42 protein-coding genes are annotated in these 42,293 nt (G+C 37.1%); 22 read left to right on the top strand and 20 right to left on the bottom strand.

What is annotated here, in order from left to right; all coding sequences use genetic code 11:
- The first annotated feature begins 118 nt into the window (after positions 1-118).
- The 15 genes from CLV62_RS18955 to CLV62_RS18890 all read left to right on the top strand — a co-directional run bounded on the left by CLV62_RS18955 (position 119) and on the right by CLV62_RS18890 (position 13,507).
- On the top strand, positions 119-316 hold the full coding sequence (locus CLV62_RS18955) for a hypothetical protein (RefSeq protein WP_110312347.1): 198 nt from the start codon (positions 119-121) through the stop codon (positions 314-316).
- Between the two features lie 9 nt (positions 317-325).
- Positions 326-3,853, top strand: coding sequence for a DUF6443 domain-containing protein (locus CLV62_RS18950; RefSeq protein ID WP_110312346.1), 3,528 nt, complete (start codon positions 326-328; stop codon positions 3,851-3,853).
- Positions 3,854-3,858: 5 nt separating this feature from the next.
- Positions 3,859-4,323: a hypothetical protein gene (locus CLV62_RS18945; RefSeq protein WP_110312345.1), complete on the top strand. Its 465-nt coding sequence runs from the start codon at positions 3,859-3,861 to the stop codon at positions 4,321-4,323.
- 112 nt (positions 4,324-4,435) lie between these two features.
- Positions 4,436-5,119 (top strand): JAB-like toxin 1 domain-containing protein, encoded by a 684-nt coding sequence (locus CLV62_RS18940; protein WP_110312344.1) that lies wholly within the window; start codon positions 4,436-4,438, stop codon positions 5,117-5,119.
- A 2-nt stretch (positions 5,120-5,121) separates the two neighbouring features.
- Positions 5,122-5,799: a hypothetical protein gene (locus CLV62_RS18935; RefSeq protein WP_110312343.1), complete on the top strand. Its 678-nt coding sequence runs from the start codon at positions 5,122-5,124 to the stop codon at positions 5,797-5,799.
- 379 nt (positions 5,800-6,178) lie between these two features.
- Entirely contained in the window at positions 6,179-7,699 is a 1,521-nt protein-coding gene (locus CLV62_RS18930; protein ID WP_110312342.1) for an RHS repeat-associated core domain-containing protein, read from the top strand.
- A gap of 13 nt (positions 7,700-7,712) precedes the next feature.
- Complete coding sequence (locus CLV62_RS18925; RefSeq protein ID WP_110312341.1) at positions 7,713-8,279, top strand: hypothetical protein; 567 nt, start codon at positions 7,713-7,715, stop codon at positions 8,277-8,279.
- A 172-nt stretch (positions 8,280-8,451) separates the two neighbouring features.
- Entirely contained in the window at positions 8,452-8,892 is a 441-nt protein-coding gene (locus CLV62_RS18920; RefSeq protein ID WP_146212796.1) for a hypothetical protein, read from the top strand.
- Between the two features lie 166 nt (positions 8,893-9,058).
- Positions 9,059-9,583, top strand: a complete 525-nt coding sequence (locus CLV62_RS18915) for an RDD family protein (RefSeq protein ID WP_110312339.1) — start codon at positions 9,059-9,061, stop codon at positions 9,581-9,583.
- An 18-nt stretch (positions 9,584-9,601) separates the two neighbouring features.
- Entirely contained in the window at positions 9,602-11,098 is a 1,497-nt protein-coding gene (locus CLV62_RS18910; RefSeq protein ID WP_146212795.1) for an RHS repeat domain-containing protein, read from the top strand.
- 6 nt (positions 11,099-11,104) lie between these two features.
- Positions 11,105-11,365, top strand: a complete 261-nt coding sequence (locus CLV62_RS18905) for a hypothetical protein (RefSeq protein ID WP_110312337.1) — start codon at positions 11,105-11,107, stop codon at positions 11,363-11,365.
- Positions 11,356-11,514 (top strand): hypothetical protein, encoded by a 159-nt coding sequence (locus tag CLV62_RS22095; RefSeq protein ID WP_245904133.1) that lies wholly within the window; start codon positions 11,356-11,358, stop codon positions 11,512-11,514. The genes CLV62_RS18905 and CLV62_RS22095 overlap by 10 nt, the downstream gene beginning before the upstream one ends.
- Positions 11,448-12,755 (top strand): RHS repeat domain-containing protein, encoded by a 1,308-nt coding sequence (locus tag CLV62_RS18900; RefSeq protein WP_317048094.1) that lies wholly within the window; start codon positions 11,448-11,450, stop codon positions 12,753-12,755. The genes CLV62_RS22095 and CLV62_RS18900 overlap by 67 nt, the downstream gene beginning before the upstream one ends.
- A 3-nt stretch (positions 12,756-12,758) precedes the next feature.
- On the top strand, positions 12,759-13,211 hold the full coding sequence (locus tag CLV62_RS18895) for an RHS repeat-associated core domain-containing protein (RefSeq protein ID WP_110312336.1): 453 nt from the start codon (positions 12,759-12,761) through the stop codon (positions 13,209-13,211).
- Positions 13,196-13,507 (top strand): hypothetical protein, encoded by a 312-nt coding sequence (locus CLV62_RS18890; protein WP_110312335.1) that lies wholly within the window; start codon positions 13,196-13,198, stop codon positions 13,505-13,507. Before CLV62_RS18895 ends, CLV62_RS18890 begins: the two co-directional genes overlap by 16 nt.
- 477 nt (positions 13,508-13,984) lie before the next feature.
- On the opposite strand, the gene CLV62_RS18880 is transcribed toward CLV62_RS18890, so the two are convergent.
- Positions 13,985-14,296, bottom strand: coding sequence for an Arm DNA-binding domain-containing protein (locus CLV62_RS18880; RefSeq protein WP_170120102.1), 312 nt, complete (start codon positions 14,294-14,296; stop codon positions 13,985-13,987).
- Between the two features lie 124 nt (positions 14,297-14,420).
- Here CLV62_RS18880 and CLV62_RS18875 point away from each other — a divergent pair, with 124 nt between their 5' ends.
- From CLV62_RS18875 to CLV62_RS18855, 5 genes are all read left to right on the top strand, one after another.
- Positions 14,421-14,798 carry an ISAon1 family transposase N-terminal region protein gene (locus CLV62_RS18875; RefSeq protein ID WP_146212794.1) on the top strand — a complete coding sequence of 126 codons (378 nt, stop codon included), beginning with the start codon at positions 14,421-14,423 and terminating at the stop codon, positions 14,796-14,798.
- 43 nt (positions 14,799-14,841) lie between these two features.
- Positions 14,842-15,777: an ISAon1 family transposase gene (locus CLV62_RS18870; RefSeq protein WP_110312331.1), complete on the top strand. Its 936-nt coding sequence runs from the start codon at positions 14,842-14,844 to the stop codon at positions 15,775-15,777.
- A 738-nt stretch (positions 15,778-16,515) separates the two neighbouring features.
- The gene (locus tag CLV62_RS18865; RefSeq protein WP_245904132.1) at positions 16,516-17,610 is read left to right on the top strand and encodes a PDDEXK nuclease domain-containing protein; all 1,095 of its coding nucleotides are present in this window, start codon (positions 16,516-16,518) and stop codon (positions 17,608-17,610) included.
- Positions 17,611-17,789: 179 nt separating this feature from the next.
- Complete coding sequence (locus CLV62_RS18860) at positions 17,790-19,925, top strand: DEAD/DEAH box helicase (RefSeq protein ID WP_110312330.1); 2,136 nt, start codon at positions 17,790-17,792, stop codon at positions 19,923-19,925.
- Positions 19,926-19,931: 6 nt separating this feature from the next.
- Positions 19,932-20,453: a DUF6155 family protein gene (locus CLV62_RS18855; protein WP_110312329.1), complete on the top strand. Its 522-nt coding sequence runs from the start codon at positions 19,932-19,934 to the stop codon at positions 20,451-20,453.
- A gap of 40 nt (positions 20,454-20,493) precedes the next feature.
- On the opposite strand, the gene CLV62_RS18850 is transcribed toward CLV62_RS18855, so the two are convergent.
- Positions 20,494-22,266: a DUF2326 domain-containing protein gene (locus CLV62_RS18850; protein WP_110312328.1), complete on the bottom strand. Its 1,773-nt coding sequence runs from the start codon at positions 22,264-22,266 to the stop codon at positions 20,494-20,496.
- A 68-nt stretch (positions 22,267-22,334) separates the two neighbouring features.
- Between CLV62_RS18850 and CLV62_RS18845 the strand changes: the two genes are divergently transcribed.
- Positions 22,335-24,785, top strand: a complete 2,451-nt coding sequence (locus CLV62_RS18845; protein WP_110312327.1) for a glycoside hydrolase family 2 TIM barrel-domain containing protein — start codon at positions 22,335-22,337, stop codon at positions 24,783-24,785.
- A gap of 46 nt (positions 24,786-24,831) precedes the next feature.
- Positions 24,832-25,833, top strand: coding sequence for a glycoside hydrolase family 43 protein (locus CLV62_RS18840; protein WP_110312326.1), 1,002 nt, complete (start codon positions 24,832-24,834; stop codon positions 25,831-25,833).
- A gap of 22 nt (positions 25,834-25,855) precedes the next feature.
- Here the strand turns inward: CLV62_RS18840 and CLV62_RS18835 are convergent, their stop codons facing one another.
- The 18 genes from CLV62_RS18835 to CLV62_RS18750 all read right to left on the bottom strand — a co-directional run bounded on the left by CLV62_RS18835 (position 25,856) and on the right by CLV62_RS18750 (position 41,873).
- Positions 25,856-26,359 carry a cupin domain-containing protein gene (locus tag CLV62_RS18835; protein ID WP_110312325.1) on the bottom strand — a complete coding sequence of 168 codons (504 nt, stop codon included), beginning with the start codon at positions 26,357-26,359 and terminating at the stop codon, positions 25,856-25,858.
- A 5-nt stretch (positions 26,360-26,364) separates the two neighbouring features.
- Complete coding sequence (locus tag CLV62_RS18830; RefSeq protein ID WP_110312324.1) at positions 26,365-28,026, bottom strand: carboxymuconolactone decarboxylase family protein; 1,662 nt, start codon at positions 28,024-28,026, stop codon at positions 26,365-26,367.
- A 49-nt stretch (positions 28,027-28,075) separates the two neighbouring features.
- Complete coding sequence (locus CLV62_RS18825) at positions 28,076-29,479, bottom strand: aldo/keto reductase (protein ID WP_110312323.1); 1,404 nt, start codon at positions 29,477-29,479, stop codon at positions 28,076-28,078.
- The gene (gene tatC / locus CLV62_RS18820) at positions 29,472-30,284 is read right to left on the bottom strand and encodes a twin-arginine translocase subunit TatC (RefSeq protein ID WP_110312322.1); all 813 of its coding nucleotides are present in this window, start codon (positions 30,282-30,284) and stop codon (positions 29,472-29,474) included. Before tatC ends, CLV62_RS18825 begins: the two co-directional genes overlap by 8 nt.
- Before the next feature lie 21 nt (positions 30,285-30,305).
- Positions 30,306-30,521: a Sec-independent protein translocase subunit TatA/TatB gene (locus CLV62_RS18815; protein WP_110312321.1), complete on the bottom strand. Its 216-nt coding sequence runs from the start codon at positions 30,519-30,521 to the stop codon at positions 30,306-30,308.
- Position 30,522: 1 nt separating this feature from the next.
- Complete coding sequence (locus tag CLV62_RS18810) at positions 30,523-31,035, bottom strand: ECF transporter S component (protein WP_110312320.1); 513 nt, start codon at positions 31,033-31,035, stop codon at positions 30,523-30,525.
- A 1-nt stretch (position 31,036) separates the two neighbouring features.
- Positions 31,037-31,465 carry a DUF1893 domain-containing protein gene (locus CLV62_RS18805; protein ID WP_110312319.1) on the bottom strand — a complete coding sequence of 143 codons (429 nt, stop codon included), beginning with the start codon at positions 31,463-31,465 and terminating at the stop codon, positions 31,037-31,039.
- A 103-nt stretch (positions 31,466-31,568) separates the two neighbouring features.
- The gene (locus CLV62_RS18800; RefSeq protein ID WP_110312318.1) at positions 31,569-33,056 is read right to left on the bottom strand and encodes a 4Fe-4S binding protein; all 1,488 of its coding nucleotides are present in this window, start codon (positions 33,054-33,056) and stop codon (positions 31,569-31,571) included.
- A 14-nt stretch (positions 33,057-33,070) separates the two neighbouring features.
- A complete protein-coding gene (locus tag CLV62_RS18795; RefSeq protein WP_110312352.1) occupies positions 33,071-33,721 on the bottom strand; it encodes a flavodoxin family protein in 651 nt (216 codons plus the stop codon).
- A gap of 53 nt (positions 33,722-33,774) precedes the next feature.
- Positions 33,775-34,251, bottom strand: a complete 477-nt coding sequence (locus tag CLV62_RS18790; protein WP_221409260.1) for a nuclear transport factor 2 family protein — start codon at positions 34,249-34,251, stop codon at positions 33,775-33,777.
- Positions 34,252-34,304: 53 nt separating this feature from the next.
- On the bottom strand, positions 34,305-35,234 hold the full coding sequence (locus CLV62_RS18785; protein WP_245904131.1) for an aldo/keto reductase: 930 nt from the start codon (positions 35,232-35,234) through the stop codon (positions 34,305-34,307).
- Between the two features lie 14 nt (positions 35,235-35,248).
- Positions 35,249-35,848: a flavodoxin gene (locus CLV62_RS18780; RefSeq protein ID WP_110312317.1), complete on the bottom strand. Its 600-nt coding sequence runs from the start codon at positions 35,846-35,848 to the stop codon at positions 35,249-35,251.
- 33 nt (positions 35,849-35,881) lie between these two features.
- Positions 35,882-36,418 (bottom strand): flavodoxin family protein, encoded by a 537-nt coding sequence (locus CLV62_RS18775; protein ID WP_110312316.1) that lies wholly within the window; start codon positions 36,416-36,418, stop codon positions 35,882-35,884.
- Between the two features lie 32 nt (positions 36,419-36,450).
- On the bottom strand, positions 36,451-37,515 hold the full coding sequence (locus CLV62_RS18770; RefSeq protein ID WP_221409258.1) for an alpha/beta hydrolase: 1,065 nt from the start codon (positions 37,513-37,515) through the stop codon (positions 36,451-36,453).
- A gap of 14 nt (positions 37,516-37,529) precedes the next feature.
- Positions 37,530-38,636 carry an alpha/beta hydrolase gene (locus CLV62_RS18765; protein ID WP_221409257.1) on the bottom strand — a complete coding sequence of 369 codons (1,107 nt, stop codon included), beginning with the start codon at positions 38,634-38,636 and terminating at the stop codon, positions 37,530-37,532.
- A 149-nt stretch (positions 38,637-38,785) separates the two neighbouring features.
- A complete protein-coding gene (locus CLV62_RS18760) occupies positions 38,786-39,532 on the bottom strand; it encodes a LytR/AlgR family response regulator transcription factor (RefSeq protein WP_110312315.1) in 747 nt (248 codons plus the stop codon).
- Positions 39,533-39,538: 6 nt separating this feature from the next.
- Positions 39,539-40,549 (bottom strand): sensor histidine kinase, encoded by a 1,011-nt coding sequence (locus tag CLV62_RS18755; protein ID WP_110312314.1) that lies wholly within the window; start codon positions 40,547-40,549, stop codon positions 39,539-39,541.
- A gap of 79 nt (positions 40,550-40,628) precedes the next feature.
- Entirely contained in the window at positions 40,629-41,873 is a 1,245-nt protein-coding gene (locus CLV62_RS18750) for a DUF418 domain-containing protein (RefSeq protein WP_110312313.1), read from the bottom strand.
- Positions 41,874-42,293: the final 420 nt, after the last annotated feature.

The raw sequence follows: 42,293 nt of genomic DNA, 5'->3' as shown, positions 1-42,293 counted from the left end.
CAGAAAGTCAGATCAACATCCGGACTACTAGTACATACGATGGGTAAAATTGCAATCGCATTTATTTATCTAATTTTTTAAATACTGATTCGCATGATTTAAATCCGAATACAAACTAATGCCATTAGACGAACTGGAGCAATTTGTAAAAACCAATAATCACCTCCCCGAAATCCCTTCTGCTTCAGAGGTGGAGAAAGATGGTCTGAGTTTGGGGGAAATGCAAAATAAGCTCCTTCAAAAGATCGAGGAACTCACTCTATATACCATAGAACTTAAAAAAGAAGTCGACCAACTCAAAGCACAAAAGCAATAAGATACACCTATGAGAAAAAAACTATTATATATTCTAGCCCTGTGCAGTTCTCTGAGCGTTTACAGCCAGAAAGACATCATCGAATATAAATCAGCCCCTCCCACTTCGATCAATGAAGCCTGTAAAGGCTTTATTCTTCAACCTGACTTTAGTTTTAAAGCCACAAGCACCAGCAGTATGACCTTTCGTGTCAATACCGCCGCCTGCTCAGTCGCCGAAACCAAGACAAACATATCAGCCGATCAGAACTATATAGTAACACTTACCCCATTGGGGCAAACCCAATCGGTAAGCTATAAAGATAAGACCATTACTGTAGACCGTACCATAGAAGGAGATGTCGATGTATTAACCCAAATACAATATTTCGACGGATTAGGCCGTCCCGTACAAACCATTGAACTAGGAGCAACCCCAGGCAAAAAAGACATGCTCCATTTACAGGAATACGATGCCTTTGGCAGGCAAAGCAAAACCTGGCTACCCTTAAACAGTGGTGTCAATACAGGAGAATACCGCAATCCTGCAGCCATCATCAACCGGTCCAATACAGAATACGAAGACAGCCGCGCATTCAGCGAACCCGAATACGAAGCATCACCATTAAACAGGGTATTAAAACAATACGGCCCGGGGGATAAATGGACAAAGAATCCCGTTACCATAGAATACCTAACCAATACCTCCAGCGGAGATTTGGCTTGTGTCAACTATATATCAGGAGATAACCGCAACGCTGTCGAAATCAGTAAATCCGGAAATTATGCCAACGCACAACTTTATGTTACCAAGATGACAGACGAAGACGGTAACATTTCCTATGAATTTAAAGACAAACTAGGTCAGGTAATTCTTACACGTCAGATGAACGGCTCTGCACACGACACATATTATGTTTATGACAGTTTCGGCAACCTGAAAGCGGTCTTTCCTCCTATGGCATCAGACGCCATAAATGCTAAAGAATCCGAATTAATCGCAGGCAGTTCGGTTCGCGTTAACTTAGCCTACCTCTATCAATACGACGCCCGTAACCGTTGCATAGCCAAGAAACTCCCCGGAGCAGACTGGATTCATTACGTTTATGACAAGGCCGACCGCCTGATATTCACACAGGACGGAGAACAACGCCTCAAAGGCGAATGGCTCTTTACCATTCCCGATGTCTTCGGACGCATCGTACTGACAGGAACCTGTAAAACGGTAAACAATGCCACTATTACAACAGGACGCTTCGACAGCAATCTGATCAAGGCCGAATACTCCGCCTCAGGAACATACAACGGTTATAATCTGAAAGTAGATAATACAGCTCTGCCCCTGGGCACATTCACCGTCTTAACCGCCAACTATTATGATAATTACGACTATCTGAGTTTGACAGACATCAAAGACAAAGCACTGGGCTACACCACCCAATCAGGATACGGAACCAAGTACGACAACAGCAAAGGCCTGCTGACAGGAAGCATGACCGCCCTTCTGGACGGATCATCATCTCCCAAATACCTTTATACGGCCGTGTATTACGATTACAAAGGCAATGTTATCCAAAGCAAATCCACCAACCACCAGGATGGACTTGAAAGCGAATACATCGCCTATACCTTTGCCGGAAGCCCTACAAAAAAAATGCATGTACACAGTACAAAGGTAAATAATGTAACTACCCAACAAACGGAATTATATACATATGCTTATGACCATGCAGGACGGCTAACCACCACTAAGCACAAGCTGAATACCGGAGCAGAAATTGTACTCGCCCAAAACACCTATAACGAACTGGGGCAATTACAAGCCACTACCGCCAATAATCAGGCGAACCTGAAAACAAGCTATACCTATAACATCCGTTCATGGACAAACAACATTACCAACCCACATTTTGTAGAGAACCTCACCTATACCTACAATGGGAATATTTCCACTCAGGAATGGAAACAGGCATATAAAACCAGAAAGTATACCTTTGCTTATGATAAACTATCGAGGATTGAAGAAGCAAAATATACAGGGGATGGAAATCTCTCAACCAGTTATACCTATGACAAAATGGGTAATATAACCAGTCTGACCAGATACGGAGTAACAGCAGATGGAGTAAACGACCAGATCATAGACAAGCTGACCCTCAACTATGATGGGACCGGTAACCAATTGAAATACATCACCGATGCAGGTCCGAATGTGAATTTATCTACTTCGGCAGACTTCAAAGATTACAGTAAGGTGACTACGGCTGAATATGCTTTCAATCTAAACGGGGCGATGACTAAGGATTTGAATAAGGGAATACAGGGAATAGCCTATAACAGTCTGAACCTACCCCGTGAACTGGTTATCAGCCATGCCACTGCCCGTGCAAAAAACTATTATACCTACACGGCAACAGGAGTAAAACTGCAAGTAAAACACCTGAATGATCCCACACTAAAGGAACAGCCTGTTTTAGGAAGTACCGGTACGGATGGAAAAATGAAGGGACCGACTACCGATTATCTGGGAAATAAGATTTATGAAGACGGTGTTTTAAAAATGATTTTAACCGATAATGGGTATATAGAATCAGGAATTTACTACTTTTACATCAAAGATCATTTGGGCAATAACCGTATAGTGGCGAATGCTTCGGGAGCCTCCGTGCAAAGTACTCAGTATTATCCGTTCGGCATGGCATTCGCCGATGGTAATAAAGCGGAATTGGATAAGCAGCCTTTTAAATACAATGGAAAAGAGTTGGATCGCAATCATGAGCTGAACTGGTATGATTATAGTGCAAGGTTTGTGGATAATGCAATTGGAAGGACGCCGACTCAAGATCCTCTGAGCGAGAAGTTTTACAACTGGAGTCCATACGTGTATTGCTATAACAATCCGATGAAGTTTATTGATCCGGATGGCAAACAAGGTATTCTTACAACATCGACTCCCATAAGTCTTAGTTGGGAAGCTTTCAGTAGAACTTATGATAAAGCAACTATGCCTTCTTCCATAAAACAAACGATATTTGCTGTTGGAAACCCTATTTCTGCTTGGTCAATAGGAGAATATAAAGAAGGAAGTGGTAATATATCAACAACAGCAGGGAATTTTGGTATCAATTTAACGAGAGCTATGGGTGAAAGAGTACCTGGAGAAGGCAATTATAACAACGCACTTCGTCATGGAATTTGGCAAGCGATTATAACAAAAGAGTATAATACAGACTTTGCTACAAAAGCGGGTAATGTTCATGAATATAATCCACAAGCAAAATTAGGCGTACAGACATTTCGAAATATTGAATCAGCAGATCAAGCTATAGATTTATCAAATAATATAATCGGAAGAGATATTGGTAAGAAAAATCCAACAGCAACAAATGTGGAATTAGCTGGGATGATTCTTAAGACGTTCTTAAAGGATGGGATGTGGACAGCCACGCAACTTGAGAATGGAAATGTAACAATACAAAGAACTAAGCTTACCGAGGATCAGTATACTAGAGCTAAAGAAAGATTGGATGGATTAAATGAAAATGGACTAACAAGGTAATTCAAATGAAAAAAATATTATTTATTTTATTATTAAGCAATTTATTTCTTTGTTGCAAAAAGCCAATTAATAAACAGGTCGTAGATCAAATAAAGCAAGATTTCAACATCCGATCCAATATAGATAGTTGTATAATAGACATTAATGATTTTGTTGATTTTAAATGGGATAAGATGTATGTATTTCCATCTTGGTCAATGCCTGAGGATATATCTTTAATTATCGGTTTTAAATATAATGGTGAACATGTAAAAGACGACACAAGAAGAATCCTTTTTGTAGATAAGACAAGAATTGTCTATGAGGAAAATTACGATGTCACCCCAGGAAAAGATAAGTTTGACTTTATTGATTCATGTTGGCCTTCAGTTTGCGAATTTCACAATTCAAAGTTTATCGTAAAGAAAATGAAACCTATAGATATTCATGATACTTCAGACTATTATCGTTTATATCCGATAGCCCCTTGATTGGTATTATGATATAAATTGATAATAATATATTCCAAGGTTTGCTACTGTAGATCCATTGGCGGAAAAGAAGCCTTGGTTAAGTCCTTATGTGTATTGCTCTAATAACCAGATGGATAGGATTAATCCCGATGGGAGACATGATTACCGCTTAGATAGAGACGGAAATATGCATTTTGTAAAAGAAACAGAAGCAAGTAATCATACAATATATGCAACCAATGCCAAAGGAAATATTAATACAAAGAATTCTATAAATGTAGATAAATATGTCATTGGTGGAAAAGAAACTGTAACTGGAGTACAGGGTCGAAGATCAGATGGAAGTATTGAAACTTCAACAATAGATATATATACATCGGTAGGTGATAGACAATCAACAGCACTGTTTGAGTTTGCCTCCAAGAATACAGATGTAGAGTGGTCGCAAACAAAGACAACTCAAAATGGGCTTGATGTAAATTATATAGCAACAAGTCATAGTGGTAATACTGATGTTGGACAATCTTATGTGATAAATAGAGTTTTCTTGCAGAACGATAAAATGTCAAATCAGAACTCAATAATGGGACTAGTGGGTACAAATATAAGAGAAGCCAACCATAGCCATCCAAATGGTTCCACGATTGTATCTGGCGGAGATGCAAATTTAGCAAAGACTCTCCAATCAAGATTTCCTAATGCGAAGATGCATAATTATACACCAAATGATGGTAAATATACTTTTTTTGACGAATATTCAGAGCCTGGATTATTGCCTGTGATTGAAATCGTAGCACCTCGTAAAAAGAAATAGTCATGAATGAATATAGAATTATCTTGGTTTTAGCTATTATACTAGTAACAGTAAAAATAGTTGCATGTGAATCTAATAGGAATAATACATTGGATTCGAAAGATGTTCAGGATTCCATTAAAACAATATTAAAAGAACTAACAATACCGTCTTTTAATGTTTATGAAAGCATTCCTGATTCTATTTTGAGGGTAGAATTTAAACATCAAGATACGATTGTATTAGAACAAGTTGTACTGGTAAATAATCAATTAGACTCTATATTAAAAAACACAACTAAATTTTCAAGAAAAGATTTTGAGTTATATTTTTATATTACGTTTATGAAACGCGATGATGATTTGTATTTTGAAATACTTGAAGATTATCCCAATCATTACCTTTTTGAGATTAAGAAAAAGGCATACTCCCTTCACCAGAGAGAAAGTCCTAAAATCTATGGGTATTTAAAATATAAGGATTGGGATTTTTATATATTAGTATACCCTACTCTATGCAATCCGGAAGATAAATATTTAGATAATTTTATTTATAAAACGGGGAATAAATTAATAATCAAAAAGAAGGACCAAGATTATCCATTTGTTCAAGAAAACCCGATGTGGCTATATCAATATTTGGAGGGAAATATACAACTGATAAAATCAATCAATGATAAGGGGTTTTTCACAAACCCATAATTCATTATAATAACGGCTACTCAATTTTAGGGTAGTCGTTTTTTTTATAACTATTTTTATTTTTTTAATCCCTAATCATCACATCCATAGTCACGAAAACATAATCCTTATCCTTGTCGGGTAGTTTGGTAATCACTTTTCCTTTCGCATATTTCATACTAGGGGTACTAATTCGAATTTATGGACAAACAACATCACCACCCCCCATTTTGTAGAGAACCTCACCTATGCCTATAACGGGAATATTTCCACTCAGGAATGGAAACAAGCTTCAAAAACCCGAAAGTATACCTTTGCTTATGATAAACTCTCGAGAATAAAAAATGTAACGTATACGAATCCTGACCCCAATTTCTCTAAGGAGAAATTTGCAGAGAATATGACCTATGATAAACAAGGGAATATCGAAACCATCAAGCGTGAGGGGCTTATTGGCGGAGCTGACTACGGAACAATCGACGATCTGACTTTCGGCTATACGGGTAACCAGTTGAAATACATCACCGATGCGGGACCCAATGTTGCCTTAGCCACTTCGGCGGATTTCAAAGATTACAGTAAGGTGACTACAGCGGAATATACCTTCAATCAGAATGGGGCGATGACTAAGGATTTGAATAAGGGAATTGTCTCCAAATCGGGAACTTCTCAACTGGACGGTATCTCTTATAATGTTCTGAACCTGCCTCGCGAGATGGTTATCAATAATACCGAAGTCAAAGCCAAGAACTATTATACCTATACCGCCACGGGAACAAAGTTAAAAGTAGTATACCGCTACGACCCTAATGGGCTGATGATGCCTCTATTGGGAACTACACCCGAACAGGATGGGCTAAAACCCAAAAGCATGACCGACTATGTGGGAAATAAAATCTATGAGGATGGTGTTTTAAAAATGACCCTGACCGACAACGGGTATTATGATAATCTCAAAAATACTTACTACTTTTATATCAAAGACCATTTAGGTAATAATCGGATAGTGGCTGATGCTTCGGGAAAATCCGTGCAGAGTAATCAGTATTATCCTTTTGGGATGGCGTTTGCCGAGGGAACTACTACGGAACAAGGCAAGCAGGAGTTTAAATATAATGGCAAGGAACTCGATAGAACGCATGGCTTAAACTGGTATGATTATTCTGCCAGACAGTTGGATAATGCATACGGGAGGTTTACAACAATGGATCCTCATAGTGAAAATTACTATAATATTAGTCCGTATGTGTATGTGGCTAATAATCCGATGAGATTGGTTGATCCTACGGGCATGGATGTCTGGGAAATAGATGAAATGGGAAATATTAAAAATCGTATAAAGGATAAAAGTCAAGATGCTTTTTATAGAGTTAATAATGAAGGAAAAAGGATAGAGGGGGAAGGAACCTCAATGACATTTGCGTATGGTACGATTAAGAGCCAAAGAGTACAAACAATAAATGTCAAGGATGCAGAAGGTAATATCAATCCCGAAAAAATTACTATATTTGAAGTGAAAGGAGATGAAAATGCATCTAACTTATTTAATTTCCTGATTAATCCTGAAACAAATAAAGTTGAATGGGGTCATGTCCAAGTAGGGGGAGCTAAATCTGATCAAAATCTCATAGGCACCATGCAAAAGGAAAATCATTCAAGTATAGGGTCTTATGCTTTAGGATATGAATATAATATCCGACAAAGTGATCATAACCATCCTGGAGGACCAACATCTACCTCCACTCCTTCTGAATCAGATGTAAATAATGCAAAGGCCATCAGCGATAAATTCCCTAAAGCCAGCTTCAACATTTATACATTGCCTAATACACCTATTCCGTTTAATAAGAATTCCGATTACATAAAACCGGCATATCCAGGAGCAAAATCAGGTAGGAAACAACCAGGAAAAACATGGTAAAACGCATTGAATCATGAGAAAAATAATTATATATATTCTATTTTTAATCTCATATACGAATGCATATGGACAATATAAACCTAAATCGGAGATATTGAATATTAAAGAACTGAAGGTTGTAAATGAGGACTTATTTCATGTTTTGGATAGTATAATTGATGTAAAATCAAAAGTTACATACTTCAAAGATGGCACACTATTTACCATGTGGTTTGGGATAGATAGCATAAAACCCGATCTAGTTGTGATTTGGGCTGAAGGGAAGAAAGTTGTTGGAGCAAACCATGATTTGGGATTATTTGATTATAAAGAGAATACTTTTCTAGTAAGAGGAGAAAATTTGGATACAACTGTTTTCGCAAAGACTGATCGAACTCGAAAATTTGATTTTACATACAGTCCAATCGAAGTTTTGAAAGGTAAAAGAATTGTATTTGATTTGTATGCAGATGATAGATTTTGCACTTGGACATGTAGGTATCGAAATGGTAAATTTATATTATTATCATTTGAGAGCTCTGATAGTAATGTAAAATCATTTGATAATACTGAGTTAGAGTATCAAGAAAAAGAAGACTAACCCCTGCTCAGCATAGCATCTTTGCTACGTTGGGTTGGAGTCCGTACGTATATGTAATGAATAATCCGATGAAGTTAGTTGATCCGGATGGCAGAGATCCAAAAATCCTAAACATTGGGGTCAATTTGGAAAAGATATTTGGAACGCAACAAAAATAATGTTCTCTGTAGGTATGCAAGTAGCAGCAGAGTGGCAATCGGGAACTTCAACTGTTGGTGTTAATCTTAACGCAGGATCAATGGATTTTATAGGATCAGATAATGGAGAATTTGTTCCTGGAAAGTCAACACCTCAAATAAATCAAGAATTTGAAATTGGTGTTGGTGTTTTTGGTGTTGGCTTCAGTAAAAGCGTCAAAGAAACAGGAAATAATACAGCAACAGCGGAAAAAACACGATCTATAGGAACAGTACTTGTTGAGCAAGTACATACTACAACGATAGAAACATCTAAGAATGGAAAAGGGGAATATGTTGAAACAAAATCAACATCAGAAAATACAACTAGAGTGCCTGATTTAGGAGCAAAAGTGGCTGGAGTAATTGGTGTTGAAGTCAAGGTAGATGTAAATAAGGTATGGGAAGCTTTAGGAAATTTAATTAATAAAAAATGATTGGATTAAAATTGCGGATGTACTTTTCTTTAGTCATCGGACTCATATTTATCGTATGCAGTATCGTTTTGTTATTCTTAAAAGAATTTGAGTATTCAATAAAAAATTTCATTGGATCTATCGCTTGCATTTCTTATTATTTATATCTGAAAAATATAAAAGAAAAATGAAAAAAACTACTATATATAAACGACTTACATCAATGATAATTGATGGATTTACAAGCCAAATTGTAGCTATACCTTTTATTGTATTAATGATTTTTACTGATCTCAAAAACAATTTGCATTTTCAAGTATTTACAGTTGCATTTGTATCTACCTTTTTTATATGCAAGGATCTAATTTTGTCTGGAAAGAGTATAGGTAAGCGGATTAGTAATTTGCAAATTTTGGATATTCATAATAATGAACCATCCAACTTAAAGCTCATATGTCGAAATTTATTCTCTTTTTTATGGCCAGTTGAGATACTATTCTGCTGTCTTAATCCTGAGAGAAAACTTGGAGATATAGTATTTGGAACGAAAGTAAGTCCCTCTAATCTTGAAGAAAAGAGAAGTTGTAATGTGAAAATTGCAATGCTATATTTTAGCATTACCTTGCTTGTTATTTTTATAGTTTTTGATCTGATAATGTTTTTGGCATATAGTTCGAGTGGTTTAGTGCGATTATTATTTATGCCGATCTAAAAGGTCTAATCCTGCTTGTTGAGCATATCGTATGAGCAATGTAGCCAATTAAGAAAAAACTTAGCATCTCAAGTTTTCTTCGTCCCCTCGGATATGTCATCCGAGGGTTATTATCTAAGGATTTATAATATACGTAACTCTGATTTCAAAGATTACAGTAAGGTAACCACGACAGAATACACCTTCAATCTGAACGGGGCGATGAATAAGGGGATTGTCTCCAAATCGGGAACTTCGCAACTGGACGGTATCTCTTATAATGTTCTGAACCTACCTCGCGAGATGGTTATCAATAATACCGAAGTCAAAGCCAAGAACTATTATACCTATACCGCCACGAGAACAAAGTTAAAAGTAGTATACCGCTACGACCCTAATGGACTGATGATGCCTCTATTGGGAACTACTCCCGAACAGGATGGGCTAAAACCCAAAAGCATGACCGACTATGTGGGAAACAAGATTTATGAAGACGGTGTTTTAAAAATGACCCTGACCGATAACGGGTATTATGATAATCTCAAAAATACTTACTACTTTTATATCAAAGACCATTTAGGTAATAATCGGATAGTGGCTGATGCTGCGGGAAAATCCGTGCAGAGTAATCAGTATTATCCTTTTGGGATGGTGTTCGCCGAGGGCACTACTACGGAACAAGGCAAGCAGGAATTTAAATATAATGGCAAGGAACTGGATAGAACGCATGGCTTAAACTGGTATGATTATAGTGCAAGACAGTTGGATAATGCCATTGGGAGGTTTACTACAATGGATCCAATGAGTGAAAAGTATTATAGTATTAGTCCGTATGTGTATGTGGCTAATAATCCGATGAGATTGATCGATCCGGATGGTAAGGATTGGTATAAAAATGAAGATGGCACAGCCTATATGTGGAGAAAAGGAAATGATGCTTCATTTACTCATACTATTGGAGAAGGGGATAATGCTATGACCATGAAAATGACAAATATTGGAGAAAGATATGTCAACCATCTATCTGATGGAACGCTAATGGTTTGGGATCAAAATAGTTTAGGAGGTATTAGTGAGCCGCAATCACTCAAACAAGGAAATATATCTTTAGTTCAGTCTTTAGCCAATAGTGATAATTTCGCAATAAATCTTGTTTATAATACTGTTAATGATATCGCCATTGTAGCTCAAAAGCTTACGTTTGGATATTTTGATAAAACAAATGAATTTACTGGTGGAGGAGCCGCTACGAATATTGATGGAACTACAAACCACCAAGAAGCAGGAGCTCTTTTAAATACAATAGCAATGTTCTCAGGATATATAACAAACAAAGGAGCCACAACCTTAGGTGCTAAGATACCTGAAGGTATAGGATATATTAAGCCTAAGCAGGGGTTCTGGGGAGCTTCCGCCATTAATACTGGCATAGGATTCGTCAATGGTAGTATATCAAGGGGAGGTATTATAAAATCATTTAAAGGATTGGGTAAAGCATTCAATAACAAAGAAGATAGTAAAAAGGAATCTAATTGAAAAAATATGGAATTTATTTTTGAATTAATTTTAATAGAATTTATTCGAAATCTACTTGGGGTTAGAGTTCGTTATATATTTTATAAGTTGATTGGTAAACATAAGACAATCGAATATTTATCTGGAAAATTTAAAGAACTGGATAATGATGAAAAAGGACACCAATTAACATTAAATCTTATTGTCGGATTTATTGCGTTTTTTGGATTGTTTTTTTGTGTTTTTTATATCTTACACTTATTTGGCTTGACTTATTTATGGATGTGAACAACCGTATAGTAGCTAATGCGGGCGATAAAGTGATTCAGAAGCATCATTATTATTTCGGAACAATTTTTTCGAGGGGACTATTCAGTCACAGGGCGAGCAGAATTTTAAATATAAAGGAAAGGAACTGGATAGAACGCATGGCTTAAACTGGTATGATTATAGTGCAAGACAGTTGGATAATTCCATTGGGAGGTTTACAACCATGGATCCACTGGCGGAAAAGTATTACTCAATAAGTCCTTATGTGTATGTTGCGAATAATCCAATGAGATATATTGATCCAACAGGGATGTGGATTGATGATTATTTTAGTGAAAATGGAGATTATTTGGGAACAGACAATTCGGAATCCCAAAAGGTTAGAATAATGAATCAAACAGCTTGGGATACAAATAAATCAAATGATGGTACGATAGTTTCTCAAAAAGGGCAAGTTAATTCCACTTTATTGTCTAAATCTGGAGTTAGTGATAAAGTTTTTTTTAATGTATATCAACACTATAATCCTACAGACCTTAAACTATCAATTACCAATAGCAGTACTGGTTTAATGCAATTTACGGTTGAATCACATAACAATGAGATCCTTGGCAAAAAGATTGAAGTTGACAGACGGAATATCTTCGCGGAAGGCACTATGGATAATGTTGCTGAGATAAAAAGTTCTTTCATTCACGAAGAGAAACATTATAACGATCTTAAGGAATTTGGAGTTGGAAAATATATGGAAATGTCACAGAAAACTAATATATCGGGAAGGCAAGTTGTTGATAATAGAGCGATTAGTACTCAAATAAGTCATTCAACTTGGGAGCAAACATCTCCAAGTTATCAAAGTGGTATTAGAGATTATGCAAATAGACTGCATATCATAGTCCCAGGTTTAAATGCTAATGTAATACAACCTAGGGTCGATATTACTAAAATAAAAATAAAATCAATTATATTCTTTGTCATCTTTTTTATTGGATGCGTGCCTTTTATTGATGCTCAAGTCCAAATGAATGTCACTCAACTTGTAATATCTCAGGTGAAAAGAGGAGATTCTTTTCAGAAAACAGTAAAAATAGGTAATGAAACGAAAATTGTTCACATTAGTAGAGAAAATGCAGAAGATACCCCACATTTAGATGCTATTGTGGAGATTAGAAATATATCAGATTCATTAATAATACTTTTTCCATATAGTTCCAAATTAGAAATAATATTTCGATTAGATGGTGGATATATGATTGAAACTGGGACTAAATTAGAAATGATAACTCGAGATATTAATAATTTTTCAAACTTACTTTTGAAAATATTACCAACGTTAAAATATCAGTATACCGATAATAGTGGAGTTAGAATAATACAAAATGAAATATATGATGTGAAATTAAAATAATTCATTTCGGAAAGTACTAATGAAGGAGCTCAACTTCACAAGTACAATGGGAAAGAACTGGATCGGGATCATGAACTCAACTGGTATGATTATAGTGCAAGACAGTTGGATAATGCCATTGGGAGGTTTACAACCATGGATCCCCATAGTGAAAATTATTATAGCTGGTCGTCATATGTATATGTGGGGAATAATCCGATGAAGTACATTGATCCCGATGGAAAAGACTGGAGGGAAGCTCTTAATAAATTTAGGCAATCAGTCTCGGCATCTGTTAGTATTGGAATCCAAGCTGGGGTTGAATTAACTTTAAATAAAACTGGGGTTTCAGCTAATGTGAATATTATAAGCAAAGATTTAGGAGGTATATCAGAAGGTGAGAATGCATTCAATCTAGCTGATCCTACAACCACACAAAGCGTATCATTAGAGGTTGGTAAATGGGCTTTAATTTAAGTAAGGAAATTAAAGATAATAATATTGGACTGACAGAGAAAACAACCGAGATGTCTGCAAGTTTAGTATTTATTGAAACAAAAGCTGAAACAAAAGAAACTTTCAAAAAAAACAATGATGGCTCATTTACAAAAGTGGGGCAATCAGAAACAAAATCAGACATAGGAGTTGCGGAATCATCCCAAAAAATTGAATCAACACTTGGTGCTTCATTGATTCTTGGAGCTGAAGTTTCTATAAACTGGAATAAAGTAGCTGAAGGCGTGAATGAGCTAATAAAGAGTATCAAAGAATAATATTGTTTCGAATAAATTATTATGAATCGTTTTTTTACAAATAGATTTGAACTATTGTTAGTGTCTATCGGATTATTTATTATCGGTATTGGAGTATTTATTTCATCACTATTTATTAAACCGTTTGAGTTTATGAATACGAGTGAATCTCTGATATATATAACCTATAGTATATGTATCTTGTCTTTAAGAAAAAATATCTTTTGAAAGAAAAAACATCATTCATAAAGTTTAATAATCGAATTTATTACATACTTATGTTTACTTTAATATTGCTTACGCTTATTTTATCTTTTATATATTTATTAAATTTTTCAATATTTAAAAATTTAATAGGCCAACTTATTTTAATTATATTGGGTTGGCTCGAAATAATACATTTAAACCATAAAAAGAAATGAGAAAAAAACGTTTGTTAGCTTTTGTTATTGATTACTTTATTATTTTATCCATATCAGCGATAATCGCATTTTTAGTTCAATCTTCTGGTATTATGTTTACTATTTGCTGTTCTTTATTGATTTCTGCAATTCTGAATAAAGACAGAGTATAGATAGAATCTGTCTTGGCACGAAGGTTGTCCAAGAGCCTGTTCAAATTTGTCGCATCGGAACCTCTGCCTTTTACCTTACCCAGTTTGGTATCCCATATTTCAGGATCGACATCCAGTTTGGTGCTAAACTGAACCATTTGTCCATTAATGGTAATCCGTCCAAGAATGGGAACTTGCCCGATACTGTTCGGACGGTCTTTTCTCAGGAAGAAAAGCATTCTAAAAGTTGCCTTCATACTGTTTACATTTTTGTTTGTAAAAATAATTGATACTTTTATAAACATCGTGGGCAAAACAGGGGCAATATACTGCAAAACAGGGGCTTAACACATTATTCGTTAGCAAAAAAAGCAAGATATTTTGGATCAACCTGAAAATTTGTGGAAGATTTATTTTTGTTCTATGCAAACAGGTTATGAATTATTGTTACCCGAAGGGTTTTTGAATTACTTTGAAGTAGTTGAGGTTGATACGTTAGAAAAAGTCATTATCCTTCATTTAGATGAAAAAGTTTTGTCATCAGAAGAGAATAAAGACAATCAGTTTATCTCCAAAGGATTTTATCCCCCTACCGATATTCATGATTTCCCTCTTCGAGGCAAGAGTTTAATTCTTCGGGTACGTCGTCGCTGGCAGAATAAACTATCAGGCAATCCCTATATGCGTGACTGGTCTGTAATCGCAGGCGGTACTCATTTAACAGCAGAATTTGCTGCTTTTTTAAAAGCATTATCTTGACAGAGAACCTGTAAGCTGTTCTACTTTAGGCAAGTTCTTTAATATCAATGCAAAGAAACTGGAAGAGTGGTATCGTTGTCATTTATCAGGCTTTCATCAGTGGACTGAGCGTGAACATGCTGATAAATGGCTCGTGTTTCCCCAAAACATTGGCTCGCATTTAAGTATAGACGAAACAGCCCTGACTTATGACGAACTATATACCATTGTTACCAACAAAGCAGCAAAAGGCAGGAAAGGAGCATTAGTTGCTATTGTCAAGGGTACAAAAGCAGAAGATGTTATCGGGGTTCTCAAACAGATAAAAGAAAGACTTCGTAATAAAGTACAGGAAGTAACTTTAGATATGGCTGCCAATATGGAATTGATTGTTCGTAAAAGCTTTCCAAAAGCTGCCATTGTCACAGACCGCTTTCATGTTCAAAAACTGGCTGGTGAAGCTCTTCAGGATATGCGTATAGCCTTTCGATGGCAGGCTCTTGATTTAGAGAACAAAGAACGGGAACAGGCTAAACAAAGCAAGTTAGCATATACTCCAACTATCTTCGACAATGGCGATACCAGAGCTCAGCTACTTATAAGAAGCCGCTATCTTTTATTTAAAACAGAGAACAAATGGACACCTAATCAACGATTCAGAGCAGAGGTATTGTTTAAGCACTATCCGCAATTGGAAGATGCCTATAAACTGACAATGGGATTAAGGCATATTTACCACACCACTAAAGATAGAAGCCTAGCCTTTACACGTCTGGCTCATTGGTTTAAAAAAGTGGAAGATGCCGGATTTGAGCAGTTCAAAACCGTAGAAAGAACCATCGCGAATCATTACAGAACAATACTTAACTTTTTCACAAACCGATCTACTAATGCTTCGGCGGAATCCTTCAACGCCAAGATTAAAGCGTTCAGGGCAACCCTGAGAGGGGTAAAGAATATTCCATACTTTTTATTTAGATTAACTAATATTTATGCTTAGTCCACAAATTTTACGGTTGATCCCGAAAAACTGCAATATCAGAAAAATCAATATCAAACCACGAAAATCAACGAATTTGTAAATACAATCCTAAGTGATAATGGGAGATACAGAGAGAAAATAAAAAAACTGACTGCCATTTCTGACAGTCAGTCGCATCTCGTGATCCCGCTGGGATTCTTTATATTTTTCAGAAACGTTATTCTGTCTACAAATCAGCGCTTTACTTGGAAGTAATTCCCACTATTTTCCCCACGAAATATTTTCAACGTTTTGCTGTCGATTATACTTTTGATGAGATTCTATACTTACAAAGTTAGGATTCTAAACTAAAAAAGCAAAATAATAACAGAAATTCTGCTTACATATCATTTATTGTCAAACCCCAAAAACTGAATGTAGGATCTTTATATTGGGCTTATAAATTCTGAGACTATTCTTTCAGGCTTGGAATGCTGATATTGTCTTTTTTGTGTTTCACTTCGGCAAAGCCGTACGAGTCCTTTTTCTCTGTTATAGAATTTCATAAGCAATTCTTTTTAATTATCGCAACGGAGATTACCGTAATTTCCGTTGCGATAAACAAAGGTGTTGTTTTAAATAATACTTACCATCGTAAAGCTCAGGCTATTTTCTCTTTTATAGTGCTCCTTAGTGATTGTTTGTATTATTCTTTCATTAGCTTCATTGGTGTATAACTGCCTGAAAAGTTTTATTTTTGTCTAAAATAAAGTATATATGAAAAACGATAAAAGTTTATCGGAGACTGATTCCATGAAGGTTGACCACCTTTATAAAGATATAAAAGCATTAATTGATACGGCTAAACAAAATATTGTTCGGACTATCAATAACAATATGGTGTCCACGTATTGGAATATCGGTATGATAATCGTTCAGGGTGAACAACGCGGATCAAGTCGCGCAATATATGGAGAACAAGTATTGAAGACTCTTTCAGATAAGCTGACGGCAGAATATGGTAGTGGCTATAGCCTTACCAATTTGAAATATTTTCGTCAATTTTATTTAGCTTTTCAAATAAGTCACACGGTCTGTGACCAATTGGAAGAAGAAAGAGAAAATGAAATAAGTCACATGCCATGTGACCAATTGAGACCCGAGCTATCTTGGTCACATTACCGACTGTTAATGAGGATAAAAGATAAATCTGAACGACAATTCTATATTGAAGAAACGATCAGCCAGATGTGGTCTGTCGAAACTTTAGAGCGTCAAATCAATTCGTTTTATTACAAACGATTTTTAACTTCGGGAGGAAAGATAAACGAAGAAAATTTTCTTCAAAAGCATTCACCTCAAAACTTTTTGAAAGACCCATTCGTTATGGAGTTTTTGAATATATTACCACATACGGCTTTTACCGAACGCCAACTTGAACAAGCGTTAATTGATAACCTCCAAAATTTTATCTTGGAATTGGGTAAAGGATTTGCATTTGTGGCTCGACAACAAAGGATTGTGACCGAAACTTCGAGCTTTTACATTGATCTTACTTTTTATAATTATCTACTAAAGTGCTTTGTCATTATTGATTTGAAAATTGGAAAACTTTCCCATCAGGACATCGGGCAAATGGATATGTATGTCCGTATGTTTGACGATTTGAAACGTCAAGAAGGGGATAACCCTACAATTGGATTGATTCTTTGCACAGAAAAAGAAGAAACGGTTGTAAAATATTCGGTATTGGCTGAAAGTAAACAGCTTTTTGCGTCTAAATACTTGCTTTACCTACCGACTGAAGAAGAATTGATTAAAGAAATAGAACGGGAGAAAGTATTCTTTGAATTGAGAAAAGAGGATGAATAAGTGGCGATCTGGCAACTGTTTTGATTCCATTTGATTCCAGTGAATTGTTTAGATTTGGACTTTTGAATAACTCATGACAGATATAATATTCTTGAGAACAAAGTCAATACTTTCCGACCCATATTTTATCTATTCAGTCAAAGATATTTATCTTCGTAATAATCAATTGCCAAGAATACATGAAAGACCCTCTTCCCAATATTGAATTATACAAATCTCTTTTTCGAGGCAGGGAAGATGTATATGCTGTACGGTGGGAGAAGGAAGGGAGAAGCGGATACATGCCTGCTTACAAAGTTGATTGGACAGATTATAACAAACACAAGGCTTCGGGCGGAACATTTGCAAGCTATACTAAGAAAGAGTTTCTCCCTTTTAATGATGATGCATTAGCAGAACATCTGAAAGGCAATGCTACACTTGGTATATATCCGTTATTGACTGATAATACTTCATTCTTTATAGCTGCCGATTTCGATGAAGATAACTGGCAAGATGCCATATTGAGATTGCATAAAGTTTGCCTACAGTACGAACTGCCAACAGTCATTGAACGATCCCGATCAGGTAATGGCGGACATCTATGGTTATTTTTCGAAGAAAATATTCCTGCTTTTCAAAGTCGAAAGATCATGTTCAACTTGTTACGTGAAGCTGATATTATTTCAAAATTTGAAAAAGAACCTAGCTTCGACAGACTTTTCCCCAATCAAGACACACATTCAGGCAAATCTATTGGGAATCTGATTGCTCTACCATTACAGGGTAATTGCGTCACAAAAGGTAATTCATGCTTTCTCGATACGGAAACACTGTTACCCCATACTAATCAATGGGAGTTCATAAAATCAATACAAAAAGTATCGAAACAAAAAATAGAAAGTATATTTATTCAGTTATCAGGTGTGATAAAAGAATCTATACACTCTTCTTATTCAGGGAGTAGTTCTTTCGAATTAGAAATATTAATAAGAGGGCAGGTATATCTGAAGCGAGTCCAATTAAATCAAAAATTAATTGTTTTTCTTCGGGATAACCTCAACTTCCTAAATTCAGATTTTTTTGTAAAGAAACGGCTAGGGAAAAACCCATATGATATCGAGAAGTATTTCAAGGTTATAGAAGAAACATCTGATGGCATTATTATTCCCAGAGGTTTCGTCTCCACCCTCATACAATTTTGTAAGTCTGAAAATATTCCAGTCAAGATTATAGATGAACGTTCTAAACAAGAAGAGATTAGAATTACTTCCAAAATCGAGTTAAGACCTCAACAAGAAGACGTTTTAGAAAAAACAGACATCAAAGATTTTGGTGTTATTGTTGCTCCGCCCAACTCTGGTAAAACAGTCATTGGACTAGAGCTAATCGCTCGTAAACAACAGCCGACTTTAATATTGGTACACCGTAAACAGCTTTTTGACCAATGGATTGACCGAATACAGAATTTTCTTGGGATACCCAAAGATAAAATCGGACAAATAGGTAATCAGAAAGATAAGATTGGGAAAGAAATTACTGTCGCAATGATTCAATCGTTAACAAGAGAAGAATCTTTAGAGCACTTATCTGAAAAGTTCGGGATGATACTAGTGGACGAGTGTCATCATATTCCTGCAAAGTCGTTTCGGGAAGTCATTTGCAAGTTCAACAGTTATTATCTGTATGGATTAACAGCTACACCTAAACGAAAGAATAATGACGAAAAGTTGATTTATGTATATATCGGCAACATACTCTACGAGATGAGCCAATTAGAGCAACTTTCGGAGCAAAACACGAAAGTCGAAATTAATGTTCGAGAGACAAACTTATTCGCTCCATTCGATTACAAAATGGATAAATATGAAATGATTTCGCAGATATTGGTTTATGATACTCAACGGAATTCTCTTATACTAGATGATGTTCAACAAAATATACATCGTTTCAAATCTATACTAATCCTTACTGAACGGACAGTTCATGTAAATATCCTCAATTTGTACTTAAAGGATAAATACGAAACAATCGCCATTTCAGGAGAAGATTCGGAGCGGAGCAGGAAAAGTAAATTGGAACAGATACAGCAAGGTCACTTTAAGATTATTATTTCCACAGGTCAATTCTTTGGCGAAGGGATTGATATTAATTCTCTTGAATGTTTATTTATTGTTTACCCATTCGCATTTGAAAGTAAACTTATTCAATATATTGGAAGAATACAGCGTTCGGAAAAGCCTCCTGTTATTTTCGATTACAGAGACTCGAAAATAGACTATTTCGACAAAATGTTTAAGCAAAGAAACCGATACTATAATAAACTGAGAAAATAAGTACCCATGTCGAAATTACAACTCAAAAAATTACTCAACTCGATGGATAAGTCCGATATAATCTCGCTTATGCTCGAAATGTATGATACCAAGAAAGAAATCAAAGAATATCTAGACTACTATACAAGTCCAAACGAAAAGGAGCAATTTTTGAAATATAAGAAAATCATTCAAAAAGAATACTCCCTAAATATGTCTGAGCCGAACACGAGATTGTCTGTTGCTAAAAAAGCCATTTCCGATTTCTCTAAATTAAAACCATCTCCGATCCTTGAAGCTGAGTTGATGATATATTTAGTGGAATGTGGATGCAAATACACCTATAATTATGGCGATATGTGGGAAGGATTCTATGATGGTATGGTTAATAATTTTATTCGGGCATTGAAATTTATGCAAAAGCATAGCTTGTTAACAGAATTCAGAATCAATGCCGAGAATTGTGTAAAATGGGCTTCTCCTTGTGGATATGGGTTTGCTGGCGAAATAAAGGATATATTTCATGAATACTACGGGAGACAATACTAATAATATTTGTACTTTCCGGATTGGATTATTTCTTCTTGTTCTATTCTATATTCTTGAAATCCGTACTAAATAATTTATTTTTTGGAGATAGTACTAGAATTGCTTCTTGTTCTATTCTTTCAGGAGTTACTTTATCTGAATTACCAAATTTATCCGATAGAGTTCCCTCTTCATTAATTGTAGTAATGTATTGAATCTCCTTACCACTATTGACTAACTTCTGAATATATTCATAAACAGCAATAAAATGAGCCTTGTCAACGCCATCAAAAATTCCATCATGAACTAAAAAATGAGGAAAGTTGTTTGTAAATCTGTAACTATTTAATAGAACAAATATATCATAAACTAAGGTTCTTCCAATGTTCTTACCTTTACCATACATATCAGGCATTGATATAGATATATCTACAAGCTTATCTTTTCGTTTATTATAATCAATCGAAAAACCAGATTCATTCTTTAAATTAATATATATTTCATTATAAACATCTGTAAATAATTCATACAAGTTCTCTATTTCTTTATTAAGGCTCTTAACGTACTCAAAAGTATCGTTTTCTATTGTTTTCAGTTCAGCTTCAACTTGATTCTTTTCCGTTTGCAAATCGTTTAATATTTTCGTATTAGACTCAAGTTCACTTAATTGGGATTTTTTATCAGTAACTATACTAAAGGCATCAGTAAGATCTTTAATCGCTTCTTGAGCAGATAAGAACCTGAAAAGTTTTGCCCTCTTTTTTTCTATTTCAAAAATCTCTTTTTCCCTTTCTTTAATGTTTTCCTTTAACTCTGCGATTTCTTTCTCTAAAAAACGTTTTCTATTCTGCGATAGTTTTTTTCGAAAATCAATAGCTTCTTTTAGAACTTGTTTTACAGTAGAAGCAAACTCTTGGGATAATTCTGTATAGATATTATTAATTTTAGTAACACTAATGCTTTCTGGTATTGTATAACTTTCTTCATAAGCATCTACCTTCTTTTTATCTGCGAAGTTCTGAAACCATTTATCTTTGATGGTTTGAGTTAGCTTATTAGCTTCATTTTCGACATCTTCATACTCATCCTTTAGTTTAAAGGAATCAATCGCATTCTCTAACTTCTTTATTTCGTACTTGAGTTTATTTATATTTTTATTAGTCTCTGCTAGGCTTGGTAGATCATATTTCTCTTCAAGTAACTTTTCGATTTGCTTGATTGCTGGTTTCAACTTGTTAAGGTGCGACCTAACATCAAAGTTTTTATAAGACAATGTATTATTCAGTCCCAAAAGATAGAGTTGGTATATATTTGTTTCAACTTCATTCACATCTTTCATATATTTAATAGGATCATTAAATTGATCTTTTTTAAATTTTTGAATTTTCAGATAAAAATTTATAAGGCTTCTATACCATTTAGGGAAGAACTTTCCCGAATAATCATCTTGATTGAATATTAATTGTCCTAGATGCTTCTTTAATACATCAATATCGTATACTTCTATATTTCCAACTGTTCCAAATTTGACTCTTTTGATATCATCAACACACCTCTTTATTATATATCGAATATCATCTATTCTAAACTCTAGTACAATGTCATAACCAGATAAGATATCTTTAGCTGCAAATAATCTAGGGTTGTGCGACTTTTGGTATGAAGCTAATAAACAGAAGTCTAAAAGATCTAAAAAAGTTGATTTGCCAATGCTATTAATTGATTCTTTGGGGTTGTTACTGTCCTTTTTACCATAGACAAAATTAATTCCATTAACGAATTCAACTTCGTCAAAAAGTCCATGTGGTTCAGAATATAATTTAAGTAAAAACATTATGCTCTTTTTATTATGGATTAAAAGAATCTTTCTTCCTTTGTTGCTATTGACCAATCTATATTATCATGAGCAAAGCACGAAAGCTATTATCTTCAAGTCTTATTATTCTATTTATTATGTGGGCAAATATGGCTATGTCCGCATCTGAACGAAAGGTCTCTTTTAATAAAGATTGGAAGTTTCATCGGGGCAGTGTCGCTAATGCCGAACAGCCTTTATATAATGACAACAAATGGCGGGTAATTGACCTCCCTCATGATTGGAGTGTAGAACCTGTTCCCATACAAAAAGATGGTATTACCACCGGTCCTTTTTCCCAACTTAATGAAAGTGGAGCAGGCGGTGCCGATACGGGACAAACGCTCGGTGGAGAAGGATGGTACCGAAAAGAATTTACGATTGAAAGACAAGATTCCGATAAATTAATCACGCTTTATTTTGAAGGAGTATACAATCAGTCGGAAATATGGGTAAACGGAAAGAAGGTATATTTTAATCCTTACGGATACACATCCTATAAAATAGATATAACCGAATACTGCAATGCTCCCGGCGTTGCAAATACTATAGCTGTGAAGGTAGTTAATGCCGGACAAAACAGCCGATGGTATTCAGGGTCGGGTATCTATCGCCATGTTTGGCTGATAAAGACAAATAAACTCCATCTGGATGAGTGGGATACATTCATCAATGCATCGGAATTAAAAGGTAAGGATGCGATTGTCAAATTTTCAACAACCATACATAATCAAATACAAGAAAGCGGTTCAGGAGAATTAAATATCAGAATTATTTCACCTGCGGGAAAAGAAATTTTTTCTACATCACAGAACGTTGCATTGTCTAACGGAATACCGATATCGAATTCATTTCCGCTGAAAAATCCGGAGGTATGGTCGGTTAACAATCCTGTATTATATACGGCAGAAATATCTGTTTCTGAAAACGGAAAGGAATATGATAAAATATCCATTCCTTTCGGAGTACGCACAATCGCTTTTTCAGCAGAAAAAGGATTTCTATTAAATGGAAAATCGCTTAAATTAAAAGGAGGATGCGTACATCATGATAACGGCTTGTTGGGAGCCGCCGCAATAAACAGAGCCGAAGAAAAAAAGGTGGAATTGTTGAAAGCGAATGGATATAATGCCGTAAGATGTGCTCATAATCAGGTTTCGGAATACTTTCTGGATGCATGTGACAGATTGGGTATGCTGGTTATTCATGAAACTTTCGACCAGTGGCAGCAACCCAAAAGAGACCAGGATTATCATCAATTCTTTGACGAATGGAGCGATAAAGATCTCGAAGGCTCAGTCCGCAGAGATAGGAATCATCCTTCGATTATCATGTGGAGCATTGGAAATGAAATAGAACAGCGTGCAGACTCCATCGGAGAAGAGATAGCCAAAAGACTGGTTGCTACGATTAAGAAATATGATACAAGCCGCTATACAACTGTAGGTGCAAATGATTTCTGGGACAGACGTAATTTTAAATGGAACATAGATTCAGAAAGAGCGTTCAGAAATGTCGATGTATCCGGATATAACTATATGTGGACAGCATATGAAAACGACCACACTGCATATCCAAATCGTATTATTTATGGTAGTGAATCTTTCCCTAAAGAAGCAGCACAGAATTGGAATCTGGTAGAAAAGCATCCATATATTATCGGCGATTTTGTCTGGACGGCGATGGACTATATCGGGGAAGCAGGATTGGGACATGCTTTAGAACTATCAGAAGGTGAACAAAACCCTCAGTTTATGGGTTGGCCGTGGTATAATGCATGGTGTGGCGATATCGATTTTTGTGGCGACAAAAAACCGCAATCCTATTATCGCGATATACTATGGCGTGAACGTGAAATATCAATGGCTGTTCGCCCTCCTGTAGCTCGCGGCAAAAAGGAAATTATAAATGGCTGGGGATGGACTGACGAACTTCTAAGCTGGAATTGGGAAGGTCTGGAAGGACAGACAGTGAGAGTGAATGTATATAGTCGTTCACCTAAAGTAAGGTTATACCTCAATGATAAGTTAATCGGAGAAAAAGAAACAGACATAGAAAACTATACAGCGACATTTGACGTAGTGTATACTCCGGGTATTTTGAAAGCTATAAATGTAAACAAAAATAAAGAAACAGCTAGTACTGTATTAAAAACTACGGGATTGCCCGCTTCAATTCGTTTGATTGCCGATCGCAGCAAGATAAAAGCAGATAAGAATGACCTCGCATATGTTAAAATAGAGATTATTGACAAAGATGGCGAAGTAATTCCTGATGCTAATTTGCCGGTTAGTATAAGATGTCAGGGAAATGGCTCTGTCGTAGCTTCCGGAAATGCGGCTTACGATGATATGAAAAGCTTCCGCTCGTTAGCACCTGATACTTTCAGAGGAAAGGCAATAGCCATTGTTCAACCGCAGGAAGAAAGAGGAAAGATAACATTAACCGTCTCTGCCGAAGGATTGGAAGATTCTCAGATTGAGATAGAAACATATTAAAAGAAAATTCTTAGATTCTTAAATTTTTAATTAATAGTATTGCCGCATGAAAGTATATTTAATAGTCGTCGCTTGCTTCATTTTTTCTGCTCTATCGTCCGCAAACAGGCAGTTACACTCCGAGGATAAACAACAGGGAGTACCTCTCGATTCTATAGCTTTGAGTGATCCTGCAATTCTTGCCGATACCCGTACAAATACGTATTACATGACTGGAACAGGCGGTAAGCTTTGGAAAAGTAAGGATTTAAAATACTGGACAGGTCCGTATAATGTTGTTCAAATAGACACTACATCTTGGATGGGACACAAACCTATGATATGGGCTGCGGAGCTCCACAAGTATCAGGATAAATATTTCTATTTTGCCACTTTTACCAATCCGGCAGTCAAAATAGACTCTTTCAGAGGAAATGATATTGAACGCCGGGCATGTCACATTTTGGTAAGCAATAACCCTGACGGTCCCTATGTTCCTATGAAAGATCCGGTTTATCTACCCGAAAACAAACCCACTTTGGATGGCACATTCTGGATAGATAAGGATGGACTACCTTATATGATTTATTGTTATGAATGGTTGCAGACATGGGATGGTACTATGGAAAAAATCGAACTGAAACCCGATTTGAGCGGTTCTGTCGGCGAAGGAAAATTATTGTTCAAATCAAGCGATTCTCCTTGGAGCAGGGAGAAGGATAAAAGCGGAAATATAAAGCCCAATATGGTAACTGACGGTCCTTATTTATTCACGACCGGCATAGGACGGCTAGGGATGATCTGGACAAGCTGGATATATGATGTATATACTCAGGGAGTGGCATATTCTGAAAGTGGTACTTTAGACGGACCCTGGATACATGAAAAAGACCCCATTACCCCTCCGAATTTTGGGCATGGTATGCTATTCCAAACTTTTGAAGGGAAATGGCTAATGTCTGTCCATAGTCATAAAGATATAAATGGAAAATATCGTCGCATACCACATCTCTTTGAAGTAGATCTCTCCGGAGATAAGTTAAAGGTTGGCAAGATATATAGACCCTGATGCCTATGTTTTAGGTTAATGTTTATTTCTTATAACTGTTATATTCTTCATCCGTTACAGGTTCTAACCATACAACGGAGCCTTTGCTAGATTGTGTACCGATTGCTATATGCTCAAATTCGCTATCGGGTGTTGCACCATGCCAATGAACGATATCGGGAAGAATCTCTATTACATCACCTTTTTCCAATAATTGGATAGGTTTTCCCTTTTCCTGATAGTAACCTGTTCCTCTTGTACAAAGTAGAATCTGACCTCCGGGATGGGAATGCCAGTTGTTCCTGACCCCAGGCTCGAATATCACGTTCCCGACTGTTGCATCGAAATTGTCTTTGTCGGTAACCAGCATTTTTAGCCATGCCTTTCCACTGAAATAATCGTTATTGATTACCTCTCCTTTTGGAAAAATCAGAATTGTTTCTTTGTTATTTGCTGTTTCCATTCCATCATTATTTTTTTGATTATTGCAGCATGATGCAAATACGAATACTATGCTAGTTAGTAATACTATGCTAATTTTTTTCATAATTGTTATTTAAGATATTGTTTGAAAAATGAATCAAGCTTTGGCAATGATGCAGCCATATACTCAGGTCTGTCATACAGGTCTACATGTGATGCTCCGGGAACAACAAACAGCTCTTTCGGTTCTACTGCTTTATTATAAGCATCTTCGCTAAAATAAGCCGACACGGCTCGTTCGCCAATGATAAAGAGAAGTGGTCGGGGTGAGATTGTTTCAATCTGTACAAACGGAAAGAAATTCATCATCGGTGCAAGACTCGTAAAAGAGTAGCTTGTGGTAGAGTTCGGATGCTGCCCTCTTGATGTACGGTAATAATCGAAAAACTCACGTGTGTTTTCGGTATCGTTTTCGCTAAGAACGGTAGGAATTGCAGCTATATCTTTTCTAGGTTCGCCTCTGAATTCTCGTGTACGCTGCTCTCCTATTTCGTCCAGAGTTTTCATGCGTTGCTCGTATGTGATACCATCGCCTAATCCCTGCCTGCGGGCACGTCCCATATCGTACATACTGATTGTTGCAAGTGCTTTTATTCTGAGGTCGATTTGTGCTGCACTAACCGAATAACCGCCACCGCCACAAATACCGATTACTCCGATAGCCTCTGCATCTACATTTTGATGGTTACTTAAAAAGTCTACTGCTGCACTGAAGTCTTCCACACGTGTTTCAGGCGATTCTATATAACGGGGATATCCACCGCTTTCGCCATAATGAGAAGCATCGAAAGCAAGGGTTACATACCCCAATTCTGCCATTTTTTGTGCATGCAAACCTGATGTTTGTTCTTTTACACCTCCAAAGGGATGTCCTACAACGATAGCAGCATATTTCTTGCTTGCATCATAATTTGGAGGAAAGTATAAGTTACCTACTACATTAATAAGGAATCTGTTTGAGAAAGAAACTTTCTCTATTTTTACTCCGTTTACCATTTCAGAAGTAGTTAAACCTTTGCTTTGTAATACTTCATTCAATACAGATTTGGCATCATCTGCTTCTTTTTTACCTACATTCATTTCTATTATATTTATTAATTGACTTAATTGTTCTGGAGTTATCCCTACATTCAATGACAGGTTCATGTGTGAGCGAAGCATTGGTTCCACTCCTCCGATGCTTGTAAGTACTGATACTGTAACCATTTCCCTTTCAGCATAAGTCAAAACGTCACGTTCGAATATATCGGCAAAAAGATGTTCTTTCAGAAAGGTTTCTATTTCGGGACTGAATGCTGCATAGCCTGTTGTTGGTCGTCCTTCTACCTTTTCTCCTGTAAGTTGAGAGAGAATGTCTTTACCACGTTCGTATTTATCGCGTGTATCAGTTATGGGGGATGCGTCACGTCCCCAATTATCGTTTATGCCTTTCGCTTTGCGTTGATCGAGAACCGTCATAAAGGTTTGTAATCCTCGGAGACTTCTCGGAAATCCGGCATAGGCGTAAATCTGAACCAATACTTCTTTTATTTCATTGACTGTTAATCCGGCATCAAGTCCCGCATTTAGTTCTATTTGCAATTTATCAAGTTCTCCTTTGGCTGTGAAAGCGGAGATAGTAATTATTTTTTCTTGTTTTTTACTTAACATAATGTTCTGTTTATTCTGTGCATTTATACCGACAATAAATCCTAGTATCAATATCAGTGCACTTAATATTACTCTTTTCATAATTCAATATTCTCTTCTTATTAAATAAATTCTCGTTAAACCTTCTGTTTTAGAAAACGAGATTTTGTTTCAGTTGTTCCACAAACTGATCGATGCGTTGCATTTGCTGGGGAATCTCAATGCTCTGCGGGCAATGTTGAACGCATTGGTTACAATCGATACAATGGCTTGCCTGCCGCAAACGTGGAACATCTCGGTCATACCCCACCAAAAATGCCCGTCTTGCTTTACGATAATTTTTATCCTTCGAACTGGCAGGAACATTACCTTCGTTGATACATTTATTGTAGTGTGCAAAAACTCCCGGAATGTCGATACCATATGGACATGGCATACAATACTGACAAGCAGTACAGGGTACTGACGGATATTTCAGGATAATCTGAGCTGTATCTTCCAGCAATTCAAATTCCTCCTTAGTACAAGGATCGAGCGGGGCATAAGTGCGGATATTATCCTGCAAATGTTCCATGTAGGTCATACCACTCAATACAGTAAGTACATTGGGAAAGGAGCCAGCAAAGCGGAATGCCCAGGAGGCAATGCTTTCGTCGGGGCGTTGTTGCTTAAGCCGTCCCATCAGATAATTATTCATACTTGCCAGCCGCCCTCCGAGTAAAGGCTCCATGACAACAGCAGGAATATTCCGTTTTTCCAATTCCCCCAGTAAATATTCGGCATTAGTATTCCATCCCGATGCGTGCAGCCAGTCCACATAGTTTAACTGTATCTGAGCAAAATCCCATCTTACTTTACCTTCATCTTGTTGAGATAACAGAAAGTCAAAAGTTTCTATATCTCCATGAAACGACCATCCCAGATTGCGGATTCGTCCTGCTTCCCGTTCCTTTATCAGAAAATCCAACATTCCATTATCATAAAAGCGTTCCATTACAGCTTTCATTCCTCCCAAGCCAATAGCGTGCAGCAAGTAATAATCGATATAATCTACCTGAAGGTTTTCCATTGATTTACGATACAAAGCCTTTGACCCCTCAAAAGTCCTTAATTGCGGATCTTCCCGATGGGTGGAAAGTTTTGTAGCAATAAAGAATTTATCTCTTGGGTGGCGTTTAAGGGCAATACCTGTCGCAGCCTCCGAAAGCCCCCTGACATAAGGCGGAGCAGTGTCAAAGTAATTTACGCCATGTGCTATGGCATAATCTACCAAATCGTTTACCGCGTCCTGATCTATCACCTCTTCGCCTCCATTTTCAGACGGCTTCATAGGCCATCGCATACAGCCATAACCGAGTAATGATACTTTATCTTTGGTATGAGGATTAACACGGTATGTCATTTTATCTGTGGGGACATCACCTATATTGGTTCCGCCACGAGATTGCGTCTTGGGATCGCATCCATAAAAGGCTGCCGTAGATACTGCCGCACCAATGCCCAGCACTTTGAGAAAGTCTCTGCGACCTATTTCTATTTTATCTTTTTCATTCATAGCCGTTAGTAACAATTAAAGACTTATTTATTGTCCGATGAACAATTAAAATACTTATTTCATAGAGCAAGTACATGGGTAATGTAACTAAGATAAGCGTAAAAATATCCGCCGTAGGAGTTATTACAGCAGCAATTACAAGTATAATTACAATGGCGTATCGGCGGTAATGCCTCATAAAAGACGCAGACAGAAACCCGAATTTGGCAAACAACCAACAAAGTATCGGCATCTCAAAAACGATCCCCATCATCAGGCTTAGCATCATCAACGTATCGATATACGATTGAAGCGTAATCATATTTTCCACATCATCACTTACCTGATAAGTACCTAAGAAACGAAATGTCAAAGGAAAAATCAGTAAATAACTCATCAATGTACCTATAATAAATAAAAGGTATCCTCCCCCGACCATGCGTAAAGTGTATTTCTTTTCATTTGCATACAATGCAGGGGAAACAAACCTGAATAGCAAATACAATATATAGGGCGATGCACAAAGAAAACCTGTATACATAGCCACTTTCATATGTATAATAAACTGTTCAGCCAGACCTGTATTAATTAATTTCACAGAAAAAGCACCCAATGTTACTGCTGATGGAAAAAAGTAATTGCCTATATACTGTAAGACTCTGTAAGTGATAAAATTATCATTCTTGGGAGCAAGAACAATTGTAAACAGTTCTTCCTTAAATAAAAATGCTGCTATGCCAAATACAATCGTTGCCATTGCTATTCTTATAAGAGAAGCCCGCAGTTCATCCAGATGCTCCCAAAATGTCTGTGATTTGTTTACCATAATTGACAGGCTTGTTGCTCACTATTTTTCGTCATGCTTTTTTATTAGTTCAGCATTTTCTTCTTTAGAAATACCCGTTTCAATTCCATTTATTCCGTCTTTGAAACCCCGTATACCTTTTCCGATGCCTTTCATCAGTTCGGGAATTTTCTTTCCGCCAAATAACAATAAAACGATAAGAGCAATAAATAATATTTCGGGCATCCCGACACCACCGATAAATAATAACTTTGTCATATTAATTTCGTATTAGATGTTTAACAAATAAATAACCTCCGATAATCTGTAATAGCATTCCGGGTATACCCATCCTGAAATCCTGTACAGCCAGATAAAAGCTCCCTGTTAACAACCATTCTCCCAATGTGCCGATGATTTGATAAAAGAGAACTACCACAATGAGAATAGGAATAGAGATACGTTTAAAATATCCTGCGGCAAATCCCGCAGCTACCGCCAGTAATACCGATTTTATCAAAATGGCAGGCAGTACTTCAGCCGAAGGCATTGCGAATAATAGAAAATTTACCAACGGAGAGAGAACCGCCGTCAACAATCCGACTTTCCAACCGTATTTATAAGCCGCAATAAGTGTAAAAAAATAGATTGGCAACCACACCATACCACCTTGTTGTAGCAAATGGCAAAGTTGTGGTAAGGCTATGTTCCCGATGACAAAAAGCGATGCCGCTAAATAGGTTTTTACATTTCGGTAATCGAATGAATAAAGTTTTAAAGCAGTTGTTTCCATATTAAGCAGTTAAATGATTGTTTTTCATTTTTTCAATGAATGCTTCTATCAAAGGCAAAATAGCCTCAACTGATTCTTCGTTATAAGAGATTCTTTCCATCGGACACCAGTCTGATTTATCCCGGTTTTGAATATAGGGCACAATCTGGTCAAAATCTACTTTGATATTAGCATCATGCAGTATCTTCAATGCCGATAAGCTGATAACATCCGTATACAATTCTTGAATACCTCCGAGAATCATCAATGCTGCGGCTGCCTTTCCCACCACTTTATCGGCGATAGACGCATCTTTCAAAAAGTCAGGATCATTTTTTAGCAGATAGAATAAATCTGCAACCCCTCGTTGTGAAAATGCACGAATATCTCCTTTGTTTACAATCACACAGGAATAATTATCCTTATGAAGCATTCTTATTATTTCTTTCATATAGACTATCTTTTAAGTAACGTTAAATATTTAATGCGATGTTTTATCACCATAACATTCTTTGGTTGTTATACTTGCCAAGGCAATAAAAAGGTCTGAGACCTTAAATTATTTTATGTCTTTCGTGACCCTCTACATAAATAGCACTAAATGGACGTGCCGGGCAGAGGTTTTCGCAGGCTCCGCAACCAATGCACCGCTCAGTATTCACAGCCGGAATTTTAAGCGAGTCGGGATTATCGGAGAGAGGGATTAGCTGTATTGCCCCTGTCGGACAATGACGCTCACAATTCGTACATTTTACTTTGTCACGCATAACCACACAGTTTTCTTTAATCCATACAGCGTGTCCTATTTGGATAGATGATTTTTCATCAATCTTAATCCGCTTTATGGCAGCAGTCGGGCACACTTCCGAACATCTTGTACATTCGGGACGGCAATAACCTCGTTCAAAAGACATTTCGGGTTGCATGAATGTTGCCAACTTATCGGAGGGACGTAAGATATGATTCGGACAAACAGATACACACAGCCCGCAAGCTGTACAATGACGCTCCATATTGCGACTGCTTACTGAACCGGGTGGAACAATTGGAGTAGCACGCTTAGGTATTTTTTTATCTTCTATCACAGCTAATCCACCGTCAACTGCTTTCTCCTGTGCTTTAAGTGCAGATGTTAAAGCAACCAAGGCTGTAACTGAAAGGAAATTACGGCGGGACGAATCATTGCCTTCGGCAATTTGTGTTGCATCTTGTTTCTTTGATCCCATTTTTCGTGGAGCATACACCATCGCACTGCTTTTGCATTTTTCGATGCAATTCATACAGGTTACACAACGGCTGTAATCTATTGTATGTTCTTTGACATTGATACACGCAGCCTTACAATTTCGGGCACACAATCCGCATCCGTTACATTTATCCTCAATGAAAGCGGGTTTGAAAAAAGAAAACCTCGACATAAAGCCCAGCACCGTGCCCACAGGACAAATCGTATTGCAATATGTACGTCCGTTACGCCAGGCAAGGATAGCTAGAACGACAAAGGTTACAGCCGCTATCGTTAATGTTAATGCACTTTTGACCCATACATCTACCGAATAAAAGGCATAGCTATCTGCTCTTTCTGCTAGATAAGCTAATAGATTATTTCCCCATTGGTAGACAGGAACAAACAGATTCGATGCTACACGCCCATAAGTGCTATAAGGTTCGAGAATTGTAAACACTGAACTGACCCCCAGTATTAAAGCAATTGTAAAGAGTATAAGTATTCCATAGCGTAGCCACGAAAGAGCCGGAGAATAAGAAAAACGATTTTTCTTTTGTTTTGAAGCTATCCATGATATAGTATCCTGAAATACGCCTAGAGGACATATGACAGAACAGTAAATACGTCCGAAAAGTAAAGTTAATGCTATCAATATCACTACAACCCCGACATTGAAAGCCAATAAAGCCGGAACAAACTGTATCTTAGCCATCCATCCAAACCATGCATGAACCGTTCCTGTAAAATCGAGGAATAACACTGTGATTAAAATGAAAAAGAAACCGGCGAGAATAACTCTGATCTTTCGTAACATAATTATTTTATTTGCTAGATATTTTTGCCCATCTCATACGCCTCCTTCATGGCAGGCTTTTCGTCGATAGTACCCCGTTCCCGTGCTCCGTTTCCATAAACTATGCCTCGTTCCTGACCATTGTAAAGACAACGGACAAATCCCCGAAATCCCATAATTGTGCCGTCGAGTGCCTCTTTTTCCTTATCGGTACAAGTGACGATATAGTAGAACTCTTTATTCTGCAAATCTTTTTCGTAGTTATACACACGGTCGATCAAGGCTTTCATCTGAGCGGTCATCGAATAAAAATAGACAGGTGAAGAAAGGACAATCACATCTGCTGCTGCCATTTTCTTTATGATTTGGATAGCATCATCGTCATCGTTTCGTTCTCCTCTTTCATACTCCGTTTTTGCAAAAAACTTAATATCATAATCGTTAAGGTTCAGCATTTCCACCTTGTGTTTAGATTCTTCAGCACCTTTCATAAGCTGCAAACAAAGAGTTTCCGAATTACCGCCTCGTCTGGGACTTGATGAAATAATCAATACTGATTTAGGTCCCTTCTTTGATACAAAAGTATTTGGGGTGCTTGCTGTTTCTTCTTTTGCTTGCTGGTTTCCACATGAAGCAAACAGTATAGCTATAAAAGTAATAGCTGAAATTAAAAATTTATTTTTCATCGGTTTTATTAAAGTTATTCTTGATGCAATAGCTATATTTATTTTCATACCACTTAGTCGCCAAGTAATCTGGTAAACGACAGAGAACCAAGTTTCCATTTACCATCTATCGGCACATACACTTCCGTAACCATAAAGGGATTGACAACCTCATTGCCACCGACAACAGCCGTCAGGCGAATCCTGTCTAAAATGATAGCTGTGTTACCAACAAAGCGAACCGATGTTTCTTTTATTTCTGTATGCTTATAATGAATACCACCGCTTTTAATGGTATTTAATTCTTGTTCTTTAGTCATCGTACCTCCCATATGGACAAATACTGCCTCTTGATGGAAAAGGACATTTAGTGAATCTACATTACGATCTGCCATCCACTGCCATTTTTGTTTGGAGAGGCTAGTGAGCTCCTGTTTTGTACTTTCATCATACTTTTCTGTTTGTGCGAACAAACAATGTACACTCATCATTAATAAACCCAGTATCAGAACTAATACTTTCATGTTGCCGTTTAATACTACTTTCTTCATGATATGATTATTTTAATTAATTTCCTATAAACCAACTACTAACCATTATTAGATTAATCATTCATCTTAAAATTAACAAATCCTTGTTTTTGTTCAAGAGTCATATTAAAGAAGCGTTTGTCTTTGTTCAATGAACGCATTGCCGCCATTTCATCTTCGCTTAAAGCAAAGTCGAAGATGCTGATATTCTGTTTAATATAATCGGGGTTAGTTGCTCCGGGAATCACAGATAGCCCTTCTTGTATATGCCAACGAAGGATTATTTGTACAATTGATTTATTGTGCGCTTCGGCAATTTTAGCAATCACAGGGTCAGAGAGCAGACCTTTATCTCCATGTCCTAACGGATACCAACATTCTATGGCTATGCCATAGGGTTTCACTTTTTCTCGAATATCATTACGTTGAGCATAAGGATGACATTCTATCTGCAACACAGCAGGCTTTATCTTCATATTATCTACTATGGCATGGAATACTTCATCATTAGCATCAAAATTACTGATACCCAATGCACGTACTTTTCCTGCCACCACAGCTTTCTCCATATCTTTCCAAGCACCTACAAAATCTCCGACAGGTTGATGAACATACAGCAGGTCGATATAAGTTGTTTGCAGCCGGGCCAGCATTTTATCTATGGCTTCCATTGTTATGCCTTCTCCGTATTCGGATGGCCAAAGTTTGCTCGTAATCCATATCTCTTCACGGGGAATGCCGCTCTCATTAAGTGCTTCGCCTACTCCGGATTCGTTTCCGTAAGCATGGGCGGTGTCGATATGGCGATAACCGTTTTTTAATGCAACAAGGCAAGCATCCTTACAGGCATCTTTTGATGCAGTGAAAGTACCAAGACCGAATTGAGGCATCTCGATACCATTATTCAGTTTTAGCACAGGCACATTGGATTTCATATTTTGTGCATTTGCAATACTAATGTTTCCAAATAGCAGTAGTGCTATCACAAAGAGATAATTTTTCATATTTTCCATTCTGATTATTTGTTGCTTATTATACTAATCTCTTTTAACCAAGACTCTACATCGGCATTTTTATTCGTTGTGCCAAAACCTTTTAAATGTTTGGAATCGGGAGTAAGCTCCACTATATTAGCCAGAGTTTCATCTCTGAATGTTGCTTCATAGGTACAGAATGGTATGATTGTTTTCCCAGAGAAATCATAATTATCACTCTCTAAAAACGACCAGACAGCCATAGGAGCAGTGTGCCACCATACAGGACAACCAACGAAAATCGTATCATATTGGTCGAGGTTATCCACAATTGTTTTTAATTCGGGGCGAATACCATTATCCCGTTCTGCTCTTGCCACTTCGGTACAGGGTATATATTCGGTGGGATAAGGAGTTACGGTTTCTATTCTAAAAAGTGTACCTCCTGTATGATTGGCTATATTTTCAGCTACCTGCTTTGTACTACCTCCCCAACTGAAATAGACTATAAGAATTTTTCGGTCTGTTACCTCGGGAGTTTCCTGTTCCTCTTCTTCTGTCAGAGGGTTATCGTTTTTATCTGCACATGCCGATATTGGAAATACTACCAACAGCATTAACAGGGCTAAAAGTAAGTTTTTCATGTTTTTTGTTTTATGATTAATAATCTTATTCCGTTATATGTTTTTGCCTGTTTCGTAGGCTAGGGCAACTGCCAGATTTCCGGCTATTTCGCCCGCATTATAAACGCCTTTTCCTAGTATCAATCCTGCTTCCCTCACATCGGTCAGGCATTCGAGGAATCCTCTGAATGACTTTATTGTACCTTCCATTGCGTGGTCTTCCTCTTCTGCTGCGGTTGCAATCAGGTAGAAGTCTTTGTTTGCGATTTTCGTCCATTTCATAACCGAGCGGTCGATTACTGTTTTAAGCTGTGCGTTCATACAGTAGAAATAGACAGGGGTGGAAAGTACGACTACGTCTGCGGCAATTATCTTGTCGATAATTTCGGGTATGTCGTCTTTTATCACGCACTTTCCGTCATGGTTTTTGCAGTAATAGCAGGCACGGCAGTAATTCATGTCTTTATCCCGAAGGTTTATCTTTTCGATCTCATGCCCTGCTTCTTGTGCCCCACTAATGAACTGGTTGCAGAGGGTATCTGAATTGCCTCCTTTGCGGGGACTGGCTGAGATGACTAATACGTTTTTCATGGGTGTATGCTGTTATGATTTTATATTTATATTCACTTAGTAATGTATTTTTCCCAGAAGCGGACAGCATGGTCCATCCACCCTTGGGCATCGGTTCCTGTTCCTACGCCAAAGCCATGACCGGACGATTGGTATTTGTGAAACTCAACATCTACACCTGCACTACGCAGATTTTGTGAGCGTTGTTCCATAACGGATGGGGATGCTATACCGTCGTTGGCACTTACCGCAAGGAAAGTGGGTGGAAAGTCTGCCGAGTAACTGGTCTGACCTGTATATATGATAACTGCCGTGCCCGGTTTAGGTACATTATAACCAAAGTAGGATGCTCCGTACATAGCGATATTACCGACCATCCTTCCGCCTGCCGAACCGCCCCAAAGCGAGTAATTCTCTGTACTTACTTCGAGTGAACTTGCATTACGGAAGATAAATGACAGGGCTGCTGCAAGGTCTTCTGAGGCAATCTGTTCGCCCCCAATACGATATCGTATTACAAAGGCGTTATATCCTTTTTCGCTGATAACCTGAGCAAGAGGAAAGCCTTCATGCAGTGAACCGACATACGAAAAGCCACCGCCGGGACAAACCACCGCAAAAGGTGCGTTTGGATTTCCTCTGTAAAAGAATATTCCTGTATTCCTTTTAGCAGGGTCTTGTTGCTTCTGTTGTTCGGTATAGATATCATAAAATACCGTTTTGTTATCCTTAACTTCATCTATCAGATGGTTTAACGCACCTAATACCACATCGGGACGGACATTGCTGTGATATGGCATCAGTGAACCTATATTAGAAAGAGGTGTATCGTAGTAAGACGAATTATTGTCACGTGTTAAAAGCAAATCACCGAATCCTTCAAATGCAGGATGGTTTACAATATCACGGACATAATTATTCGTCGTCAGGTGTGTTCCCATATTACCGTTATTTTCTTCATCTTCGTTCCCGCTACCTGTTTCGTCTACTACTTCCTGATTGGGTTTATTTGCATTGGCAGGGTCACTTTCCGCACAATTCGTAAGAGACAGTATCAATAATAATGATAGTATCATGTTGCTTAGACGAGTTATATTATTGAATTTTGTGATTCCCATACACTTTTATTTTTTCAATCCAGTCCTTTTTCCTTTAACCACTTCGAAAGCTGATCTGCTATTTCGATATTATTAAGATCAGACATCAGAAAATGTGTATTACCATAAATACCGATCTTTGGCAGTTCTACTAAAGTGGCATCTCCGCCATGACGATTCATAGTTTCGACAAAGAGCCGTCCCAAAGCTAAACGGGTACGCCAGTTTTCGGCTCCCAGATCATTGGTTACTGCATCAGGTGCATCAGGAATATAATCGCCAAAATACATGACAATAGGTATTCTGGTAAGTTTCATAAAGTCATCCATCGAAACTTCTACTCCTTTTAATACACCTGTAAGTCCGCTTATGGGTTCGGGTAGTTCGCCTTTTGGGAACGGATATGTTCCCGGTTCATAAGCTACGATAGCTTTTACTTTATCGCTTTTAATTCCTGTTAGCCATCCGGGTAAACCTCCTTGTGAATGAGTAACTAGGATGCCGGAACCTATTTTATCAAAAAGTGCAGACATGCTGTTAGTGATTATTTCGGTATCAAAAGGTCCTGTATTGGGTGTCATTTGACGGAAAAATTGGTTCAGGCTCTCGGCATCCTGCGGGAATTGCACACCCTTGTTAAAATTCGGCCACACACCGATGCGGAATATTTCATACCACATCTGCTCATCGGCAGTCGGATCAATGGACGCAGCAAGAGTGCTTCGTCCAGCTTTTCCTCTTCGGGGTTGGTCTACGAGATAAGTGCTGAATCTTCTTCGGAGGAATATGTTCTGAAAGCCATCCCGTCCATCGGGTGTCGTTTCCCACACTTTCGATGACGAACCCGCACCGTGAAGAAATACGAGAGGTAACGGGCGGGATTTGTCAGGTATTTGATAGAAGACGTAGGCGTGGTCGCCATGATAGGTTTGCCCTTCGGGGTAGGGTTTCCAGTTGTCAAACTTGGTTGCATCGTAATTACCGGGGTTCTGAATCACTGTGCCTCCGACGGTAAAGCTGCCTTGGGATTGGAGTATAAGTAGTTTGTTCGGGTCATTTTTGTGTTGTTGGCTGAATCCTGATAAACTAAAAGGAATGAACATAGCCAAGATCGCTGTAAGTTTCATATTATATCTTATCATAATGAATGATTTTATAAAAAGCCTTTTGCTTTTACAAATATTCAATAATTATGTAAGACTTGTATTTAAGAACTGACTAAAGCGAAAATGAAACGATTATCACGAATCAGATAATAAAGGTATTTTTATTCAACCACATATTGAGCCACTTATACTATCCATTCTTTAAATTCGGCGGCTTTATTTTTACTGATGTAGATACGTTCGGGGACGTCTGTGTCAAGCGTAATAAGCAAGCGGCTATCGAACCAGATGGTTATATTCTTTACACTATTGCGGGCAATGATATATTGCTTATTAGCCCGATAAAAATCTGCGGGATTTAAAGATGTGTAAATTTGCTCCAGTGTTTTAGTGTAAGAATACGAAGTGCCGTCTTTTAAGTAAATATGTGTATTCTTATCGGTTGTATAGAAATACGACACCTCCCGTAAATCGACAGGCAGTAATTTATCTTTTATCGGAATCAAAAATTTGTCTTTGTACCTGGTTGTTGGAGTTAGTTGTGCCAATCTGGACAGGTATTGAATGATTTCGGTCTGCGTCCATTTCCTGAATTTATGCAATGCACGTTCTAATTCCTCCGATTTTATAGGCTTAAGCAAATAGTCTATACTATTCACTTTAAATGCTTCTATGGCATATTCATCATAAGCAGTTGTGAAAATAATGGGTACTTCTACTGCGATATGTTCAAAAATCAGGAATGCCGAGCCATCGGATAAGTGAATATCCATCAGAATGAGGTCTGGATCGGGATTTTTTTGTAGCCAATCAACTGTTTGCCTGACACTCTCGGTATTTCCCAATACTTCTATGGACGGATCAATCTCCTTGAGTATTTCTACCAAACTTTCATAAGCAGCCGTCTCATCTTCAACTATCAATACTTTCATACCTGATTATTTTAACGGTAAATAAACACGGAATATACTTCCATTGTTTTCAACTCTGATTTGCTTATTCATTAATAATGAAAAACGATTTTCCAAGTTTTTCAGTCCCGTACCATTCGTTACAGGGGATGATAGTTTAGGGTATATAGGGTTGGATATGACCAGTTCTTTATCATCATTAAGATAAATGGAAACTACCATTTTATGATCGCTGTCTATCATATTGTGAACAACTATATTGTCAAGAACGGGAAGGATCGATAGCACAGGCAATTTGCTTGACAGTATGTCCTTATCTACATCTATAGTATATTCCAATTTATTGGCAAAACGCACCTCCATCATATAGCGGAATGCATTTACAAATTCGAGTTCTTCTTCGATTGTTACTAGTCCTTTTTTATCGCTTTGCAGGATATAGCGAAATACGTCCGAAAGCTTATTGACATAAGTAAGTGTAATCTCATCATTTTTCTTTCGGATCAGAGCAGTCAAGCCATTTAAGGAATTGAAGAAGAAATGTGGATTAATCTGATTTGTCAGGGCATCGTAACGGCTTTGCAGATTTTCAATCTTTAGCAGTTCTATTTCCTGTTCCTTTTTTCGCTGTTCAATATATAGTAAATAAATATAGCCCATCAGTGTGGCTAGAATACACACTATAAAGAATTGAAATAGCACCAGACTACCAAAATGCCTGACCTTTAAGTCTATCAAAAAAGCTGTTCCGCCATAAACAGCATAAGCACCAATACTAATCAAGGCGTTATATCCGAAACGTTTTTGGAAGGAAAGCGTTTTTATTTTCTGTAAATTTATTTTTATCAATAAAAAAATAAAAGAGGTATAGAACACATAGCGAAAACCAAATAATAAAAGATAATGTGTTCGTCGGGTTTCTTCCACAAGGCTCAATTCCCACGGTATCCATGTTATATTAGGATAGATAATAAAAACAGCACTGATCAGGCTAATCCATAACAGTTTATATGTAGAGTATTTATCTAAAATATTCATTTCATAGTGTTTTGTTGTAAAAATAAGACTTTTATTTTCTCTATGACTAAAAAGTGATATGCAAATTGTATCTATGAAATTATGATCTTTTTCTAAATGGTTGTAGTTTTAAATAAGTAGCCGAACGCCAAAACCATTCTAGCGGACCATATAAATAGTATTTCAGCCAATATTTACTGATTATGAGCTGTACTGTATATATTGCCAATCCCAATAGAAAGACTTCTGTTGCTCCCCAACTTCCAAAAATTGAACCGAATGCCCATGCAGAAAATATAATTGCCCCCAATACACTTTGCATTACATAGTTTGATAATCCCATACGTCCGTAAGGGGTCATCACATTCAGACATTTTCCAATGCCGTTTATTTGGTAAAGTATAATAAAACCCACCACTAAAGCTGCGGAGAACAATACAGTATGGATATCTTTCAAAGCCATAACTATGAACACGGAAGGACTAATATCGCTGCTGTCCAGCCCCATTAAAATCGCCCGTGTTGATGGTGGTTCAGGAAGCAAGCCTACAATATAGTTTATTGCTATGGCAGCAAGAATAAATCCTGCTAAAAGAATCATATTCCTTCTCTTGTGTAAATATACTTCTTCAAAAAAGCGTTTACGACCTATAACTAATCCCAAAATAAAGAGTGCCAGTGTAATGTACGCACGTCCATACATCCCGAATTGATAATTAAGCTTTCTTTCCAATCCTATGGTCAGATTATTCTTTGCCGATTTGAAGAAAGAAGGTTTTTCCATCTGTGAACTGGTAGATCGGGGTGCAGAATCACGAAGCACGGTTTCTGTTTGTTCCGTTTTTACAATTCGGTCATAGCTTGTTATTAATATGCGGGGAAGTCCCAATAACAAAAGGGCAACAATAATCATCAGCATCCAACTTTTGAAGCGGAAAAGAAAAACCATTATTACTCCGAATACGGCATATATGGATAGTATATCGCCTGTAAAGAAACAATTTCCGATTATGCCTATGAAAAAAAGGATAGCCATACGCCACAAAAAACGTTTACGAAAATCAATTCCTTTTTTTGTTGCTCTATCCATTTGTATAAAGAAACTCAAACCGAATAAAAAGGCAAAGATGTTAATAAACTTCCCCATGATTACATTTTGAGTAAGCCACTGAATTGTGTCATCAAATTGAGAGAGTAACGTTTCCCTTGGCTCCATAGGGAAGGAAAAGATACCAAAGTGTTGTGACATGTGCATAAGTATAACACCCAACAATGCGAATCCTCTTAATGCATCTATTACTGTGATTCGGCTTAAAGGAGTTGAGGAAGATTTATTTTGTTCCATTACTTTTAATTTTAGGTCTAAAAGTAAGGTCGTAAATTATTCATTGTTCCTCTTTGGGTAGCAAAACGAAAAATCAGGTATGTTCACGAAAATATATTTAAAAAAGTAATCCATGAATAATGTATCGTCAGGACAAATGGTAAGTGAAGTTGCAATTGAATTAAGGTTTCAGTCCAAGTCCATGCAGTATTTTAACAGGCTATTCCATATAAATGTTGGGAGGTACTTAGAATGAATACAGATCGGAGAACTTATTGAAACTCCTTTTCGGTTAATAATTGGCAAAACAAACAGGAACCGGATAAAGAGTCTTGGTTTAATAATCATGCGAATCAGTATTTAAAAAATTAGATAAATAAATGCGATTGCAATTTTACCCATCGTATGTACTAGTAGTCCGGATGTTGATCTGACTTTCTG

The sequence above is a fragment of the Indolivaga alginatilytica genome (assembly GCF_003201355.1).
Taxonomy (GTDB): Bacteria; Bacteroidota; Bacteroidia; order Bacteroidales; family Dysgonomonadaceae; genus Dysgonomonas_A; species Dysgonomonas_A alginatilytica.
This window is presented reverse-complemented; position numbering and strand designations above follow the sequence as displayed.

Coding starts and splice junctions, on each gene's coding strand:
- CLV62_RS18955 (WP_110312347.1), top strand. CDS start 119: ATGCCATTAGACGAACTGGAGCAATTTGTAAAAACCAATAATCACCTC.
- CLV62_RS18950 (WP_110312346.1), top strand. CDS start 326: ATGAGAAAAAAACTATTATATATTCTAGCCCTGTGCAGTTCTCTGAGC.
- CLV62_RS18945 (WP_110312345.1), top strand. CDS start 3,859: ATGAAAAAAATATTATTTATTTTATTATTAAGCAATTTATTTCTTTGT.
- CLV62_RS18940 (WP_110312344.1), top strand. CDS start 4,436: ATGGATAGGATTAATCCCGATGGGAGACATGATTACCGCTTAGATAGA.
- CLV62_RS18935 (WP_110312343.1), top strand. CDS start 5,122: ATGAATGAATATAGAATTATCTTGGTTTTAGCTATTATACTAGTAACA.
- CLV62_RS18930 (WP_110312342.1), top strand. CDS start 6,179: ATGACCTATGATAAACAAGGGAATATCGAAACCATCAAGCGTGAGGGG.
- CLV62_RS18925 (WP_110312341.1), top strand. CDS start 7,713: ATGAGAAAAATAATTATATATATTCTATTTTTAATCTCATATACGAAT.
- CLV62_RS18920 (WP_146212796.1), top strand. CDS start 8,452: ATGCAAGTAGCAGCAGAGTGGCAATCGGGAACTTCAACTGTTGGTGTT.
- CLV62_RS18915 (WP_110312339.1), top strand. CDS start 9,059: ATGAAAAAAACTACTATATATAAACGACTTACATCAATGATAATTGAT.
- CLV62_RS18905 (WP_110312337.1), top strand. CDS start 11,105: ATGGAATTTATTTTTGAATTAATTTTAATAGAATTTATTCGAAATCTA.
- CLV62_RS22095 (WP_245904133.1), top strand. CDS start 11,356: ATGGATGTGAACAACCGTATAGTAGCTAATGCGGGCGATAAAGTGATT.
- CLV62_RS18890 (WP_110312335.1), top strand. CDS start 13,196: ATGGGCTTTAATTTAAGTAAGGAAATTAAAGATAATAATATTGGACTG.
- CLV62_RS18880 (WP_170120102.1), bottom strand. CDS start 14,296: ATGAAGGCAACTTTTAGAATGCTTTTCTTCCTGAGAAAAGACCGTCCG.
- CLV62_RS18865 (WP_245904132.1), top strand. CDS start 16,516: ATGAAAAACGATAAAAGTTTATCGGAGACTGATTCCATGAAGGTTGAC.
- CLV62_RS18860 (WP_110312330.1), top strand. CDS start 17,790: ATGAAAGACCCTCTTCCCAATATTGAATTATACAAATCTCTTTTTCGA.
- CLV62_RS18855 (WP_110312329.1), top strand. CDS start 19,932: ATGTCGAAATTACAACTCAAAAAATTACTCAACTCGATGGATAAGTCC.
- CLV62_RS18850 (WP_110312328.1), bottom strand. CDS start 22,266: ATGTTTTTACTTAAATTATATTCTGAACCACATGGACTTTTTGACGAA.
- CLV62_RS18845 (WP_110312327.1), top strand. CDS start 22,335: ATGAGCAAAGCACGAAAGCTATTATCTTCAAGTCTTATTATTCTATTT.
- CLV62_RS18840 (WP_110312326.1), top strand. CDS start 24,832: ATGAAAGTATATTTAATAGTCGTCGCTTGCTTCATTTTTTCTGCTCTA.
- CLV62_RS18835 (WP_110312325.1), bottom strand. CDS start 26,359: ATGAAAAAAATTAGCATAGTATTACTAACTAGCATAGTATTCGTATTT.
- CLV62_RS18830 (WP_110312324.1), bottom strand. CDS start 28,026: ATGAAAAGAGTAATATTAAGTGCACTGATATTGATACTAGGATTTATT.
- CLV62_RS18825 (WP_110312323.1), bottom strand. CDS start 29,479: ATGAATGAAAAAGATAAAATAGAAATAGGTCGCAGAGACTTTCTCAAA.
- tatC (WP_110312322.1), bottom strand. CDS start 30,284: ATGGTAAACAAATCACAGACATTTTGGGAGCATCTGGATGAACTGCGG.
- CLV62_RS18815 (WP_110312321.1), bottom strand. CDS start 30,521: ATGACAAAGTTATTATTTATCGGTGGTGTCGGGATGCCCGAAATATTA.
- CLV62_RS18810 (WP_110312320.1), bottom strand. CDS start 31,035: ATGGAAACAACTGCTTTAAAACTTTATTCATTCGATTACCGAAATGTA.
- CLV62_RS18805 (WP_110312319.1), bottom strand. CDS start 31,465: ATGAAAGAAATAATAAGAATGCTTCATAAGGATAATTATTCCTGTGTG.
- CLV62_RS18800 (WP_110312318.1), bottom strand. CDS start 33,056: ATGTTACGAAAGATCAGAGTTATTCTCGCCGGTTTCTTTTTCATTTTA.
- CLV62_RS18795 (WP_110312352.1), bottom strand. CDS start 33,721: ATGAAAAATAAATTTTTAATTTCAGCTATTACTTTTATAGCTATACTG.
- CLV62_RS18790 (WP_221409260.1), bottom strand. CDS start 34,251: ATGAAGAAAGTAGTATTAAACGGCAACATGAAAGTATTAGTTCTGATA.
- CLV62_RS18785 (WP_245904131.1), bottom strand. CDS start 35,234: ATGAAAAATTATCTCTTTGTGATAGCACTACTGCTATTTGGAAACATT.
- CLV62_RS18780 (WP_110312317.1), bottom strand. CDS start 35,848: ATGAAAAACTTACTTTTAGCCCTGTTAATGCTGTTGGTAGTATTTCCA.
- CLV62_RS18775 (WP_110312316.1), bottom strand. CDS start 36,418: ATGAAAAACGTATTAGTCATCTCAGCCAGTCCCCGCAAAGGAGGCAAT.
- CLV62_RS18770 (WP_221409258.1), bottom strand. CDS start 37,515: ATGGGAATCACAAAATTCAATAATATAACTCGTCTAAGCAACATGATA.
- CLV62_RS18765 (WP_221409257.1), bottom strand. CDS start 38,636: ATGATAAGATATAATATGAAACTTACAGCGATCTTGGCTATGTTCATT.
- CLV62_RS18760 (WP_110312315.1), bottom strand. CDS start 39,532: ATGAAAGTATTGATAGTTGAAGATGAGACGGCTGCTTATGAAAGTTTG.
- CLV62_RS18755 (WP_110312314.1), bottom strand. CDS start 40,549: ATGAATATTTTAGATAAATACTCTACATATAAACTGTTATGGATTAGC.
- CLV62_RS18750 (WP_110312313.1), bottom strand. CDS start 41,873: ATGGAACAAAATAAATCTTCCTCAACTCCTTTAAGCCGAATCACAGTA.